The sequence below is a fragment of the Streptomyces sp. IBSBF 3136 genome, assembly GCF_036815105.1.
Classification (GTDB): domain Bacteria; phylum Actinomycetota; class Actinomycetes; order Streptomycetales; family Streptomycetaceae; genus Streptomyces.
The window spans coordinates 1-50,593 of sequence record NZ_JAJSZC010000029.1 but is presented as its reverse complement, the minus strand read 5'-3'; the positions used below and the strand labels follow the sequence as shown (position 1 = coordinate 50,593).

At 73.4% G+C, this 50,593-nt stretch carries 48 protein-coding genes; 19 read left to right on the top strand and 29 right to left on the bottom strand.

Features of this window, described 5'->3' with window-relative positions:
- The coding region (locus V7E45_RS09410) for a serine/threonine-protein kinase (RefSeq protein ID WP_333773654.1) at positions 1 to 915 on the bottom strand (915 nt) is incomplete at its 3' end.
- Between the two features lie 200 nt (positions 916 to 1,115).
- Entirely contained in the window at positions 1,116 to 1,838 is a 723-nt protein-coding gene (locus tag V7E45_RS09405; protein WP_333773653.1) for a VOC family protein, read from the bottom strand.
- Between the two features lie 122 nt (positions 1,839 to 1,960).
- Between V7E45_RS09405 and V7E45_RS09400 the strand changes: the two genes are divergently transcribed.
- On the top strand, positions 1,961 to 2,608 hold the full coding sequence (locus V7E45_RS09400; protein WP_333773652.1) for a TetR family transcriptional regulator: 648 nt from the start codon (positions 1,961 to 1,963) through the stop codon (positions 2,606 to 2,608).
- 99 nt (positions 2,609 to 2,707) lie between these two features.
- Here V7E45_RS09400 and V7E45_RS09395 read toward each other — a convergent pair whose 3' ends face one another.
- A complete protein-coding gene (locus V7E45_RS09395) occupies positions 2,708 to 3,163 on the bottom strand; it encodes an Lrp/AsnC family transcriptional regulator (protein WP_333773651.1) in 456 nt (151 codons plus the stop codon).
- Positions 3,164 to 3,245: 82 nt separating this feature from the next.
- Here V7E45_RS09395 and V7E45_RS09390 point away from each other — a divergent pair, with 82 nt between their 5' ends.
- Positions 3,246 to 3,869, top strand: coding sequence for a LysE family translocator (locus V7E45_RS09390; protein WP_333773650.1), 624 nt, complete (start codon positions 3,246 to 3,248; stop codon positions 3,867 to 3,869).
- A gap of 3 nt (positions 3,870 to 3,872) precedes the next feature.
- Here V7E45_RS09390 and V7E45_RS09385 read toward each other — a convergent pair whose 3' ends face one another.
- Together V7E45_RS09385 and V7E45_RS09380 are read right to left on the bottom strand one after the other, a co-directional pair.
- On the bottom strand, positions 3,873 to 4,349 hold the full coding sequence (locus V7E45_RS09385) for a nitroreductase family deazaflavin-dependent oxidoreductase (protein ID WP_333773649.1): 477 nt from the start codon (positions 4,347 to 4,349) through the stop codon (positions 3,873 to 3,875).
- Positions 4,349 to 5,533: an acyl-CoA dehydrogenase family protein gene (locus V7E45_RS09380; RefSeq protein ID WP_333773648.1), complete on the bottom strand. Its 1,185-nt coding sequence runs from the start codon at positions 5,531 to 5,533 to the stop codon at positions 4,349 to 4,351. Before V7E45_RS09380 ends, V7E45_RS09385 begins: the two co-directional genes overlap by 1 nt.
- Positions 5,534 to 5,661: 128 nt before the next feature.
- Here V7E45_RS09380 and V7E45_RS09375 point away from each other — a divergent pair, with 128 nt between their 5' ends.
- Both V7E45_RS09375 and V7E45_RS09370 read left to right on the top strand, forming a co-directional pair.
- The gene (locus tag V7E45_RS09375) at positions 5,662 to 6,834 is read left to right on the top strand and encodes a thiolase C-terminal domain-containing protein (RefSeq protein ID WP_333773647.1); all 1,173 of its coding nucleotides are present in this window, start codon (positions 5,662 to 5,664) and stop codon (positions 6,832 to 6,834) included.
- 124 nt (positions 6,835 to 6,958) lie between these two features.
- Positions 6,959 to 7,627 carry a pyridoxine/pyridoxamine 5'-phosphate oxidase gene (locus V7E45_RS09370; RefSeq protein ID WP_333773646.1) on the top strand — a complete coding sequence of 223 codons (669 nt, stop codon included), beginning with the start codon at positions 6,959 to 6,961 and terminating at the stop codon, positions 7,625 to 7,627.
- 10 nt (positions 7,628 to 7,637) lie between these two features.
- Here V7E45_RS09370 and V7E45_RS09365 read toward each other — a convergent pair whose 3' ends face one another.
- Both V7E45_RS09365 and V7E45_RS09360 read right to left on the bottom strand, forming a co-directional pair.
- The gene (locus V7E45_RS09365) at positions 7,638 to 8,033 is read right to left on the bottom strand and encodes a Zn-ribbon domain-containing OB-fold protein (protein ID WP_333773645.1); all 396 of its coding nucleotides are present in this window, start codon (positions 8,031 to 8,033) and stop codon (positions 7,638 to 7,640) included.
- Positions 8,030 to 8,482: a DoxX family membrane protein gene (locus V7E45_RS09360; RefSeq protein WP_333773644.1), complete on the bottom strand. Its 453-nt coding sequence runs from the start codon at positions 8,480 to 8,482 to the stop codon at positions 8,030 to 8,032. The genes V7E45_RS09365 and V7E45_RS09360 overlap by 4 nt, the downstream gene beginning before the upstream one ends.
- 157 nt (positions 8,483 to 8,639) lie before the next feature.
- Here V7E45_RS09360 and V7E45_RS09355 point away from each other — a divergent pair, with 157 nt between their 5' ends.
- Positions 8,640 to 9,821 carry a flavin-containing monooxygenase gene (locus V7E45_RS09355; RefSeq protein ID WP_333773643.1) on the top strand — a complete coding sequence of 394 codons (1,182 nt, stop codon included), beginning with the start codon at positions 8,640 to 8,642 and terminating at the stop codon, positions 9,819 to 9,821.
- Positions 9,822 to 10,149: 328 nt separating this feature from the next.
- On the opposite strand, the gene V7E45_RS09350 is transcribed toward V7E45_RS09355, so the two are convergent.
- Positions 10,150 to 11,703 (bottom strand): oxidoreductase, encoded by a 1,554-nt coding sequence (locus V7E45_RS09350; protein ID WP_333773642.1) that lies wholly within the window; start codon positions 11,701 to 11,703, stop codon positions 10,150 to 10,152.
- A 227-nt stretch (positions 11,704 to 11,930) separates the two neighbouring features.
- Here V7E45_RS09350 and V7E45_RS09345 point away from each other — a divergent pair, with 227 nt between their 5' ends.
- The 3 genes from V7E45_RS09345 (at position 11,931) to V7E45_RS09335 (ending at position 15,717) form a co-directional block, all read left to right on the top strand.
- Entirely contained in the window at positions 11,931 to 14,177 is a 2,247-nt protein-coding gene (locus V7E45_RS09345) for an acetate--CoA ligase family protein (protein WP_333773641.1), read from the top strand.
- Positions 14,168 to 14,962: an enoyl-CoA hydratase/isomerase family protein gene (locus V7E45_RS09340; protein ID WP_333773640.1), complete on the top strand. Its 795-nt coding sequence runs from the start codon at positions 14,168 to 14,170 to the stop codon at positions 14,960 to 14,962. Before V7E45_RS09345 ends, V7E45_RS09340 begins: the two co-directional genes overlap by 10 nt.
- Positions 14,963 to 15,108: 146 nt before the next feature.
- Positions 15,109 to 15,717 carry a flavin reductase family protein gene (locus V7E45_RS09335; protein WP_333773639.1) on the top strand — a complete coding sequence of 203 codons (609 nt, stop codon included), beginning with the start codon at positions 15,109 to 15,111 and terminating at the stop codon, positions 15,715 to 15,717.
- Positions 15,718 to 15,762: 45 nt separating this feature from the next.
- Here V7E45_RS09335 and V7E45_RS09330 read toward each other — a convergent pair whose 3' ends face one another.
- Entirely contained in the window at positions 15,763 to 17,067 is a 1,305-nt protein-coding gene (locus V7E45_RS09330; protein WP_333773638.1) for an MFS transporter, read from the bottom strand.
- A gap of 71 nt (positions 17,068 to 17,138) precedes the next feature.
- On the opposite strand from V7E45_RS09330, the gene V7E45_RS09325 reads away from it, so the two are divergent.
- Positions 17,139 to 18,164 carry a GlxA family transcriptional regulator gene (locus tag V7E45_RS09325; RefSeq protein WP_333773637.1) on the top strand — a complete coding sequence of 342 codons (1,026 nt, stop codon included), beginning with the start codon at positions 17,139 to 17,141 and terminating at the stop codon, positions 18,162 to 18,164.
- 103 nt (positions 18,165 to 18,267) lie between these two features.
- On the opposite strand, the gene V7E45_RS09320 is transcribed toward V7E45_RS09325, so the two are convergent.
- From V7E45_RS09320 to V7E45_RS09310, 3 genes are read right to left on the bottom strand one after another with little or no spacing between them, the layout of a single operon-like run.
- A complete protein-coding gene (locus V7E45_RS09320; RefSeq protein ID WP_333773636.1) occupies positions 18,268 to 19,317 on the bottom strand; it encodes a Zn-dependent alcohol dehydrogenase in 1,050 nt (349 codons plus the stop codon).
- On the bottom strand, positions 19,317 to 20,465 hold the full coding sequence (locus V7E45_RS09315; protein ID WP_333773635.1) for an acyl-CoA dehydrogenase family protein: 1,149 nt from the start codon (positions 20,463 to 20,465) through the stop codon (positions 19,317 to 19,319). The genes V7E45_RS09320 and V7E45_RS09315 overlap by 1 nt, the downstream gene beginning before the upstream one ends.
- Positions 20,466 to 20,484: 19 nt before the next feature.
- A complete protein-coding gene (locus tag V7E45_RS09310; RefSeq protein ID WP_333773634.1) occupies positions 20,485 to 21,396 on the bottom strand; it encodes an SDR family NAD(P)-dependent oxidoreductase in 912 nt (303 codons plus the stop codon).
- An 86-nt stretch (positions 21,397 to 21,482) separates the two neighbouring features.
- On the opposite strand from V7E45_RS09310, the gene V7E45_RS09305 reads away from it, so the two are divergent.
- Positions 21,483 to 22,418, top strand: a complete 936-nt coding sequence (locus V7E45_RS09305; RefSeq protein ID WP_333773633.1) for a cyclase family protein — start codon at positions 21,483 to 21,485, stop codon at positions 22,416 to 22,418.
- Between the two features lie 235 nt (positions 22,419 to 22,653).
- Here the strand turns inward: V7E45_RS09305 and V7E45_RS09300 are convergent, their stop codons facing one another.
- From V7E45_RS09300 to V7E45_RS09285, 4 genes are all read right to left on the bottom strand, one after another.
- Positions 22,654 to 23,121: an ATP-binding protein gene (locus V7E45_RS09300; protein WP_333773656.1), complete on the bottom strand. Its 468-nt coding sequence runs from the start codon at positions 23,119 to 23,121 to the stop codon at positions 22,654 to 22,656.
- 548 nt (positions 23,122 to 23,669) lie between these two features.
- A complete protein-coding gene (locus tag V7E45_RS09295) occupies positions 23,670 to 24,551 on the bottom strand; it encodes an acyl-CoA dehydrogenase family protein (RefSeq protein ID WP_333773632.1) in 882 nt (293 codons plus the stop codon).
- 2 nt (positions 24,552 to 24,553) lie between these two features.
- Complete coding sequence (locus V7E45_RS09290) at positions 24,554 to 25,687, bottom strand: acyl-CoA dehydrogenase family protein (RefSeq protein ID WP_333773631.1); 1,134 nt, start codon at positions 25,685 to 25,687, stop codon at positions 24,554 to 24,556.
- Positions 25,687 to 26,880 carry an amidohydrolase family protein gene (locus V7E45_RS09285; protein WP_333773630.1) on the bottom strand — a complete coding sequence of 398 codons (1,194 nt, stop codon included), beginning with the start codon at positions 26,878 to 26,880 and terminating at the stop codon, positions 25,687 to 25,689. Before V7E45_RS09285 ends, V7E45_RS09290 begins: the two co-directional genes overlap by 1 nt.
- Before the next feature lie 155 nt (positions 26,881 to 27,035).
- Between V7E45_RS09285 and V7E45_RS09280 the strand changes: the two genes are divergently transcribed.
- Positions 27,036 to 28,553, top strand: a complete 1,518-nt coding sequence (locus V7E45_RS09280) for a class I adenylate-forming enzyme family protein (RefSeq protein ID WP_333773629.1) — start codon at positions 27,036 to 27,038, stop codon at positions 28,551 to 28,553.
- On the opposite strand, the gene V7E45_RS09275 is transcribed toward V7E45_RS09280, so the two are convergent.
- Together V7E45_RS09275 and V7E45_RS09270 are read right to left on the bottom strand one after the other, a co-directional pair.
- Positions 28,537 to 29,049, bottom strand: a complete 513-nt coding sequence (locus V7E45_RS09275) for an EF-hand domain-containing protein (protein WP_333773628.1) — start codon at positions 29,047 to 29,049, stop codon at positions 28,537 to 28,539. The genes V7E45_RS09280 and V7E45_RS09275 overlap by 17 nt on opposite strands.
- A gap of 155 nt (positions 29,050 to 29,204) precedes the next feature.
- Positions 29,205 to 29,585: an STAS domain-containing protein gene (locus V7E45_RS09270; protein ID WP_333773627.1), complete on the bottom strand. Its 381-nt coding sequence runs from the start codon at positions 29,583 to 29,585 to the stop codon at positions 29,205 to 29,207.
- 334 nt (positions 29,586 to 29,919) lie between these two features.
- On the opposite strand from V7E45_RS09270, the gene V7E45_RS09265 reads away from it, so the two are divergent.
- Positions 29,920 to 30,513, top strand: coding sequence for a sigma-70 family RNA polymerase sigma factor (locus V7E45_RS09265; protein ID WP_333773626.1), 594 nt, complete (start codon positions 29,920 to 29,922; stop codon positions 30,511 to 30,513).
- Positions 30,510 to 31,913 (top strand): MDMPI N domain containing protein, encoded by a 1,404-nt coding sequence (locus V7E45_RS09260; protein ID WP_443055994.1) that lies wholly within the window; start codon positions 30,510 to 30,512, stop codon positions 31,911 to 31,913. The genes V7E45_RS09265 and V7E45_RS09260 overlap by 4 nt, the downstream gene beginning before the upstream one ends.
- Positions 31,914 to 31,967: 54 nt before the next feature.
- On the opposite strand, the gene V7E45_RS09255 is transcribed toward V7E45_RS09260, so the two are convergent.
- The 3 genes from V7E45_RS09255 to V7E45_RS09245 form a co-directional block, all read right to left on the bottom strand.
- Positions 31,968 to 32,747, bottom strand: a complete 780-nt coding sequence (locus V7E45_RS09255) for an SDR family NAD(P)-dependent oxidoreductase (protein ID WP_333773625.1) — start codon at positions 32,745 to 32,747, stop codon at positions 31,968 to 31,970.
- Between the two features lie 98 nt (positions 32,748 to 32,845).
- Positions 32,846 to 33,730 (bottom strand): formyltetrahydrofolate deformylase, encoded by an 885-nt coding sequence (gene purU, locus V7E45_RS09250; protein ID WP_333773624.1) that lies wholly within the window; start codon positions 33,728 to 33,730, stop codon positions 32,846 to 32,848.
- A gap of 89 nt (positions 33,731 to 33,819) precedes the next feature.
- Positions 33,820 to 34,320, bottom strand: coding sequence for an SCO4402 family protein (locus tag V7E45_RS09245; protein WP_333773623.1), 501 nt, complete (start codon positions 34,318 to 34,320; stop codon positions 33,820 to 33,822).
- 117 nt (positions 34,321 to 34,437) lie between these two features.
- On the opposite strand from V7E45_RS09245, the gene V7E45_RS09240 reads away from it, so the two are divergent.
- On the top strand, positions 34,438 to 35,766 hold the full coding sequence (locus V7E45_RS09240; RefSeq protein ID WP_333773622.1) for an ABC transporter substrate-binding protein: 1,329 nt from the start codon (positions 34,438 to 34,440) through the stop codon (positions 35,764 to 35,766).
- A gap of 45 nt (positions 35,767 to 35,811) precedes the next feature.
- Here V7E45_RS09240 and V7E45_RS09235 read toward each other — a convergent pair whose 3' ends face one another.
- Entirely contained in the window at positions 35,812 to 37,479 is a 1,668-nt protein-coding gene (locus V7E45_RS09235; RefSeq protein WP_333773621.1) for a hypothetical protein, read from the bottom strand.
- Positions 37,480 to 37,680: 201 nt separating this feature from the next.
- Complete coding sequence (locus V7E45_RS09230; RefSeq protein ID WP_333773620.1) at positions 37,681 to 39,066, bottom strand: transcriptional regulator; 1,386 nt, start codon at positions 39,064 to 39,066, stop codon at positions 37,681 to 37,683.
- A gap of 274 nt (positions 39,067 to 39,340) precedes the next feature.
- On the opposite strand from V7E45_RS09230, the gene V7E45_RS09225 reads away from it, so the two are divergent.
- The 3 genes from V7E45_RS09225 to V7E45_RS09215 are packed head-to-tail and all read left to right on the top strand — an operon-like array spanning position 39,341 to position 42,410.
- Positions 39,341 to 39,994: a bifunctional DNA primase/polymerase gene (locus tag V7E45_RS09225; protein ID WP_333773619.1), complete on the top strand. Its 654-nt coding sequence runs from the start codon at positions 39,341 to 39,343 to the stop codon at positions 39,992 to 39,994.
- Between the two features lie 53 nt (positions 39,995 to 40,047).
- Entirely contained in the window at positions 40,048 to 40,824 is a 777-nt protein-coding gene (locus V7E45_RS09220) for an ABC transporter ATP-binding protein (RefSeq protein WP_333773618.1), read from the top strand.
- The gene (locus tag V7E45_RS09215; protein ID WP_333773617.1) at positions 40,821 to 42,410 is read left to right on the top strand and encodes a transporter; all 1,590 of its coding nucleotides are present in this window, start codon (positions 40,821 to 40,823) and stop codon (positions 42,408 to 42,410) included. Before V7E45_RS09220 ends, V7E45_RS09215 begins: the two co-directional genes overlap by 4 nt.
- A gap of 14 nt (positions 42,411 to 42,424) precedes the next feature.
- Here V7E45_RS09215 and V7E45_RS09210 read toward each other — a convergent pair whose 3' ends face one another.
- A complete protein-coding gene (locus V7E45_RS09210; protein WP_333773616.1) occupies positions 42,425 to 43,285 on the bottom strand; it encodes an alpha/beta fold hydrolase in 861 nt (286 codons plus the stop codon).
- Positions 43,286 to 43,634: 349 nt separating this feature from the next.
- A complete protein-coding gene (locus V7E45_RS09205; protein WP_069780244.1) occupies positions 43,635 to 44,327 on the bottom strand; it encodes a metal-dependent transcriptional regulator in 693 nt (230 codons plus the stop codon).
- A 216-nt stretch (positions 44,328 to 44,543) separates the two neighbouring features.
- Here V7E45_RS09205 and V7E45_RS09200 point away from each other — a divergent pair, with 216 nt between their 5' ends.
- Positions 44,544 to 45,299 carry an SIS domain-containing protein gene (locus V7E45_RS09200; protein ID WP_333773615.1) on the top strand — a complete coding sequence of 252 codons (756 nt, stop codon included), beginning with the start codon at positions 44,544 to 44,546 and terminating at the stop codon, positions 45,297 to 45,299.
- Positions 45,300 to 45,431: 132 nt separating this feature from the next.
- Here V7E45_RS09200 and V7E45_RS09195 read toward each other — a convergent pair whose 3' ends face one another.
- From V7E45_RS09195 to pdxH, 3 genes are all read right to left on the bottom strand, one after another.
- The gene (locus V7E45_RS09195; RefSeq protein ID WP_333773614.1) at positions 45,432 to 46,880 is read right to left on the bottom strand and encodes a PAS domain-containing protein; all 1,449 of its coding nucleotides are present in this window, start codon (positions 46,878 to 46,880) and stop codon (positions 45,432 to 45,434) included.
- An 88-nt stretch (positions 46,881 to 46,968) separates the two neighbouring features.
- Positions 46,969 to 47,454 (bottom strand): GNAT family N-acetyltransferase, encoded by a 486-nt coding sequence (locus tag V7E45_RS09190; RefSeq protein ID WP_333773613.1) that lies wholly within the window; start codon positions 47,452 to 47,454, stop codon positions 46,969 to 46,971.
- Positions 47,455 to 47,873: 419 nt separating this feature from the next.
- Entirely contained in the window at positions 47,874 to 48,563 is a 690-nt protein-coding gene (pdxH, locus tag V7E45_RS09185; protein WP_333773612.1) for a pyridoxamine 5'-phosphate oxidase, read from the bottom strand.
- Positions 48,564 to 48,730: 167 nt separating this feature from the next.
- Between pdxH and V7E45_RS09180 the strand changes: the two genes are divergently transcribed.
- On the top strand, positions 48,731 to 49,831 hold the full coding sequence (locus V7E45_RS09180) for a citrate synthase 2 (protein WP_333773611.1): 1,101 nt from the start codon (positions 48,731 to 48,733) through the stop codon (positions 49,829 to 49,831).
- A 93-nt stretch (positions 49,832 to 49,924) separates the two neighbouring features.
- On the opposite strand, the gene V7E45_RS09175 is transcribed toward V7E45_RS09180, so the two are convergent.
- The coding region (locus V7E45_RS09175) for an isopenicillin N synthase family dioxygenase (protein WP_333773610.1) at positions 49,925 to 50,593 on the bottom strand (669 nt) is incomplete at its 5' end.

The window sequence follows — 50,593 nt, the reverse complement described above, 5'->3', positions numbered from 1 at the left end:
GGCCGGCTTGGCCGCGGGGCGGCCGCCGCGGCGGGTCTCGATCAGGCCGACCGCCTTCTCGGGCAGCCAGGCGGAGGCGGTGCCGCTGTCGTCGGAGCCGGAGCCGAACAGGTGCGGGGCGAGTTGGGCCTGGAGGTCGGCCGGGGAGGGGCGGCCCGACGCCTCCATCTGCATGCAGACCTCGATGAGCGGGCGCAGCTCGTCGGGCAGGCCGGTCAGGTCCGGGCCCTCGCGCAGCAGCATGAAGACCGTCTCGACCGGGTTGGCGCCGTGGAAGGGCGGGTGGCCGGTGGCCGCGAAGACCAGCATGGAGCCGAGCGAGAAGACGTCGCTCGCGCCGGTGACGCTGCGCGAGTCCTTGGCCTGCTCGGGGGACATGTAGGCGGGGGTGCCGACCGCGACGTTCGTCATCGTCAAACGGGTGTTCGAGACCCCGGAGGCGATGCCGAAGTCGATCACCCGGGGGCCGTCCTCGACGACCAGGACGTTGGAGGGCTTCAGGTCGCGGTGGACCAGGCCCGCGCCGTGGATGGACTGCAGCGCCTCCGCCACACCCGCGGCGAGCCAGCGCACGGCCTGGGCCGGGAGCGGCCCGCACTCGTTCACTATCTCCTCGAGGGAGGGCGCGGGGACGTAGGCCGTGGCCAGCCAGGGCACGGCGGCGCGCGGGTCGGCGTCGACCACGGCGGCCGTGTAGAAGCCGGAGACCGCCCGGGCCGCCTCCACCTCGCGGGTGAAGCGGACCCGGAAGAGCTGGTCCTCGGCCAGCTCGGTGCGGACCGTCTTGATCGCCACGCGCCGGCCGGACGCCGAGCGTGCCAGATAGACCAGCCCCATGCCGCCGGCACCCAGCCGGCCCAGCACCTCGAACGGCCCGATCCGCCGCGGATCGTGCTGTGTCAGCTGATCCACCACTTGCCTGCCACCTCCCCGTACGAGCCGCGCCACCCACTTATGTACGCGACCGAAGTGCAGCGTCTCACCACCGCACCGCCATGGCGGCACGCACCCTGATTCTTCCTGGCCGGGCCGCTGGTTGCGAACCCGGTGATGAATCGGGGTGTCTCATGCCGAATACGGTCATTTCATCGCAGTGGTGCCGGGCCGCGACCGCCTCACCGACGCAGCACCGCGAACGACGCCCCCTGATTGTCGGTGACGACGGCCACGTGTCCGTACGACGTCTCGAAGGGCGGGACCTGGACCCTCCCGCCGAGCCGCTGCACGGCCCCGACGGTGTCGTCCAGGTCCGTGACCCGGAAGTGGGTGACGAAGTGCGGGGGCATCTCGGCCGGGAACACCTCGGACACGTCGGCGCGGCCGAAGTCCGGCTGGGCGCCGGAGCCGAACAGGGCCTCGTGGAAGAGCTCGCCGTAGAAGGCGTTCGCGGCGGCGGTGTCCCGGGTGTACAGCTCGGCCCAGACGAAGGTGCCCGGCTCGTACCGCCGCTCGAAGCCCGGGTGGGTGCCGGCCTGCCACAGGCCGAAGACCGCCCCGTCGGGGTCGGTGGCCAGGGCGGCGACGCCGAGATCGGCCACCGCGAACGGGGCCATCACCACCTGGCCGCCGGCCGCGGTGATCCGCCGGCCCAGGGCCGCGGCGTCCGGGGTGGCGAAGGAGACCGTCCAGACGGTGGGCATGCGGCCGTCCGTCTTGGGGGCCAGCGAGGCGACCAGGTCGCCGTCCAGCCGGGCCCACACCGAGGAGCCGAACGCCTCCTCGAAGGTCCACCCGAAGAGCTCGCCGTAGAACCTCTTGCCCGCCTCGACGTCGGGAAGCTCGGCGTCCACCCAGCAGGGAGCGCCCTCCGCGTACACCGGTGCCCTGTTTTCGGCCATGTGGTCAAAGTAACCGCGTCGCACGCACCCCGCAGACCAGCCACACCACCCCGGACATCCCCGTGCACCCCATTTGCAGTCGGCCGAATCGCGCTCTCATCCCCCCTCGGTAAGCTGACGACATGACAGGACAAGTGCGTACCGTCGACGGCCGCGTGGCCGGCCGGCGTGGGCAGGCGACCCGGCAGAAGCTGCTCGACTGCCTCAGCGAGATGCTCAGCTCCTCCCCCTACCGGGACGTCAAGGTCATCGATGTCGCCCGGAAGGCGGGCACTTCGCCCGCGACCTTCTACCAGTACTTCCCGGACGTCGAGGGCGCCGTCCTTGAGATCGCCGAGCAAATGGCCGCCGAGGGAGCCGGGTTGACCGAGCTGCTGGAGGGGCGCACCTGGGCGGGCAAGGCGGGGTGGCAGACGGCGCAGGAACTGGTCGACGGCTTCCTCGAGTTCTGGCGGAAGAACGACGCGATCCTGCGCGTGGTGGACCTCGGTGCCGCCGAAGGGGACAAACGGTTCTACAAGATCCGCATGAAGATCCTGAACTCGGTGAACAACTCCCTCGCGCAGTCCATCACCGAGCTGCAGTCCAAGGGCCGGATCGACAAGGACGTGAACCCGGCGGCGATCGCGGGCTCGCTGGTCGCGATGCTCGCGGCGGTGGCCTCGCACCAGAAGGGCTTCTCCTCCTGGGGCGTCAAGCAGGCCGAGCTCAAGCCCAACCTGGCGCTGCTGGTCCACCTCGGCGTGACGGGCAAGAAGCCGACGAAGTAGCGGCCGGCTCCCTTTTCCAGGTCCCAAGTCCTGTCTGGCAGGCGGTGGTTCACCCGTGGTGAGCCACCGCCTGTTTCACTGTGCGGGCAGCCGCCCGCTTCACCGTGCGGGCAGCGCGCGGTCCCGCACCACGTGCTTCATCACCAGCGTCGAGGTCAGCCGCTGCACCCCCGGCAGGGTCGCGAGCCGCTCGTCGTACAGCCGCTGGAAGGCGGCGAGGTCGGCGGTGGCCACCCGCAGCAGATAGTCCGGCTCGCCGAACAGCCGCTGGGCGTCCAGGACGTGGTCCAGCTCGCTGACCGCCCGCTCGAACTCCGCGACCGTGTCCCGGTCCTCCTGCCGCATGGAGACGAAGACCAGCGCCTCGAAGTTCAGGCCGAGCGCGGCCGCGTCCACCACCGCCCGGTAGCCCTGGATGGCACCGGACCGCTCCAGCTCACGCAGCCGCCGGTGACAGGGCGAGACGCTCAGCCGCACCCGGGCGGCCAGCTCGGTCACGGTCAGCCGCCCGTCCTGCTGGAGCTCGGCAAGGATTTTCCGGTCCACGTCGTCCATGAGGGAGATTCTCCCCCACCTGCCGCGATCATGAGCAAACTTCGGGAACACTTTCGGGCCATTCACGCCTAATGTCCCCGGTATGAACTCGGGACTGCTCCTCTCCTTCCTCGCGGTGGACCTGCTGCTGGTGTGCGTGCCGGGCGCGGACTGGGCCTACGTCATCACGGCCGCCCTGCGCGGCCGGCCGGTGCCGCGCGCGGTGGCGGGCCTGGTCTGCGGGTACGCCCTGCACACGGTGCTGGCGACGGCGGGCCTCGCGGTCCTGGTGGCGGGCTCGCCCCGGCTGCTGACGGCACTGACGGTGGCGGGCGCCGGGTACCTGCTGTGGCTCGGCTGGGGGGTGCTGCGCCGCCCGGCCGTCCCGGGGGCGGTCCGGGAGGCGGCCGACGACAGCGGTGGCCGCCTCTTCCTGCGGGGCGCCACCATCAGCGGGCTGAACCCCAAGGGGCTGCTGCTCTACCTGTCGGTGCTGCCGCAGTTCCTCACCCTGCGCGGCGGCCACCTTCCGGTGCCCGTGCAGACGGCCGCCCTCGGCCTGCTCCACATGGCGTGCTGCGCGGCCGTCTACCTCACCGTGGGCCTGCTGGCCCGGGTCCTGCTGGCGGCCCGCCCGGCGGCGGCCCGCGCGGTCACCCGCACCTCGGGCGCGGCGATGCTCGGGATCGGCGCGTTCCTGCTGGTGGAGCGGCTGGCGACGCTGTGACGCTCACCTGGGTTCGAGCCGGAACAGCCTGATCTCGCGCTCCACCCGCGCCTGGTAGGTGGCGTACGGCGGCCAGAACTCCACGAGCTGGCGCCAGACGGCGGCCCGTTCCGCACCCGTGAGCAGCCGAGCCGTGACGGGGATGTCCCGTCCCTCCCAGTTGACGGAGGCGTCCGGACGGGCGAGCAGGTTGTGGGTCCAGGCGGGGTGCCCGGTCCGCCCGAAGTTGGAGCCGACCAGCACCCAGCCGCGGCCGTCCCCGGCGGGCATGCAGGCGAGCGGGGTCCTGCGGGGCAGTCCGCTGCGGGCGCCGGTGGAGGTGAGGATCAGCCCGGGCAGCATCAGGGCGCTCGGCAGCACCCGACCCCGGGTGAGCCGGTGGACGGCCCGGTCCAGCGCCGGGACCACGTGGGGGGCGACCTTCGCGAAGGCCCGGGTGGCGGAGACCCGCTGCACGAACCGCACCGCGGCGCCGGGCATCAGACCGCCACCTCGTCGCGACCGAACAGCCCGGCCTCCTCGGCGGCCCGGTCCCGCAGCCGGTGCGGGGGCCCGAACAGCAGCTCGTCCCCGGTCGCCCGCTTGAAGTACAGGTGGGCCTCGTGCTCCCAGGTGAACCCGATCCCGCCGTGCAGCTGGATCGCCTCCCCGGCCGCGGAGCGCGCCGCCTCCAGCGCCTGCGCGAGCGCGAGCCGGCCCTCCCGCCGGCCGTGGGCGGCGGCCCAGGCCGCGTAGCAGGCGGCCGAGCGCGCGGCCTGCACCCGCACGTAGACGTCCGCGAGCCGGTGCTTGACCGCCTGGAAGGAGCCGACGGGCCGCCCGAACTGCTCGCGCCGCCCGACGTACTCGACGGTCCGCTCCAGCGCCCGCGCCGCGGTGCCCGCCGCCTCGGCGGCGAGCACGGTGGCGACCATGTCGCCCAGGTCCGCGAGGGCGGTGAGCGCGTCCCCGTCGGCCGTCCCCAGCAACTGGGCCGGTGCGTCCCGCAGTTGGACACGGCCCTGGGGCCGGGTGATGTCGAGCGCGGTCTGCCGGGCCCGTGCCAGTCCCTCGGCGTCCCCGGCGACCAGGAACAGCAGGGTCCGGGAGCGCGCGAACCCCCCGGTGTGCGCGGCGACGACGAGCAGGTCCGCGCTGTGCCCGTCCAGCACCTGGTCGGCCTGCCCGTACAGCCGCCAGCCGTCCCCCACCGGCCGGGCCTGCACCCCGCCGGCCCGCCCGCCGCCGGCCCACGGGCCGCCGTTGCCGCCGGTCAGGGCGAGCGCGGTGGCGAGGGCCTGACCGGGGACGGCGAGGGTGGCGGTGCGGGCACCGGCGGCGAGCGGGGGCAGCAGCCCGGCACGCTGCGCCTCGGTGCCGAGGGCGAGGATCAGCGGGGCCGCGAGGACGGAGGTGGCCAGCAGCGGGGAGGGGGCCAGGGCGCGTCCGGTCTCCTCGCAGGCGAGCGCGAGTTCGGTGACCGAGCAGCCGACACCGCCGTAGCTCTCGGGGACGGCGAGCCCGGGCAGGCCGAGCCGGCCGGCGAGGGCGGACCACAGGGCGGGGTCGTACCCGGCCGGGCTGTCGGCGGCGGCCCTCAGTTCCGCGCCGCCGCAGCGCTTGCGCAGCAGCTCGCGCAGGGTGCGGCGGATGTGGTCCTGCTCGGCGGTGAGGCGGGTGTCCATGGCTGATCCGATCCCTCCGGCTGGACTCACCCTGATCTGACGGTGCGTCATATTAGGCCCGGCGGACCGGGAAACCCAGAGGCGCGACGCCTGCCGCGGGCCGCAATATCTGATGTACCGTCAGATTCATGAGACCCGGGAACCGGAAGGTCGCCGTGGCCGGGGTGGCCCTCGCCGACTGCGGCCGCGTGGACGACGCGACCCCGTACGCCCTGCACGCCCAGGCGGCCCGCCGCGCCCTGGCCGACGCGGGCCTGGACCGCGCCCTGGTGGACGGCTTCGCCTCGGCGGGCCTCGGCACGCTGGCCCCGGTGGAGGTGGCGGAGTACCTGGGGCTGCGTCCCACCTGGGTGGACTCCACCTCGGTCGGGGGCGCGACCTGGGAGGTCATGGCGGCACACGCGGCGGACGCGATAGCGGCCGGCCGCGCCGAGGCCGTCCTGCTGGTCTACGGCTCGACGGCGCGGGCGGACATCAGGGCGGGCCGCAGGACGGGCGAGCTGTCCTTCGGGGCGCGCGGCCCGCTCCAGTTCGAGGTCCCGTACGGCCACACGCTGATCGCCAAGTACGCGATGGCGGCCCGCCGGCACATGATCGAGCACGGCACCACGATCGAGCAGCTCGCGCAGGTGGCGGTCCAGGCCCGGGCCAACGCCGCCCTGAACCCGGAGGCGATGTACCGCGACCCGATCACCGTCGACGACGTGCTGGCCGGCCCGCTGATCGCCGACCCGTTCACCAAGCTGCACTGCTGCCTGCGCTCGGACGGCGGCGCGGCGGTCCTGCTGGTGGCCGAGGAGTACGCGCACGACTGCCGTACCCGGCCGGTGTGGGTCCTCGGCACCGGCGAGCACGTCTCCCACGCGACCATGTCCGAGTGGCCGGACTTCACGGTCTCCCCGGCGGCCGTCAGCGGCAGGCTGGCCTTCGGGCGGGCCGGGGTGCGCCCCGCCGACATGGACTTCGCCGAGATCTACGACGCCTTCACCTACATGACCCTGGTGACCCTGGAGGATCTGGGCTTCTGCGCCAAGGGCGAGGGCGGGGCGTTCGTGGAGAAGGGCCGGCTGCTGGTGCGCGGCGGTGAGCTGCCGGTGAACACGGACGGCGGCGGCCTGTCCGCCCAGCACCCGGGCATGCGGGGCCTCTTCCTGCTGGTGGAGGCGGTACGGCAGCTGAGGGGCGAGGGCGGCGAGCGCCAGGTGCGCACCCGGGACGGCGGGCCGCCACGCCTCGGCGTCGCCTCGGGGACGGGCGGCTGGTTCTGCTCCTCGGCGACGGTGGTGCTCGGCCGGGACTGATGGTGGTGCGGGGCGGGGACTGACGGCGGTGCCGGGCCGGGACCGAGGGCGCCCGGGGCCGGGGCAGGCCCCGGCGGCGCGCCTTCCGTGCGGCCGGTGCGCCGCCGGGGGCGATACTCGGCCCATGGCACAAAAGGATCTCCACGACATGCTGCGGTCCCTGCGGGTGTGGGCGCCCGGGGTGACGGAACTGCGGCCCTTCGACCCGGACAAGGCCCCGCCGGCCCCGCTGCACCTGTTCACCACCTGGTTCGCCGAGGCGGTCGAGGCGGGCCAGCCGGAGCCGCACACCATGTCGCTGGCGACGGCGGACGAGGACGGCCGGCCGGACGCGCGGATCGTGATGCTGCACGGCGCCGACGCGGACGGCTGGACCTTCGCGAGTCACGCCACGAGCCGCAAGGGCCGGGACCTGACCGCCCGCCCGTACGCCGCCCTGGCCTTCTACTGGCCGGTGCTGGGCCGCCAGGTGCGGGTGCGGGGCCCGGTCGCGTCGGCGCCGTCCCCGGAGAGCCAGGCGGACCTGCACGCGCGCTCGACGGGGGCGCTGGCGGCCGCGCTCACGGGACGGCAGAGCGAGGAGCTCGACTCGCTGGAGGAACTGCGCGAGGCGTCGCTGGCCGCCTGGGAGCGGGCCCGGGAGAACCCGGCGGAGCCCTCCCCCACCTGGACCCTGTACCGGCTGCGCCCCGAGGTGGTGGAGTTCTTCCAGGGCGACCCCGAGCGCCGCCACGTCCGGCTGGAGTACCGGCGCACCGAGTTCGGCTGGAGCAGGCGGCTGCTGTGGCCGTGACGCGCGCGGCTCAGCCGCCCGGCGCGAACACCGGCACCCCGCCCCGGAACGCGACCCCCAGGTCCATGCCGGCCACCGCCTCGTCCCCCGCGCACCCCACCAGCTCGGTCATCATCCGCGGCCCCTCCGCCAGGTCCACCACCGCGGCCACGTAGGGGGTACGGGCATCGAAGGGCGCGAGGTCGTTGCGGTGGACGGTGGACCAGGTGTAGAGGGTCGCCCGGCCGCCGGCCTCCTCCCAGTCCACCTCCGCGCTCCAGCAGTGCGGGCAGAACTCGCGGGGGTAGTGGTGGGCCCGGCCGCAGGCCCGGCAGCGGCGGAGGAGCAGGCGGCCGGCGGCGGCCGCCTCCCAGTAGGGGCGGGTGAAGGCGTCGATCCCGGGGACGTCGGAGCGGCCCGCGTTCATCCGAACCACCCCAGTACCGCGTCCAGCGACCAGGTCTGCCACGCCATGGCGAAGAACCCGACCAGCGAGATCAGCGCCATCATGGAGTTCTGCCCCTGTTCCGCCCAGTCGTGGATCATCAGCACGAAGTAGAGGACGTTCAGGACCAGGCCGCCCAGCAGGGCCACCGGGGTCAGGAAGCCGAGGACCAGGCCGAGGCCCAGTGCGAGTTCGGCGTAGGCCACGACGTACGCCATCAGCTTCGGCCGTGGCTTCACCACCCGCTCGAAGCCCGTCCGCACCGGTTCCCAGCGGTGCTCGGCGGCCACGTCCGCCGCCCAGGCGATGCCCGCCCCGCGCTCGAACCAGGCCTTCTTGTCCTTGTGCCGCCAGCTCTCCAGCCACCACAGACCGAGTCCTATGCGCAGCACCGCGAGCCACTCCGCGCCGTCGAGCCAGATCGCGTCCATGGCATCTGACGGTACGTCAGATATTGGGGCTTGCCGAGGGGTCGCGACGCCGTTCTTCACCGCGCACGCGCCGTTCCCGTACACCCGTGATCAATCCGCAACCAATTCCGGTCTTGACCGAGACCCATCAACGGAGTGCGTGATTACGCTCGCGCTCATGGCCGACTCCCGTCCCTCCCCCGCGCACCTTTCCGCGACCCCCGCCGACCGCCCCGTCTACGTGATCGGCGCGGGCCCCGGCGGGCTCGCGGCCGCCCACGCGCTGCGGTCCCGGGGCATACGGGCGGTGGTCCTGGAGAAGTCGGACCAGGTGGGCTCCTCCTGGCGGCGGCACTACGACCGGCTGCACCTGCACACCACCCGCCGGCTGTCCGCCCTGCCGGGCCTCAGGATGCCCCGCAGGTTCGGGCGCTGGGTGTCCCGGGACGACGTGGTGCGGTACCTGGAGAAGTACACCGAGCACCACGAGCTGGAGATCGTCACCGGTGTGGAGGTGTTCCGCGTCGAGCGGTCGGCGGACGGCACGGGCTGGCTGCTGCACGCCTCCGGCGGGCGGGAGCTGACCGGCAGCGCGGTGGTGGTCGCGACCGGCTACAACCACACCCCGCGGGTGCCCGACTGGCCCGGCCTCGACGGCTTCGGCGGGGAGTTCACCCACGCCTGCCACTACCGGAACGCCGAGCCCTACGCGGGCCGGGACGTGCTCGTCGTCGGCGTCGGCAACACCGGTGCCGAGATAGCCGTGGACCTGGTGGAGGGCGGGGCCGCCCGGGTGCGCCTCGCGGTGCGCACCGCCCCGCACATCGTGCGCCGCTCGACCGCCGGCTGGGCCGCCCAGTACACGGGCGTGCTGGTGCGGCGGCTGCCGGTGCGGCTCGTCGACCGGCTCGCCCGGCCGCTGGCGCGGATCAGCACCCCCGACCTGTCCGCGCACGGGCTGGCACGCCCGGACACCGGGCTGTACAGCAGGGTGCGGGAGGGGGCCATCCCGGTCCAGGACGTCGGCCTCATCGACGCCGTCCGCAAGGGGAAGGTCGAGGTCGTGGCCGCCGTCGAGGGCTTCGAGGACGGGAAGGTGACCCTCGCCGACGGGAGCCGGATATCACCGGACGCGGTGATCGCGGCCACCGGGTACGCACGGGCGCTGGAAGGTCTGGTCGGGCACCTGGAGGTGCTGGACGGGCGCGGGAAGCCCGTGACACACGGGCCGCGCACCCCGGCGAACGCGCCCGGCCTGTACTTCACCGGGTTCACCAACCCGATCAGCGGCATGCTCCGCGAGCTGGCCATCGACGCGGAGAAGATCGCCAGGGCGGTGGCCCGCAGGCCGGCCCAGTAGGTCATGTCCGCCGAGTCAGGGCAGCCGGAGCAGTCGGCAGACGAGGGTGACCAGCGCTCGGTAGTGGTGGGCGCGCGTGTCGTAGCGGGCGGCCAGGCGGAGCTCTGAGCGGCCCTTGCCGTCAGCGCCGGCGGGCCTCCTCGGGCCACGCATGCACGCCCTGCGCGGGGGTCACGCCCGGCCGGATGAGGTCGGCCGGGTCCTGGTCGACCATGCCGGGCATGCGGTGGTCCGGCGGGTGCCGGCGTAAAGAACCGCGGACTCTTGAGGCCCTCTCCATGCATGCTTCGCCGGTGAGGTCGATCGGCCTGAAATCAGCTGTCGCCCGCTAATTTCTCTGCAGGGTGCGGGTGACGCCCGCGATGATGGCGGTCGTCAGTACCCAGCCGAAGGCGATCAGGAGGTAGGCCAGCCACTGGAGGTCGCCGTTCGACCAGTACCAGGCCGCGCGCTGACCCAGGCCACCGATGGGGATCAAGAGGTCGAGTGTGTAGATGAGGGGCTGGAAAGGGGCGCCTTCGCCCTGTTTGATCGGGGTGGGGGAGCCGGCACCGAAGGACAGCGTGCCCGTCAGGGTCAGCGCGAGGAGCCAGACGCCGGCCAGCCAGGGGCGGTAGCCGTAGCCGACGGTCACATCGAGCAGGTGCCCCCACACGCGTGCGGCCGGGTGAAGAGTTCGACGCCGATGGCGCTGTTTGGCCAGGAGCACGCGGCGGGCGTCGTCATCGTGGCCGGCCTTGCGGTGCCAGCTGGCCAACTGCTCATAGGGCTGCGGGTTGTAGCCCGGGCTTCGTCGTATCCACGCCACGCGGTGGGCGACGGAGTGCCGCTGCCCCACTGCCTCCCGCCGCTCGCCTGCTTCGTCCATCTTGATGGAGTTGTAGACGAAGCCATCCAGCTCCACCACGTCCGGCCAGCTGTGTTCGCTGTCGTGGAGGTAGGACACCTGCGCACCCCGCAGGTCTACGGTGCCGGAGGGTGGGTGGGCGACGGTGAAGTCGAAGTCGACGGTCTGCATCAGTGGGGCGACCAAAGATGGACCGCGGCCGTCGGGCGGCCCGTTCAGGAGGGCTCCTTCAAAGGCCAGGTTGTCGGAGATCCGGGCGCCCCGCAGCCGTACAGTCCCGTTCGCGGTGAACCCGTCGGAGAGATTGATCGTCGAGGCCACAGCGTTGTCCAGTGCGAGGGCTACTCCGCGCGGAGAGGGGTCCTCCAGGCGCGCGCCCTTCATGAACAGTCCGCCCGGCAACTGCGCACCCACCAGCCGCACTTCACCGCGAGCCACGAATCCGCCGTTGCAGAACACGCCTCCTTCCATGACCAGCCCGCCTGCGGCCACGGCCCATCCTCCGGGCGCGCTGATCTCGGCCCCGTCGAGCAGGACGCCGCCGCTCACCCGGGCGTCGCTCAGCGACAGAGCGGTGCTGACGTGGTTGAAAGGCGAAGAATCGAGGCTCTCCACGACGGAGCGCCGCAGGTCGAAGATTCCCTCGATGCGCGCCGAATCGGCTTCGATGCCCGGCACGTGGCTACCCGAGATCACAAGTGTCCGCGTCGACGCTCCGAGGAGGTCCACAGCCTCCTCGAACCAGCAGTCCTCGAGCCATAAGGCGTGAGCGATCTGCGCGCCGGCCAGATTGAGGCGCCCGGATATCCGCGCCCCCGCGAGCCTCAGGCACGCCACGGCGCCCGGCTGCATGGCATTCGCGCCCAGGAGAAGCGCCACGATCACGGCAGCCCGAACCCTCCGCCCGGGGCCCCACTGCCGGCCTTCGTCGACCCGATCCTCGGGCAAACCCGTGCGCAGGTCCACGCGGCGTCCTTCAGGGAACGCGTCCCACAACTGCCGCTCCGGCAAGGTCAACTCGTCGTATGAGAGCACTCATGCAGAGTAGTGATCGTCCTACGCGCTCGCCTTGCCCTGGCGCGCGACGATCGGAGGGCAGCCCCTTCTGCCAGGGGCCCTAACGACCTGATCCGAACGAAAGACCCTGACCTCCACAACTTCGCCGCTCCTCACCCATTCCTGACGTCCTGTCAGTTCAGTAATCTGACAGAGCGTCAGTTATGGGCGCCAGTCATGGCTGTCACACAGGAGCGGGCGGACCGATGCTTGGATCAACCCACGGCACCCTCACCACCGACTCCCGCCGGGCCCGGGTCATCGCCTGCGGCGAGCAGCGGCCCGGACCCGCCGTCCACGGCCGGGCGGAACCCCTGGACGGCGCGGCGGCCGGGGCCGACGTCGACGTCAGCGGGCGGCCGCTGTCCGCCGCCGTCCCGGACCTGGCGCGGTTCTTCCGGCCCGAGTCCGTCGCGGTGATCGGCGCCTCGGACACCGAGGGCCGGCCGAACACCGGGATCACCCGCCAACTGCTGGACTGGGCCGAGCGGGTCGGGGCCCGGGTGCATCCGGTGCATCCGAGCCGGCCGTCCGTGTTCGGCGTCCCGTGCCACGCCTCCGTCGCCGACCTGCCCGGCCAGGTCGACCTGGCCGTCCTGCTGGTGGCCGACCCGCTGCCGGTGATCGAGGAACTCGCCGAGGCGAAGGTCAGGTTCGCCGTCGCCTTCGCCTCCGGGTTCGCCGAGACCGGCGCGGTGGGGGCCGAGGCGCAGGAGCGGCTCGCGGACGCGGTGCGCCGCTCAGGACTGCGGCTGCTCGGGCCGAACACCAACCTGAACGCCTTCGAGCGGTTCCGGGAGGACCTCGACGGGCCCGCGATCGCGCTCATCACCCAGTCGGGACACCAGGGCAGGCCCGTCTTCGCCCTGCAGGAGCTGGGCATCCGGCTCTCCCATTGGGCGCCGACCGGCAACGAGGCCGACCTGGAGACCGCCGACTTCATCTCCTGGTTCGCCGAGCGGCCCGAGGTCGGTGCCATCGCCTGCTACGTGGAGGGCCTGAAGGACGGGCGGGCCTTCCTGCTCGCCGCCGACCGCGCCGCCCGCCGCGGGGTACCGGTGGTCGCGGTGAAGGTGGGCCGCACGGAGGCCGGGGCGCGCACCGCCGCCTCGCACACGGGCAAGCTCACCGGCGCCGACGAGGTGGTGGACGCGGCCATGCGGCAGTACGGCGTGATCCGTGTGGACGGACTCGACGAACTCCAGGACACCGCGGCCCTGCTGGCCCGGGCCCGGGCGCCGCTGGCCGACGGGGTCGCCGTCTGCTCCATCTCCGGCGGCACCGGCGCCCACGTCGCCGACCTGGCCGCCGGGCAGGGACTGCGGCTGCCGCGGCTGACGGCCGAGAAGCAGACCGAGCTGCACCAGTGGATACCGGGGTACCTGGACGTGGCCAACCCGGTGGACACCGGCGGGCACCCGGTGGGCGACGCGCGCGGGCGGAAGATCATCGACGCGATCCTCGCGGACCCTCAGGTGGGTGTGCTGGTCTGTCCGGTGACCGGGCCCTTCCCGCCGCTCAGCGACCGGCTGGTGCGCGACCTGGTCGAGGCCGCCGAGGAGACGGACAAGCTGGTCTGCGTGGTGTGGGGGTCGCCGGTCGGCACCGAGCCGGCGTACCGGGAGGTGCTGCTCGGCTCCTCCCGGGTGGCCACGTTCCGGACGGTGGGCAACTGCCTCACGGCCGTGCGGGCCTGGCTCGACCACCACCGCTTCGCCGCCGGCTACCGCTCACCCTTCGACGAGGCCCCGCGCACCCCCTCCCCCTCCTTCCGCAAGGCCGAGGCCCTGATGCGGCCCGGGCAGCAGCTCAGCGAGCACGGGGCCAAGCAGCTGCTGCGCGCGTACGGCATCCGGGTGCCGCGCGAGCAGCTGGTGACCAGCGCGGCCGCGGCCGTGCGGGCGGCCGGACAGGTCGGCTACCCGGTGGTGATGAAGGCGTCCGGCGCCCGGATCGCCCACAAGACCGAGCTGGGCCTGGTGAAGATCGGCCTGACCTCGGCCAGCCAGGTCCGGGACGCCTACCGGGAGCTGACCGACATCGCCCGCTACGAGGGCGTCCCGCTGGACGGCGTCCTGGTGTGCCAGATGGTCGAACAGGGCGTGGAGATGGTCGTCGGGGTGACGCACGACGGGCTGTTCGGGCCGACCGTGACCGTGGGGCTCGGCGGAGTGCTGGTCGAGGTGCTGCGCGACGCGGCCGTACGGGTGCCGCCGTTCGGCGAGGAGCAGGCCCGGGACATGCTCGCCGAGCTGCGCGGCCGGGCCCTGCTGGACGGGGTGCGGGGGCGGCCGCCCGCCGACCTCGACGCGCTCGTGGAGGTCGTCCTGCGGGTCCAGCGCATGGCGCTCGAACTGGGCGGGCAGATCGCCGAGCTGGACATCAACCCGCTGCTGGTGCTGCCCCGCGGGCAGGGCGCGGTGGCACTGGACGCGCTGGTGGTGTGCCGGTGAGCGCGCCGGTGCGGCACGAGGTCCGCGACGGCGTCTCGTACGTCACACTGGACCGGCCCGAGGCCCTCAACGCCCTCACGCCCGAGCTGCGGGACCGGCTGATCGGGCTGCTGGCCGGGGCGTCGGCGGACCCGGACGTCCGGGCCGTCGTACTGACCGGCACCGGGCGCGGCTTCTGCGCGGGCGCTGACCTCAGCGGTGGCGGTGGCGGTGGGGAGCGCGTCCCGGGGGACGTGGCCCGCACCCTGCGGCTCGGCGCCCAGCGGCTGGTCGCGGCCGTGCTGGACTGCGAGAAGCCGGTCATCGCCGCCGTGAACGGCACGGCGGCCGGGCTCGGGGCCCATCTGGCGTTCGCCTGCGACCTGGTGCTGGCCGCCGAGTCGGCGCGGTTCATCGAGGTGTTCGTCCGGCGCGGCCTCGTCCCGGACGGCGGCGGCGCCTATCTGCTGCCCCGCCTGATCGGCCCGCAGCGCGCCCGGGAGCTGATGTTCTTCGGCGACCCGGTCCCGGCGGCGGACGCGCAGCGGCTGGGTCTGGTCAACCTGGTGGTGCCGGACGGCGAGCTGGAGAAGACCGCCCGTCAGTGGGCGGCCCGGCTGGCCACCGGGCCGACCCGGGCGCTGGCGCTCACCAAGCAGCTGGTGAACGCCTCCCTGGACGGCGACCGCGCCACCGCCTTCGCGGCGGAGGCGGCCGCCCAGGAGATCAACATGACGACCCGGGACGCCCAGGAGGGCCTACGGGCGTTCAGGGAGCGCCGGGAGGCGGGGTTCCGGGGGCGCTGACGACCGGCCGCCGGGAGCCCGGGGTCAGGTCCGGGCGGGTCCGAGACCGCCTCTTCCCACCCCATGGGCGCACCCTGGGCAGGGTCCTTACGGAGTTCTCCACCGCTCTTTTCATCTGACGGTACGTCAGCTTCAATGGTGGGGTGATGGGACACGCAGGGGCGGCGGCCGCCGCCGTCCGGTACCTGGGGTCCGCCGTTTCGGCGGGGCCGGTGGAGGCGCTGCCGCGCCCCGAGTTGCGGTGCGTGCGCGCGGACGAGCGGACGCCGGTCGATCCGGCGGTGTTCCGGCGGGTGCTCGGGAACTTCCCGACCGGGGTGACCGTGATCACCGCGCCGGCCGCGGCGGGCGGGGAGTCCCCGGCCGGCTTCGCCTGCCAGTCCTTCTCCTCCCTCTCCCTCGACCCGCCGCTCGTCTGCTTCATGGTGGGCCGCACATCCGCCACCTGGCCGCGGATCGCCCGCGCGGGCGTCTTCTGCGTCAACGTGCTGAGCGCCGGGCAGGGCGAGCTGTGCCGGGCCTTCGCGGTGAGCGGCGCGGACAAGTTCGCGGGGGTGGCGTACGACGCGGCCCCCGTGTCCGGCGCCCCGCGGCTCGCCGGTGCCGCCGCCTGGATCGACTGCGCGGTGCACGCCGTGCACACCGGGGGCGACCACCTCGTCGTCGTCGGACGGGTGAGCGCCCTCGGTGCCGCGGGAGCGGGCGATCCGCTGGTCTTCCACCGGGGGCGGTTCGCCCGGCTCCGGGACGGCTAGGGACGGCTAGGGATGGCTAGGGACGGCTAGGGACGCCTCCCGGGTCTAGGCCGTCGCGAGGACGGGCACCGCCGGGCGCCGCCTGATCACCAGGGCCATCAGGGCCGCCGCCGCGCACAGGGTGCCCGAGGCGTACCAGACCATGTCGTAGGAGCCGAAGACGTCGCGGGCGACACCGCCGAGGAAGGCGACGAGGGCCGCGCCGACCTGGTGCGAGGCGAGCACCCAGCCGAAGACGATGGCGCTGTCCTCGCCGTAGTGCTCCCGGCACAGGGCCAGGGTGGGCGGGACGGTCGCCACCCAGTCGAGGCCGTAGAAGACGATGAAGAAGATCATGGGCGGGTGGACCGACGGTCCCAGCAGCATGGGCAGGAACAGGAGCGAGACGCCGCGCAGGGCGTAGTAGACGGCGAGCAGGCGGCGCGGTTCGAAGCGGTCGGTGAACCAGCCGGAGGCGATGGTGCCGACGACGTCGAACACCCCGACGACCGCGAGCAGCGAGGCCGCCGCCGTGACGGGCATGCCGTGGTCGTGGGCGGCGGGCACGAAGTGCGTCTGCACCAGGCCGTTGGTGGAGGCGCCGCAGATCGCGAAGGTGCCGGCCAGCAGCCAGAACGGGCCGGTGCGCACCGCGGAGCCGAGCACCGAGAGGGTGCGCCGGGCGGCGCCGGTGACCGGTGCCGGCTTGGGCACGAACTCGACGGCCCCGTACGGCTTCTGGCCCACGTCGGCGGGGTGGTCGCGCAGCAGGAGCCAGACGAAGGGGACGACGGCGAGCGCGGCCAGGGCGACGGTCACCGCGGCCGGGCGCCAGTCGTACGCCTCCACCATCCACGACAGCAGCGGCAGGAAGATCAGCTGGCCGGAGGCCGAGGCGGCGGTGAGGATGCCGCTGACCAGCCCGCGCCGCGTGGTGAACCAGCGGTTGGTGACGGTCGCGGCGAAGGCGAGCGCCATCGACCCCGAGCCGAGGCCCACCAGCAGGCCCCAGCACAGCAGCAGCTGCCAGGCCGCCGTCATCCACACGGTCAGTCCCGAGCCGATCGCGATCACCGTCAGCGCGACGGCGACCACCTTGCGGATGCCGAACCGGTCCATCAGCGCGGCGGCGAACGGGGCGGTGAGCCCGTACAGCGCCAGATTGACCGAGACGGCGGCGCCGATCGTGCCGCGCGACCAGCCGAACTCCTGGTGCAGCGGGTCGATGAGCAGCCCCGGCAGGGAGCGGAAGGCCGCCGCGCCGATGATCGTGACGAAGGTGACGGCGGCGACGAACCAGGCCCGGTGCACACGGCGGCGCCGGGCGGGCGGTGCCTGGACGGGGACGGCGGCTTCGGTTGTCTGAGTCACGTCATAAAGAGTGCGGTGCACGGTGACGCGCAACGAGTGGCCCGAAAGACAGCGTTCGCTAGGATCGGGCCATGACTGTCGGCCAGGAATTCCGCCCGCACCGGATCGTCGTCCTTGCGCTCGACGGCCTGCTCCCCTTCGAGTTGGGCATTCCGCACCGGATCTTCGGCCGTCCCCGGGACGCCGAGGGCCGGCCCCTGTACGAGGTCGTGACCTGCTCGGTCCGGCCGCCCGGCCCGGTCGAGACGGACGCCGACTTCACGGTGCGCGTCCCGCACGGCCCGGAGGCCCTGGCGACGGCCGACACGGTGATCGTCCCGGCGTCGTACGAACTGGGCCCGGTCTACGAGGAGGGCAGGCTCACCGAGGAGCTGGCGGCCGCGCTCGCCCTCGTCCGTCCCGGCACCCGCATGGCCTCCATCTGCACCGGTGTCTACGTCCTCGCCGCCGCCGGGTACCTCGACGGCCGCCCGGCGACGACCCACTGGGCCGACGCCGACCGCTTCCAGCGCCTGTTCCCGCGGATCAGGACGGACGCGGACGTGCTGTTCATCGACGACGGGGACGTGCTCACCTCGGCGGGGGTGGCCGCCGGGATCGACCTGTGCCTGCACATGGTCCGCCGTGACCACGGCACGGCCGTCGCCAACGAGGTGGCCCGCCGCACGGTCGTGCCGCCGCACCGCGACGGCGGCCAGGCCCAGTACATCCACCGCCCGGTGCCCGACCCCCAGCTCGCCACGACCACCGCGGCGCGCGCCTGGGCCCTGGGCCGGCTGCACGAGCCGATCCAGCTGCGGGACATGGCCGAGCAGGAGGCCATGTCGGTGCGCACCTTCACCCGCCGCTTCCGCGAGGAGGTCGGCGTCAGCCCCGGCCAGTGGCTCACCCAGCAGCGCGTCGAGCGCGCCCGCCATCTCCTGGAGTCCACCGCCCTCTCGGTCGACCAGGTGGCCCAGGAGGCCGGTTTCGGCACCGCCCAGTCGATGCGCCAGCACCTCCAGGCCGCGGTCGGTGTCACGCCCACCGCCTACCGGCGGACCTTCCGGGCCGGTGGCGACGCCGAGGACCGGGACGGGTTCACCGCGGTGCGCTGACCGGGGCGGGCGGCGGCGGGGCCGCCGCTGGGGCGTTCCGCGCGGACCGCCCGGCGCGGGCCCGGCTCAGAAGGTCAGCACGGCCCGCGCCACCCGGCCCGGCTCAGAAGGTCAGCACGGCCCGCGCCACCCGGCCCGCCTCCGCGTCCGCCCGGGCCTTCTCGAAGTCCTCCACCGGGTAGGTCGCGGTCACCAGTTCGTCCAGCAGCAGGCGGCCGCGGCGGTACAGCTCGGTGTAGAGGGGGATGTCCCGCTGGGGGCGGGAGGAGCCGTAGCGGCAGCCGAGGATCGCCTTGTCCAGGAACATCGCCGAGACGACGAAGGACGCCTCGGCGTCCGCCGGGGGCGTGCCGAGCAGGACGGCCTGCCCGTGGCGGTCGAGGAGGTCGACCGCCCGGCGGACCAGCTCCACCCGGCCGACGCACTCGAAGACGTGGTCGGCGCCCGTCGGCAGGATGTCCCGCACGCCGTCCGTCGAGGTCAGGAACTCGGTGGCGCCGAACCGCCGGGCGACCCCCTCCTTCGCCGGGTTGGCGTCCACGGCGACGACGGTGAGGGCGCCGGCGAGCCGCGCGCCCTGCAGGACGTTCAGCCCGATGCCACCCGTGCCGATGACGACGACGCTGTCCCCGCGGTCCACCCGGGCCCGGTTGAGCACCGCGCCGACCCCGGTCAGCACCCCGCAGCCGATCAGCGCGGCCGACGGCAGCGGGACGTCGTCGGGGATGCGCACCGCCTGCACGGCCCGGACGACGGTGCGTTCCGCGAAGGCCGAGTTGCGGGCGAACTGGTACAGCGGCCGATCCCCCCGGGTGAAAGGCCGGCCGGGGCGGCCGATCGCCTCGCGGCACATCGTCGGGCGGCCCCGGTCGCACTCCGGGCAGGTGCCGCAGTTGGCGAGCGTGGACAGGGCCACGTGGTCACCGGGGACGACGTGGGTGACGCCGGCGCCGACCGACTCCACCACGCCGGCACCCTCGTGGCCCAGCACCACCGGCACCGGGAACGGGATGGTGCCGTCCACCACCGACAGGTCGCTGTGGCACAGGCCGGCCGCCGCGACCGCCACCCGCACCTCGCCCGGGCCCGGCTCCCGCACCGCCAGGTCGTCCACCACCTCGACCCGCGTGCCGTCGAACACCACACCGCGCATCACACGGCCCCCTTCGGCTCTCTGGGCAGGCCGAGCACCCGCTCGGCGATGATCGTGCGCTGGACCTGGTCGGAGCCGCCGTAGATGGTGTCGGCCCGGGAGAAGAGGAACAGGTGCTGCCCGGCGTCGAGTTCGTACGGCGCGGCCGGCGACCAGTCGGCAGGGCCCGCGGTCGCCGCCGCGCCCCGCACCCGCACCGCCAGCTCCCCGAGCCGCTGGTGCCAGTCGGCCCACAGCAGCTTGGCCACGCTGGGCGCGCCCGGGTCGGCGGAGCCCCCGAGGGTGCGCAGCGCGTTCCAGCGCATGGTGCGCAGCTCGGCCCACTGGCGCACCAGCCGGGCGCGGACCACCGGGTCACCGGCGGCGCCGGTGCGCACGGCCGCCTCGACGACCCGTGCCAGCTCCTCGGCGAACCCGATCTGCTGCGCCAGCGTCGACACCCCGCGCTCGAAGCCCAGCAGGCTCATCGCCACCCGCCAGCCCTGCCCCTCGCCTCCGACGACGTGCTCGACGCGCGCGTGCGCCCCGTCGAAGAACACCTCGTTGAAGTCGCTGGTGCCGGTCAGCTGGCGGATGGGCCGGACCTCGACGCGGCCGGGCTGGTCCATGGGGACCAGCAGGAAGCTCAGCCCGTGGTGCCGGCGGCTGTCCGGGTCCGTGCGGGCCAGCACGAAGCACCAGTCGGCCTCGTGCGCGAGGGAGGTCCAGATCTTCTGCCCGGTGATCCGGAAGTGGCCGCCCTCACGCACCGCCGCCGTGCGCAGGGCGGCCAGGTCGGAGCCCGCGTCCGGTTCGCTGTAACCCTGGCACCACAGTTCCTCGCCGGCCGCGACGGGCGGCAGGAAGCGGTTCTTCTGCTCCTCGGTGCCGTGGGCGATGAGGGTCGGGGCCAGCAGGTTCTCCCCGATGTGGCCGGAGCGCGGGGGCGCGGCCGACCGGGCGTACTCCTCGGCCCAGACGACCTGCTGGGTGAGCGGGGCGGTGCGGTTGCCGTACCCGGCCTCGGGCCAGCCGAGGCCGATCCAGCCGGCGCCGCCGAGCGTCCGCTCCCAGGTGCGGCGCTCCGCGCCGGGAGCCGCGTGCGCCGCGAGCCACGCACGGGCCTCGGCGCGGAACGCCTCGTCCGCGGGGGTGAATCCAAAGTCCACAGCGCCTCCTCGGCGTCGGTCAGGCGTTCGGCCTGGAGCCCTCCCGCGCCGCCTGCTCCATCGCCTCCAGGCGCGCCAGCATCGGCATCGGGTCCACCCCCACCGAGCCGGGCAGGAACTGAGCGATGGCCTGCGGTGTCCAGCCGCCGGAGGCGTACGCGGCGCGCAGCTCGCGGGGCTGGGCCCACACCGCGAGCTTCGGCCCGGCGATCGTGTACACCTGGCCCGTGATCCCCTGCTCCGCGGCGTGCCGGGACAGCAGGTAGACCACCAGCGCGGCCACGTCCGCCGGCTCGCCGATCTCCGCCAGCTCCATCGGGACGCCGGCCGACATCCGGGTACGGGCCACGGGCGCGACGGCGTTGGCGGTGACCCCGTACTTGTGCAGCCCCAGGGCCGCGCTGCGCACCAGCGAGATGATCCCGCCCTTGGCGGCGCTGTAGTTGGCCTGTGCGACCGAGCCCTGGTGGTTGCCGCTGGTGAAGCCGATGAGGGTGCCGTACCGCTGCCGGCGCATGACGGCGGAGGCGGCCCGGAAGACGGTGAAGGTGCCCTTGAGGTGGGTGGCGACGACCGGGTCCCACTCCTCCTCGGACATGTTGAACAGCATGCGCTCGCGCAGGATGCCGGCCACGCAGACGGCCCCGTCGAGGCGCCCCCAGGCGGACAGGGCCGCGTCGACGACCCGCTGTCCGCCCGCCATGGTGGAGATGTCGTCCGCGACCGCGACCGCCTCGCCGCCGGCCGCCCCGATCTCCTTGACGACCGCGTCGGCGATCTCGCTCGTCGGCGAGGTCCCGTCGGTGGACACCCCGTAGTCGTTGACGACGACCCGGGCGCCCTCGGCCGCCGCCGCGAGGGCCACCGCGCGTCCGATGCCCCGTCCCGCGCCCGTCACGGCGACCACCTTGTCTGCCAAGAAGTTCCCCACGCCCGGCCCCTTCCCGAGGTTTCTGACGGACCGTTAGATTCTATGTCCCGCCAGACGCGCGGGCACAAGCCCCGGGGAGGCACCGGATGTCACGGCCGACACTGCATCCCGCGTTCGACGACATCGCCAAGCGCGTGAACAACTGGGGGCGTTGGGGGGCGGACGACGAGATCGGCACCCTCAACCTGATCACCGGTGAGGTGGTGCGCGAGGCGGCGGCCTGTGTGCGCTCAGGACTCCGAGTCCCGCTCGCCCTGCCGCTCGGCCAGGACGGGGTGCAGACGGGCGTGATCCCGGGACGGGTCAATGCGCTGCACGCCATGGTGCAGATCAACCAGGAGCTGTTCGGGCCGGGCACGGTGGCGTGCAGCGACGACACGGTGACCATGGGGCTCCAGGCAGGCACCCACTGGGACGCGCTGACCCACGTGTCGCACTCGGGCACGCTCTACAACGGCCGCCCGGCGCACACGGTGACCGCGCACGGGGGCGCGGAGTTCGCCGGCATCGACAAGGCCCGGCACGTCGTCTCGCGCGGGGTGCTGCTGGACGTGGCACGCGCGCGCGGTACGGACCGGCTGGCGGGCGGGCACGCGGTCACGCCGGGGGACCTGGAGGCGGCCGAGGAGTTCGGCCGGGTGCGGGTGCGGGCCGGTGACGTGGTCCTGGTGCGGACCGGACAGGTGCGGGTGTACCTGTCCGGGGACCGGCACGGATACGGCTATCCGTCCCCGGGCCTGTCGGTGCGCTGCCCGGAGTGGTTCCACGCGCGCGACGCGGCGGCGGTCGCGAACGACACGCTCACCTTCGAGGTGTTCCCGCCCGAGATCGAGGACCTGTGGCTGCCCGTGCACGCGCTGGACCTGGTGGAGATGGGGATGCTCCAGGGCCAGAACTGGAATCTCGAAGAGTTGTCCACAGCCTGTGGAGAAACGGGACGGTACGCGTTCCTGCTGTCCGCGATGCCGGAGCCGTTCGTCGGCGCGACGGGCACACCGGTGGCGCCGGTCGCCGTACTGTGAGGTCCGGCCGACGGCGCGCCCCCGCCTCAAGGCCCCGCGCCGCCACCCGGTGCGACCCACACTCGACGAGGACCACAGCCGCGCGGGCCCTCGCCGTCCCCTCGCGGCGAATCGACGCCCACCAGCGTGTTCGATCACTCACGAGCCGTCAACCGGCATTGGGCGAATCGTCGCTTATGACCGGTTCACAGGGGCAGCGCACGGATGCACCCCCGGCGCACACCGCGCCGGGCGCCTACACCGCCTCGAACGCGAAGTCCTCGTACGCGAACATGACGCCCCCGTACGCCGCGGCCGCACCCTCACGGGGCCGCGAGCAGCGGTCCAGCTCGCACCAGATGCTCTTGCCCGAGCCCTCGGGGCTCCAGCCCCAGCGGTCGGCCAGGCAGTCGACGAGGGCCAGGCCCCGGCCGCCGGTGGAGTCACTGCCCGCGCAGCGCGGGACGGGCGCACGGGAGCTGCTGTCGGCCACCTCGAGGCGCACCGTGGCGGCGGGCTCGGCCGCCGCGTCGGGCAGGGAGAGCCGCAGCACCGCCGGACGGCCGGTGTGCACCACGGCGTTGGTCACCAGCTCGGAGACGAGCAGGACCAGGGTCTCGGCCAACGCCTCGTCGGCCTGTATCCCGAGCCCGGCGAGACGCGAGCGGGCCCACCGCCTCGCCCGTCCCACCTCCGTGGGGTCGGGCCGGATCTCCAGCTGCACTTGAAGCACCTGCACCGTTCACACCATCCGAACCGGCGGACTCATGACCCCGCGCCACACGGACGCCACGGTGGAAGCCGTGACGCACAGCACGACGAGGGCCACGATCGTAGCCATTTTCTGCATGGCCAGAACAACGGCCAGAGCAAGGGTCACGGAACGTGATTTCCTTGCGAGACAGCATGGTTGACGTACAGTCACCCCAACAAGCGCTTCGGGCATATTCCAGCGCGAAGGAGTACGCGTACGGCATACTGTGCGACGCGTGTGCCGGGGAGTCGAACAGGCGGCGCCACGAGCCCTTACCGCCTTGCGAGCAGCGGCGCGCACCGCGCGGCCCGGGGGTGCCCCAGGGGCATCACCGGCACGGTTCGTGCTCGTAGCCACTCGCATCTCACCCAAGGTACCGGAGCGGACACCCGACTCCGGGCCGTGACGAGTCACGCGAAGGACACAACCCGGTATCGACGCTCCGTGATGCGCGCGCGCCACGATCCGCGACATCCTGGGCCATCGCTTCACCGGCCGTCCGGCCGGGGCGCCACGCTCTACGGGCCGGCCACCAGATCGGCGGCAAGCGCTTCCTCGGCGGCCGCCCCGCCGCCGCCGCGCCGGGCCCGCACCCAGGCACGCTTGAGATGCAGATGGACCTCAGCCTCCCAGGTGAAGCCCATGCCGCCGTGCACCTGAAGGCAGTCGCGGGTCCCCCGCAGGGCGGCCTCGTCGGCGAGCAGCCGGGCGGCGGCGATGTCCGCGGGGTCGGCGGTCACGGCGGCCGCGTAGACGGCGGCGCGGGCCGTCTCGGCGCGCACCAGCATGTCGGCGCACAGGTGTTTGACCGCCTGGAAGGCCCCGATCGGCCGCCCGAACTGTTCCCGTGCCCGGGCGTGTTGCACGGCCAGTTCGCCCGCGCGCGCGGCCGTGCCGAGCTGCTCGGCGGCGGTGAGGAGCACGGCCACCGGCTCCGCCGCGCCGCCGCCGGCCGCTCCCGGCACCCGGTGCAGCGGGGTCAGCGGGTCGGCCGAGCGCAGCGGCACGGCTCCGGTGGCGTCCCCGCGCACGGTGTCCGCCGCGTCCAGCCACTCCACCAGCGGGCCGTCCACACCGGCCACCACGGTGTCCCCGGTGGCCGCCCCGGGCACGGTCCCGGCCGCGAGATGGGTCGCCAGCACGGGCCCCGGCAGCAGCGCGCGGCCGGTCTCCTCGAAGACCAGCACCGCCTCCGGCAGCCCGAGGCCCACCCCGCCCTCCGCCTCCGGCAGCCGCAGCGCGAACAGGCCCGCCGCGCCCAGCTCCCGCCACAGGTCCCGGTCCAACCGTGCCGGCCGGGACGCCGCGGCGCGCAGCGCCGCCGCGTCCCACCGGCGCTCCAGCAGCCGCCGTACCCAGGTCCGCAACGCCCGCTGGTCCTCGGTGAGTCGGAAGCGCACGGTCACCGTCCCTTCGGCAGGCCGAGCACGCGCTCGGCGACGATGTCGCGCTGGATCTGCGAGGTGCCGGCGGCGATGGTGTACGACAGCGAGGAGAGCCGGTCCAGGACCCAGGGCCGGTCCAGGTCGAGCGCGTCGGGTCCGAGCACCTCGGCGGCGGTGTCGTACAGCTCCTGGCGGGCGTGCGAGTACCTCAGCTTGAAGACCGAGCCGCCGGCGCCCGGCACCCCGCCGCTCGCCTCCGCCTCGCTGACGTTCCACTGGGTCAGCCGCCACAGCGCGCGGAACTCGGCGGCCAGCCGGCCGATCCTGCGGCGCAGCACGGGGTCGTCCCAGCGGCCGTTGTCCCGGGCGGCGCGGGCGAGTTCGCCCAGCACCCGGCGGCAGGCGACGACCTCGCCGACGAAGGCGGTGCCGCGTTCGAAGGACAGCGTCACCATGGTGACGCGCCAGCCGTCGTTCTCCGCCCCCACCCGGTTGCCGGCCGGCACCCGGACCTCGTCCAGGAACACCTCGGCGAACTCCGCCGATCCGGCGAGGGTGCGCAGCGGCCGTACGGTGATGCCGGCGGCGTCCATGGGCATGGCCAGCCAGGTGATGCCCCGGTGCCGGGGCGCCGCCGGGTCGGTGCGGACCAGCAGTTCGCACCAGTCGGCGACCTCGGCGTGCGAGGTCCAGATCTTGGACCCGCTCACCACGTAGTCGTCGCCGTCGCGCCACGCGCGCGTGCGCAGCGCGGCGAGGTCGGACCCGGCGTCCGGTTCGCTGAACCCCTGGCACCACACCTCGTCGCCGCGCAGGATGGGCGGCAGCCAGCGGGCCCGCTGTGCGGGGGTGCCCTCGGCGGCGATGGTGGGGCCCGCGTGCAGCAGCCCCACGAAGTTCGCGCCCACGTAGGGCGCGCCCGCCCGCTCGGTCTCCTCCAGGAAGATGAGCCGGGTGGTCGGGGAGGCGTCCCAGTGCACGTCGGCGTACCCGGCGTCGTGGAGCGTGCGCTGCCAGCCGAGGTCGTGGGCGCGGCGGGCGGGCCAGTCCTCCGGGGACGGCGGGGCCGGCAGGGTGGGCAGGACCTTGGCGAGCCACTCCCGCAGCCGGGCCCGGAACTCCTCCTCCTCGGGCGTGTACGACAGGTCCATCAGTCGTCGAGGTCCAGGCCGAGCATGCGGATGGCGTTGCCCCGCATCAGCTTGTGCACGGTCTCCTCGTCCAGGCCCTTCACATGCTCCAGGGCGACCTCCTTGGTGTGCGGGAAGGTCGAGTCGACGTGCGGGTAGTCGGTCTCGAAGGTGGCGTTGTCCCGTCCGATCACGTCCAGGGAGGCCACCCCGTGCCGGTCGCGGAAGAAGCAGCAGAAGATCTGCCGGTAGTAGTACGTCGACGGCGGCTCCGGGACCAGGTCGCGCACCCCGCCCCAGGCGCGGTGCTCCTCCCACACGTCGTCGGCGCGCTCCAGGGCGTACGGGATCCAGCCCATCTGGCCCTCGGAGTAGGCGAGCTTGAGGGTGGGGAACTTCACCAGTACGCCGCTGAAGAGGTAGTCCATCATCGAGGCCATCGCGTTGTTGAAGCTGAGCGCGGCCTGGACGGCGGGCGGCGCGTCCGGGGAGGCGGCGGGCATCTGGGAACTGCTGCCGATGTGCATGTTGACGACCGTTCCCGTCTCCTGGCACACCGCGAAGAAGGGGTCCCAGTAGCCGGAGTGGATGGACGGCAGCCCGAGGTGGGTGGGGATCTCGGAGAAGGTCACCGCCCGCACCCCGCGCCGGGCGTTGCGGCGGATCTCCGCGACGGCCGCCGCCACGTCCCAGAGCGGGATCAGGCACAGCGGGATCAGGCGCCCCCCGCTGTCCCCGCACCACTCCTCCACCATCCAGTCGTTGTAGGCCCGCACGCAGGCGAGGGCGACCTCCTTGTCGTGCGCCTCGGCGAAGGTCTGCCCGCAGAAGCGCGGGAAGGTCGGGAAGCAGAGGCTGGCCTCGACGTGGTTGAGGTCCATGTCGGCGAGCCGGGCCTTCGGGTCCCAGCAGCCGCGCCGCATCTGCTCCCGGGTGATGCCCTCCAGGGTCATCTCGTCCCGGTCGAAGCCGACGGCGGCGATGTTGCGCTTGTACGGGAACTTCAGGTCCTCGTAGATCCACCAGTCGGTCGGCAGGCCGTCCGGGTCCATGGTGATCTGGTACTTGCCGCCGACGTACGCCAGCTCGCCGATCCCGGCGGTCAGCGGCTTGGGCCCGCGCTCCCGGTACTTCGCCGGGAGCCAGGTCTCGAAGAGGTGGGCGGGCTCGATCACATGGTCGTCGACGCTGATGATGCGCGGCAGTTCGGTCATGGGTCCCCCACCTGTTGATCTGCCCGGGGCGCTTTATCTGACGGTTCGTCAGATGTGCCGTAGCCAGCAGGCTAGCCCGCACCCCCTGGACCGACAAGGCGCACGGGCCTACGCTCTGCGCACGATCTGACGCATCGTCAGCCATGGGGGTCGCCGTGAACGACACCGCACACGTCCTGAGCGCCTCGCGCACCCTGTGGGAGCTGGTGGACCGCCGGGCCCGCCTCACCCCCGGCCGGCCCGTGCTGCTCCAGGACGACCGCCGGCTGACCTTCGGCGAGCTGCGCACCCGCGCCGAGCGGGTCGCGGCCGGGCTGTACGGCATGGGCGTGCGCCCCGGCACGGTGGTCGCCTGGCAGCTGCCCACCCGCATCGAGACGGCCGTGCTGTCCTTCGCGCTGGCCCGGCTGGGCGCCGTGCAGTCCCCGGTCATCCCGTTCTACCGGGACCGCGAGGTCGGCTTCGCGCTGCGCGAGTCGCGGGCGGAGTTCTTCGCCGTGCCGGGCGTCTGGCGCGGCCACGACCACACGGAGATGGCCCGGCGGCTCGGCGCGAAGGGCGTCTTCGAGGCGTACGACGACCTGCCCGACGGCGACCCCTCGGTGCTCCCGGCGCCGCCCGCCGACGGCACCTCGGTCCGCTGGATCTACTGGACCTCCGGGACCACCTCCGACCCCAAGGGCGTGCTGCACACCGACCGTTCACTGATCGCGGGCGGCTCCTGCCTGGCCCACGCGCTGCGGCTGCGGCCGGACGACGTGGGCTCGATGGCCTTCCCCTACGCCCACATAGCCGGGCCCGACTACACGGTCATGCTGCTGCTCTACGGCTTCCCGGCGGTGATGTTCGAGCAGTTCGCGCTGCCGGACGCGCTGGAGGAGTACCGGCGGCACGGGGTGACGGTGGCCGGGGGCTCCACGGCCTTCTACTCCATGTTCCTGGCCGAGCAGCGCAGACGGCCGGGCGCGAAGGTGATCCCCACCCTGCGGCTCCTCGCGGGCGGCGGTGCCCCGAAGCCGCCGGAGGTGTACCACGCCGTCGTGCGCGAGATGGGGGTGCAGCTCACCCACGGGTACGGCATGACGGAGGTGCCGATGATCACCATGGGCGATCCGGAGGACACGCCCGAGAACCTCGCGACGACCGAGGGGCGGCCGCCCGCGGGCATGCGGATCCGGATCGTGGACGGGGAGGTGCGGCTGCGGGGCGAGGCCGTGTGCCAGGGCTACCTGGACCCGGCCCAGACGGCGGCGGCCTTCGACGAGGAGGGCTACCTGCGCACCGGTGACCTCGGCCGGGTGACCGGCTCCGGGCACCTCGTGCTCACCGGGCGGCTGAAGGACGTGATCATCCGCAAGGGCGAGAACATCTCGGCCAAGGAGATCGAGGACCTGCTCGCCGCACACCCCGCGGTGGCGGACGCGGCGGTGATCGGACTGCCGGACGCCGAGCGCGGCGAACTGGTGTGCGCGGTGGTCGAACCGCCGCCCGGGACACCGGGACCGACCCTCGCCCAGACGGTCTCGTACCTGCGCGCGGCGGGACTGTCCGTCCACAAGCTGCCGGAGCGGCTCGAGGTGGTGGACTCCCTGCCGCGCAACGAGACCCTGCGCAAGGTGCTCAAGTACAAGCTGCGCGAACGGTTCTCGCGCACGCCTACTCGGGAACCGTGAAGTACCGCGCGAACGCCGGGACGATCTCCGCCTCGCCGATCCTGCCGTCGCCGTCCGCGTCGAGGGCGGCGGCGACCGTGCGGGCGACGTTCTCCGGCACGTGGAAGATGCGCAGGACGCGGACGGTGTCGGAGACGGTGGCCCGGCCGTCGCCGTCCGGGTCCGCCACGGCCAGGGACGCGTGCAGGAAGGGGCGGGCGATCTCGGCGAAGCGGTCGGGGTTGTCGCGCAGCCGCTTGACCGCGCCGGTGACGAACTCCTCGCGGGTGATGCGCTGGTCGCCGTCCCGGTCCGCGATGCCGGCCATGCCCTGCCAGAACGCCTCCGCGCCGGCGTACAGCGCCTGGCCCCGGTCGGAGCGGGCGGGCACGGCGAACTCCGCGAGCAGGGCCTTGGCCGCGGAGTTGAAGTCCCCGCGGTCGATCCAGCCGTTGCCGTCCTGGTCGAAGGTGGCGAACCGGGCGGCGATCCTGCGCTCGTACTCGGTGCTGACCATGTCTGTCGGGCCGCCTTACGTTGACGTGGGGGTCGATCTGGCAGGGAGCGTACGGCGTGGGCGGCGGCGAGGTGACGAAAAGGCGGCCGTTGTGCCAAGACCGGGGGAATTCCGCGACGACTTCGTGCCGATCGGCGGGCGACCGGGCGGGGGGATCAGGCGGAGAGGGGGTCCGCCTCGTCGGTGACGGCGGACCCGACGTCCGGACGGACGTCGAACAGGCGGCGGACGCCGAGCGCACCGAGCACCCGGTTGACGTGGGAGCCGTCCTCGGCACCCCGGTCCGGCAGGATCAGCCGCAACCGGCCCTGGCAGGAGCGGATCAGCCGGCGCGCCGCGATCAGCACGCCGACCCCGCTCGAGTCGCAGAAGAAGACCTCGGAGAGGTCGAGGATCAGGCTGTGGTGGCCCTCGGCGACCACATCGTGCACGCGCTGGCGCAGTACCGGGGAGGTCACCAGGTCCAGTTCCCCGGTCACCTGGAGCACGGCCCACTCGCCTTCTTCGACGCCGGTCACCCTGAATGTCACGGCCACGCCCCTCCGCTCGCCGGAACTCCCGGAACCGCCCGGAAACGGAAGCAGTTCCTACGTTTCTTTCCGCGCGGCTGCCCAGCGGCCGTTCCCTGAAACTTCCCGCAGCAAACCGTGCACGATCAACAAAGGGCTTGTTTCAGTCACTATCGATCCTGTTCGATCGGAGATTGGCCCGCTCTGCGTGAAGGTTGTGTGAAGAGGGCACTATCACCTGCGACGCTTGCAGGGGCGCACATTGACACAAAGGGGCGTGCGCTGTCGGACGTGCCGACTACATTCGAGAGGGCAGTACCGACACGCTGGACGGGCCGGACGAGACCGAGGGGAGGGCAGCATGGCGCACAAGGACGTACCGCCCCGCTGGGACCGCAAGATGCAGCAGCGGCTCGCGCGGGGTGAGGCGGCGGCACTCGGCGAGCTGTACGACCGGTTCGCCTCGCTGGTGCACAGCCTCGCCCACCGCGTCCTGGGGGACGAACGGGCCGCCGACGGCGTCACCCGGGAGGTCTTCGCCCATGTCTGGGAACACCCCGACAGCTACGACCCCAAGCAGGGCCCGCTGCGCTCCTGGGTGGCCGCGGTGACCCACCGGCTGGCCGTGCAACGGCTGCGCGCCACCGAGACGGCCGCGCTCACCCGGGGCGGCGGCGACCGCGCCGACGACCAGGCGGACGAACTGGAGGGTCTGGAGAGCAAGGTGCGCCGCGCCTCGGTCGCCGCCCGCGCCGACTACATCGTCCACTCCATGCCCGCCCCGCTGCGCGCCGCCCTCGAACTGGCCTACTTCCAGCGCCGCGACTACCGCCAGACCGCCGCCGACCTCGGCGTCACCGAGGACGAGGCCCGCCGCCGGCTCCGCCTCGGCCTCCAACTGCTGTCCACCGCCCACGACGCGGGCACCCCGCCGGGATACGGGGGTGCGGTGTGAGCGGCACGGGAGGCTCCGGGGCGCACGACGGCCAGGAGCGGGACGACCACGACGAGTGGACCGCGTGGCACCAGGGAGCCGACGAGCGCCGCCCGTTCGGCGACGTGCGCGGGACGGACCACGGCGCCGGTGCCGTGCCGCCCGGCGCCGGCGGCCCCGGACCCGACCGGTCGCCGCCCCGGATACCGCTGCCCCGCGCCTCCGTCGAGGACAGCGGACAGCCACTGCCCGACCTGGCCGACCTGGGGGACCCCGCAGCCGTGCCGCTCGACCTGTCGCACGACGTCCTGAAGTCGCTCCTCGGCGCCTGGGCCCTGGCCGCCTGCTCGGTGGCCGAGACGGCGGCCGTGGAGGAACACCTGGGCGCCTGCGGTGCCTGCGCCGAGGAGGCGCTGCGGCTGCGCGAGGCGGTCGGCCTGCTGCACCAGCCCGAGAGCCTCGACCTCGACCCCGCCCTGCGCACCCGCGTCCTGGAGAGCTGCCTCGACCGCAGGCCGCCGCGCATCCCGGTGCCCGAGTGGGCGGCCGCCTACGACGCCGAGACCGCGCGCCTGGACGCGCTGCTCCAGGACTTCGGGGACGCCGAGTGGCACGCGCCGGTGCGCCTGCGGTGGTTCGAGGCCGACGCGGCCACGAGCCGGCGCACCACCGTGGCCGGGGTGATCGCCCATCTGCTGACGGTGGACGGGCTGGTCGCGGTGGCGCTCGGACTGGAGGACCCGCTGGCCGAACTCGCCGGGAAGAACGCCGGGAGCGCGCCGGAGGCGGTCGGCCCGGCCGCCCGGACCGAGGCGTTCTGGCGCACGTCCCACTTCCCGCCGACGCGCTCGGTGCGCGGGCCGTGGCGGGAGCAGAGCCACGGCATCGTCCGGACGGTGTCCTTCACCGGCAGCACCGCCGGCGGACTCGAAGTGCCCTACGGCGAGTTCGCGCTGCCGCTGCACGACGCCATGCTGGACCGCGCCTTCGAGTGCTGGATGCACGCCGAGGACATCGCCGAGGCGGTGGACTACCCGTACGAGCCGCCCGCGCCACGGCACCTGAACAGGATGATCGACCTCGCGGCCCGGATGCTGCCTGCCGCGCTGGCCGAGCGGCGCCGGACCGGGCTGTCCGCCCCGGGCAGCACCCCGCACCTCGTGCCCGCGGGGGCACCGGGGCGCAGCCTGCGGCTGGAGATCGAGGGCGCGGCCGGCGGGGAGTGGCTGATCCCGCTGGACTCACCGGCCGCGGTGGGCTCCGCCGACCACGAGGTGGCCCATGTCGCCCTGGACGGAGTGGAGTTCTGCCGCCTGACGGCGGGCCACGTACCGCCGGAGGAGGCCGCGGCGGGACAGATGGGCGACCGGGAGGCGATCAGGGACGTGCTGTTCGCCGCGGCGGGCCTGAGCCGGCTGTGAGGCGGGTTCCGGCTGCGCGGCGGGTTCCGGCTGTGAGGCGGGTTCCGGCCGGGCTCAGTGGACGGAGAACCCGCCGTCCACGAAGACCGACTGGCCGGTGACATAGGCGGAGGCCGGGCCGGCGAGGAACACGGCCGCGCCCGCGAAGTCCTCGGCCAGGCCGTTGCGTCCGACCAGGGTGCGCCCGGCGAGCGCCGCCACCTTCTCGGCGTCGGACGACAGCCGCGCGTTGAGCGGGGTCATGACGAAGCCCGGCACCAGGGTGTTGCAGGTGACGCCGTGCGGCGACCACGCCTCGGCCTGGGAGCGGGCCAGCGACTCCAGCGCCCCCTTGGAGACGCCGTAGGCGCCGCTCTGCACGAACGCCCGGTGCGCCTGCTGGGAGGTGATGTGGATGATCCGGCCGTAGCCGCGCTCGGCCATGCCGGGCCCGAACCGCTGCCCCAGCAGGAAGGGCGCCTCCAGGTTCAGGGTCATGGTGGCGTCCCAGACGTCCTCGCCGAGCTCGCCCATCGGCGGCCTCAGGTTGACCCCGGCGCAGTTGACCAGGATGTCCGGCTCCCCGAACACCCCGGCCGCCTCCTCGGCGGCCGCGCGCACCCCGTCCCGGGTGCTCAGGTCACCGCTCACCCAGGCCGCCCGGCAGCCCTCGGCCACCAGTTCGTCGACCGTCTCGGCCAGTTGCGCCTTCCCGCGTGCCACGACCACCACACTCGCACCGGCGCGGGCCAGCGCCCCGGTGATGGCCCGGCCGATGCCGGAACTGCCGCCGGTCACCACGGCGACCCGGCCGTCCAGCGAGAACAGGTGGGAGAGGTAGGCGCCTGACGTCATGGCCGCAGCCTAGACGGCGCCGGGCAGGCCGGCGCCGACGGGGCGGACGGCGCGGGCGCGGATGGCGAGGGCGGCGCGGGCGGGGGCGCCGACCGCGCTCAGGCGAAGACGACCGTGCGGCGCCCGTTGAGCAGGATCCTGCGCTCGGCGTGCCACTTCACCGCGCGCGCCAGCGCCTGGCACTCGACGTCCCGCCCGATCGCGACGAGCTGGTCCGGGGTCACCCCGTGCCCCACCCGCTCGACCTCCTGCTCGATGATCGGGCCCTCGTCGAGGTCTGCGGTGACGTAGTGCGCCGTGGCGCCGATCAGCTTGACGCCGCGCGTGTGCGCCTGGTGGTAGGGCTTGGCGCCCTTGAAGCTCGGCAGGAACGAGTGGTGGATGTTGATGATCCGGCCGCTGAGCCGCTTGCACAGGTCGTCCGAGAGGACCTGCATGTAGCGGGCGAGGACGACCAGTTCGACGTCCTCCTCGCGGACGAGCTCCAGCAGCCGCGCCTCGGCGTCCGCCTTGGTCTCCTTCGTCACCGGGATGTGGTGGAAGGGGACGTTGTAGGAGCCGACCAGCTCCTCGAAGTCGGTGTGGTTCGACACCACGGCCGCGATCTCGACCGGCAGGGCGCCGATCCGCGCCCGGAACAGCAGGTCGTTCAGGCAGTGCCCGAACTTGCTGACCATCAGGACGATGCGCATCTTCTCGTCGGCGCCGTTGATCTGCCAGTCCATGTGGAAGGAGTCACCGATCGCCGCGAAGCTCGCCCGGAGCTTGTCCACGGTCACCGGCGCCTCCCCGGAGAAGTGGACGCGCATGAAGAACAGTCCCGTGTCGTGGTCGCCGAACTGCTGGCTGTCCTCGATGTTGCAGCCGGTCATGAACAGGTAGCTCGACACGGCGTGCACGATGCCCTTTTTGTCCGGACAGGAGAGGGTGAGGACGTACTGGTCCGCCGGGTCGTCGGCGGCGCGCGCAGGCTGCTCGTTCATGCACTACAGGGTCCCACAAGGACCCCCCGCCGTGGGCGGTCGTCCCGCAGGGCGGACGGGTGGGCGGACGCCGGCCGGTGGGGCGGGCCCTAGGCCGTCCTCGTCACGATCCGCAGCACTTCCAGGCTGCGCGGAGTCGCCTCGGGGTCGTCGCCGTCACTGGCCGCCAGGCGCAGGTGCGCGTCCCGGGCCGCCCGCACCGCCTCCGGCCACGCGTGGTGGTCGAGGTAGGCGGAGACCGGCGCGTCCGGGCCGACCTGGTGCATGATCCGCAGCACCCGCAGGACGGCGGTGTCGACGAGCGCCGCCTCCTGGGAGTCCCGGAAGATCGTGCCGACGTACTTCTCCGCGGACCAGTTGTCCAGCCAGGTGTCCTCCACCAGCCGGTAGACGGCGTCCGTGACGTCGCCGTACCCGTCCACGCCGGCCAGCCAGACGTCCCGCTGGAACGCCGGATCGGAGAGCATGTGCAGCGCGGAGCGCACGTTGCTGCGCCAGCGCCACCACGGCATGTCGTTCAGGGGCATGCCGCCCATGGTGGAGGAGCGACGGCCGCGACGGGAAGTGTTCTCCGAACCTTGCACGGTCATCGATCGTACGTTCCTCGCCACACCGGTCACACGGGACCCCGTAATTCACCTCGGTGTCACCTTTCGTTGACCGAGGGTCACTCCCGGGTTCGCGGTGTGAGGGAATCGTGCGTGTGCATGACCGGCAGGCGATGCTTCCGCAGCACCTTCCCCCTTCCCTTCACCCGGCCCGTCAGAGCCACCGCCCTCGGTGCGGTCGCACTGGCCGCCTGTGCCTCGCTCACCGCCGGATGCGGGGTCATCCCCGGTGCCACGGGGGGCGCCGGGGATGACCCGATCAAGGTCATGACCTGGGCGCCGGAGAACACCGACGCCACCAACAAGCCCGGCATGCCCGCCATGGCCCGCGCCTACGGCAAGTGGATCAACGCCCACGGCGGCATCAACGGCCGCAAGCTCCAGGTCCTGACCTGCAACGACCACAACGACAGCGTGGGCGCGGCGAAGTGCGCCCGGCGTGCGGCGGCCGCGGACGTGGTCGCCGTCGTCGGTTCCTACAGCCAGTTCGGGGACTCCTACCTTGCCCCGCTGGAGAGCGCCGGCATCCCCTACATCGGCGGCTACGGGGTCACCAACGAGGAGTTCACCGGCTCCATGTCCTACCCGGTCAACGGCGGCCAGCCCGCGCTCCTGGCCGGTCTGGGCCGGGCACTGGCCGGCACCTGCGGCCCGGTCGCGCTGGTACGCCCCGACAGCATCGCCGGCGACCAGCTGCCCGCCCTGCTCGACTCCGGCCTCAAGGCGGGCCGGCACGCGGCGGCCGAGGACCAGCTCGCCGCCGAGAACGCCACCGCCTACGACGACCAGGCCGAGCAGGCGCTGCGCTCCGCCACCGGGGACACGGCGAGGAAGGGCTGTGTGGTCCCGGCGCTCGGGGACCGCACCGACACCTTCATGGACTCCTTCCGGCGGGCCCGTGGCGACTTCCCCGCCGTGCGCACGGCGACCGTGCTCGGCAGCGTCGACCAGAGCCTGATCGACGCCACGGGCGGCTCCGGCGGCCCGTACGAGGGCGCGTACGTCACCAGCTGGTACCCGCCGGCGTCCGACTCGCGCTGGGACCCGATGAAGAAGGTGATCAGCGAGGAGGCGTTCGGCGACAACCGCATCGATCCCGCCGACGCCGGCGTGCAGACCACCTGGATCGCCTACATCGTGCTGAAGGCGGTCCTGGAGCGGATCGGCAGCGGCGAGACGACCGCCGACACCGTGCGGCACGCCCTCGACGACGACCTGAAGGTATCCACCGGCGGCCTCACCCCGACCCTCCACTGGCCCTACGAGGGCAAGCTCGCCGGGCTCGGCCTGCCGCGGCTCGTCAACGCCGACGTGACCCTCCAGGTGGTCCGGGACGGCCGGCTGGTCGCCGCGAAGCGGACCGCGGACACGGGCCTCGACGGAGGCACCGACATGACGGCCACGCTGGAGAGCGCCGACCTCGACTGACCCCGGGCGGCCGGACCCGGCCGCCCGGACCCTGCCGTGCGGACCTCAGAGCTGGGTCGGCTGGCGCCGGGTCAGGCCGTACTTCTGCGCGAGGGTGTTCCACAACCCCGCCGCCTTCGCCTTCTGCGTGCTGGCGGTGCCGCTCTCCCGGTTGCCGGCCTGGGTCTCGCCGGTGACCCGGGCGTGGCCCTTGCGGCAGCCCTTGCGGCCACCGCCGACCTGGTCGGCCCAGGCCGCGTAGTGGTTGTCGGCGGCCGCGGACGCCTGCCAGGCCTGGTTGAGCGCGGCGGTCAGCTCGGCGTTGCCGGGCAGCTTGTCGACGGACAGCTTGCCCAGCCGGGTGACCAGGTCGCCGCGCTGCTTGGCCGCGCCGCGCAGATCGGAGGCCGCCTGCCCCAGGTTGTTGCACTGCCGGACGTTCGCCACCGCCTGGATCACCGAGGCGCGGCTGCTGCCGCTGTCGGCGAGCAGCTTGTCCAGGGCGACCGCCTGCTGCCGGGCGGGGTCGGCGGCAGCGGTGGAGGGGGAGTCCTGGGCGGCCGGCGAGGACGCGGCGACGGTCTTGTCGTCGCCGCCCTTGTCCCCGTCGCCACCGCTGAGCATCGCGCCGGCACCGACACCGAGGACGACGATCGCGACACCCACGGCGGCGATCAGCGGCACCCGCGAGCCGGTGCGGCCGCCGCGCCGCCCCTGGTCCTCGTCCACGGGCGGGACGTACGACGGCTGCTGCACCGGATGCGGATAGGGGTCGGACGCCGGGACGCGCGGCATCTGCTGGGTGGCGCCGGCCGGGCCGTCACCGCCCCCGGGGCCGCCGCGGAAGAGGTTGTCGAACTCGGCGGGCGGCTGCCGGTCCCCGCCCTGCGCCTGACCGGTGTACGGCGGTATGTACTGGGTCGCCTGCGCGTCGGGGTGCCCGCCCGGCGCGGCCGGCTGCTGGGCGCGCCCCAGGTACCGCGTCTCCTCCCCGAGGGACTCGGGCGGCGGACCACCCGCTGCCACCGGCGGGAGGTACTGCGTGGCGCCCTCGTCGGCGGGCGCGGGGGCGGCCGGGACCGGGGGCAGGTACTGGGTCGCGCCCTCGTCCGCGGACGCCGCCGGGACCGGCGGGATGTACTGGGTCGCGCCGTCGGCCGCCGGGGGCAGCGGGGCGCCCTGCGCCGGGTACGCCGCCGGCAGCGGCCCGGGCCCGCCCGGGTACTGCTGCGCCGCCGGGTACTGCTGCTGGGGCTGCTGGTAGGCGTCGTGGGCGCCGTAGCCGGGCCGCCCGTGCCCGTCGTGGGCCGGCTGCCGGCCGCCCGCGCCGTAGCCGCCCTGGTCGCCCGCGCCGTAGCCGCCCTGGTCGCCCGCGCCGTAGCCGCCCTGGTCGCCGGCGCCGTAGCCGCCTTGGTCGCCGGCGCCGTAGGACTGACCGCCGTACGACGGGGCCGGCGCCGCCCCCTCCGGAGGGAGCGGGCCGGGGCCGGTGGACTGCTGCTCCGGGGCGCCCCACTGCTGGGCGGCCGCCGGGGGCCAGCCCTGGTCCTGCTGCGGCTGCCGCTGCGGGCCGGGGCCCCACGGGTCACCCCAGCCCTGACCGCCGGCCGGCGCCGCCGAGGCGGCGGGGCCGGTCGTGCCGGGCAGCAAGGGCTCGCCGCCGTCGGAGGGCAGCACGATGCCTTCGCGCGCGGGCCGCGCCGAGGGCTCCTCGCCCTGTCCACTCTGCGTCACCGGGACTCCTACGAATGGGGGACCTTCGGAATCGTCGGCTCACGCTACCGGGTCCCCGGAGCCCGGTGCCACGCAGCGCCGGACGTGATCTTCTTCCCTGTGACAGCGGTAACAGAACTGCCCCGCGGCACGCTGTTTCAGGTGCCCGTCGTGCACACGGGCGCCGTTCGCCGTGCGTTCACGCAACCGCGGGGACAGTGTTCAGGCGGCCGGCTGGAGGTCGAGGCGGGCCCCGAACTCCCGGACGACCGACTCGTCCCGGAAGGGCTCGAGCCGCTGCTGGAGGTCCTCCAGGTACTCGGCGCCCCGGTTGGAACGCAGCGTCTCCAGCAGTTCCACCGCCTTCGTCCCGGTGCTGCACGCCTGCTCGATCTCACGCTGCTGCACCTGGGCCGTGGCGAGCAGCACATAACCGATGGCCCGGCGCCTGGCCCGGGACTCGGGATGCCCGGCGAGCGACTGCTCGGCGTACCGCGCGGCCGCCTCGGGCTGCCCCAGGTCTCGGTGGCAGTGCGCCAGTTCGTCGGCGAGGTAGGCCTCGTCGAAGTGGGCGATCCACACCGGGTCGTCCCCCGAGGCCGCGTCCGCCTGTTCCATCGCCGAGATCGCCCGCCCGGAGGCGGTCTGCGCCGCCCGGACGTCACCGAGCAGGGCGTGCCCGCGCGCCTCGGCCGCGTGGAACATCGCCTCCGCCCGCGGGGTCACCCGTCCGCGCGCCCCCTCCTGCGCCGCCCGCGCCAACTGGGCGATCTCGCGCGGGTTCCCGAGCTGCGCGGCGAGATGGCTCATGGAGGCGGCGAGCACGTATCCGCCGTAGCCGCGGTCTCCCGCGGCCTGCGCGAGGCGCAGGGACTGGATGTAGTACCGCTGGGCCAGGCCCGGTTGACCGGTGTCGACCGCCATGTATCCGGCCAGTTCCGTCAACCGGGCCACCGTCGCGAACAGTTCGCGCCCGACGGCCTCCCGGTAGGACCCCGCGAGCAGCCCGGAGACGACACTGTTGAGGTAGTGCACGACGACCGGGCGCACGTGCCCGCTGCCGTACTGGTGGTCGAGGTCCACCAGCGCCTGGGTCATGGCCCGCACGGCGGCCACGTCGGACTGGCCCACGCGGGGCCCCGCCTGCCGGGCCACCTGGGTGTCCGGCACCGAGATCAGCCAGTCGCGGCTGGGCTCGACCAGCGCGGAGGCGGCGACGGACGAGCCGGACAGGAAGTCCCGCCGGCCCACGTCGCTGCGCCACAGCTCGCAGACCTGCTCGATGGCCCCCAGTACCGTCGGCGAGAACTGGAGACCGACCCCCGAGGCGAGGTTCTTGCCGTTGGCCATGCCGATCTCGTCGATCGTGACCGTACGGCCGAGCTTGCGCCCGAGCGCCTCGGCGATGATCGCCGGCGCCCGGCCCCGCGGCTGCTGTCCGCGCAGCCAGCGGGCCACGGACGTCTTGTCGTAGCGCAGGTCGAGACCGTGCTCGGCGCCGCACATGTTGACCCGCCGGGCCAGCCCGGCGTTCGAGCACCCCGCTTCCTGGATGAGTGCCTGCAGCCGTTCGTTCGGCTGCCTCGCCACGAGAGGCCTTGCGGCCATGTGCTACCCCCTGCGAACCCCTGGAGCGTGACGTTCCGGCCGGACGGTTCCGGCCCCGAAGATCACTGCCCAGCTGACATACCGTCAATGCGTGACATGTGCGGTTTGCCGGGGTAAAGGCTGATGCCACCCCCATCTCTGGTTACCCACCCCACGCCGCGGTTCCTCCCGCGCGCCCCCACAGATGCATCCGTGCGCCCCGGGCGCGGGACCGGTGCTCCTCCCCCGCGCGCCGTGGCCGTAACTCCAGGTGAGTGCGGGAGTTGAGGGGGACGTGGAAGAGACGATCGTGGGGACCGAAGCCGCTCAGATTCCGCAGCAGCGCGGGGAATCACTGCTGGAGACCGCCGTGCGCTATGTCGAGGAACGCCACTGGGACGTGTTCCCGGGCACCTGGTTGGAGGCCGTCGACGGGCTGCAGTACTGCTCGTGCGGCGACGCCTCCTGCCCCGCGCCGGGTGCGCACCCCGCGCGCCCCGACTGGGCGACACAGGCGACCGGCAGCGCGACCGTCGCCCGCCGGATGTGGCAGAAGCAGCCGACGGCGTCGATCCTGCTGCCGACGGGGCGCACGTTCGACGCGCTGTCCGTCCCCGAGAGCGCCGGGTTCCTGGCCCTGGCCCGCATGGAGCGGATGGAGCTGACCCTCGGCCCGGTGACGCTCACCCCCGATCGCCGGATGCACTTCTTCGTGCTCCCGGGTGCTTCCGCGAAGGTTCCCGACCTGGTGCGGACCCTGGGCTGGACGCCGTCCTCGCTGCGGCTGACACCGCTCGGGGAGGGTGGCTACGTGGCCGCCCCGCCGACCCGCTTCGGGTCCCGGGGCGCCGTGCAGTGGGCCCGCCGGCCGACCCACGCGAACCGGTGGCTGCCGGACGCCGAGGAGCTGGTGTCGCCGCTCGCCTACGCCTGCGGCCGGGACAAGTAGCGCCCGGCTCCCCGAACCCTACGGCTCCCGGCGGGCGCCGTAGGGTTCGGTGCATGACCGAGGCTGCGGTGCGTGTGCGGGGACTCTGGAAGCGGTTCGGGCAGCAGGTCGCCGTGGGCGGCATCGATCTCGACCTGCCCGCGGGGAAGTTCATCGGGCTCGTCGGGCCGAACGGCGCCGGCAAGACCACCACGCTGTCCATGGTCACCGGGCTGCTTCGCCCGGACGAGGGGGCCGTCGAGGTCGTCGGGCACGACGTCTGGCGGGACCCGGTGGCCGTCAAGGCGCGGATCGGCGTACTGCCCGAGGGCCTGCGGCTGTTCGAGCGGCTCTCGGGACGCGAACTGCTCGGGTACGCGGGGCGGCTGCGGGGGCTGCCGGGCGCCGAGGTCGACAAGCGGGCCACCCAGGTGCTGGACGTGCTCGACCTGGCCGGCGCACAACACAAACTCGTCGTCGACTACTCGACCGGCATGCGCAAGAAGATCGGGCTCGCCGCCGCACTCCTCCACAACCCGCAGGTGCTCTTCCTGGACGAGCCGTTCGAGGGCGTCGACCCGGTGTCCGCGCAGACGATCCGGCACGTGCTGGAGCGGTACACCGCCTCCGGCGCCACCGTCGTCTTCTCCTCCCACGTGATGGAGCTGGTCGAGTCGCTGTGCGACTGGGTGGCCGTCCTCGCGGCGGGCCGCATCCGCGCCACCGGGTCCCTGGCCGAGGTCCGCGGCGAACACCCCACGCTGCAGGCTGCCTTCCTCGAACTGGTGGGGGCGCGCGGCCGGGACGCCGGGACCGAGCTGGACTGGCTGGGCGGCGGGGCGGCCCGATGACGAACCTGACCGCCACCGTCGTACGGCTGAAACTGTCGCTGCTGCGCAACGGGCTCAGGCAGTCGGCGGGCCGGCGGGCCGCGTTCGTCGCCTCCGCGGTCGTGGCGGTCCTGGCCGCACTGCTGCAACTGGCGGGCCTGCTGGGCTTGCGCGGGCACGCGCACGCCGACGCCGTCGCCGTACCGGGCACGGCCGTCCTGGCCCTCGGCTGGGCGGTGCTGCCGCTGTTCTTCCCCGGCGGCGACGAGACCCTGGACCCGACCCGCCTGGTGATGCTGCCGCTACGGCCCCGCCCACTGGTCCGCGCCCTGCTGGCGGCCTCCCTGGTCGGCATCGGACCGCTGTTCACGCTGCTGGTGCTGGTGGGCTGCGTCCTGTCGGTGGCGCACGGCACGGCCGGGTACGTCGTCGCCGTCGTCGCCGCCGCCCTCGCCCTGCTGGTCTGCGTCGCGCTCGCACGGGCCGTCGCCACCGCCAACGTACGGCTGCTGACCAGCCGGAAGGGCCGCGATCTCGCCGTGCTCAGCGGACTGGTGATCGCGGTCGGGGCCCAGCTCGTCAACTTCGCCGCACAGCGGCTCGGTTCTTCGGGGGCCGGGCAATTGCGGCCGGTCGCGGACGTCCTGTCGTGGGTGCCGCCCGCCTCGGCGGTGGCGGCGGTGCGGTCGGTGAGCGAGGGCGCCTACGGGACGGCGGCCGGACAGCTCGTGCTGACGGTGGCCGGGTTCGCGCTGCTGATCGCCTTCTGGGCGCGGAGCCTGGACCGGCTGATGACCTCACCGGACGGTTCCACCGTGCAGGCCCTCGACGCCGGCGCCCCCGACCGCGCCTCCGCCGGCGGGCCCCGCCGGCTGCTGCCGGGAGGACGCACCGGTCCGGTCATGGAGCGCACCCTGCGCTACGTCTGGCGCGACCCCAAGACCAAGGCAGCCTGGGTCACCTCGCTGGCCATCGGGCTGATCCTGCCGGTGTTCAACGCCCTTCAGGGCACCGGCTCGATCTACTTCGCGTGTTTCGGCGCCGGCATGCTCGGCATCCAGATGTACAACCAGTTCGGCCAGGACGGCTCCGCCTTCTGGATGGTCGCGCTGACGATCGCCACGCCCCGGGACGCCTACGCCGAGCTGCGTGGCCGCGCACTGGCCCTGCTGGTGATCACCCTGCCGTACGCCACCCTCGTGACCGTCCTGACCACGGCCCTGCTCGACGACTGGACCCGGCTGCCGGAGGTCCTGGGGCTGTCTCTCGCGCTGCTCGGGGCAATGCTCGCCACCGGGGCGTGGACCTCGGCCCGCTTCCCGTACTCCATCCCCCAGGAGGGCCACAAGAACGTGGCTCCCGGCCAGGCCGGGCTCGCGTGGATCTCCATCTTCGGCGGCATGGTCGCGGCGGCCCTGCTCTGCTCGCCCGTCATCGCCCTCACCATCGCGCTGAACGCGAGCGCGGGCGGGGACGCCTGGAGCTGGGTGCTGCTGCCGGTCGGCGCCGCGTACGGCGCGACGGCCACGATCCTCGGCCTGCGGCTCTCGGCACCACGGGCGGCGGCCCGCCTGCCGGAGATCCTGACGGCGGTGAGCAAGGGCTGACGGACCGCGCGGCCTCAGCCCATCAGCACGCGCTCCAGGAACGGCTCGACCGCCGCCCGCCAGGCCGGCGGCTGGTCGTAGTGCACCAGGTGACCGGCGTCGGCGACCTCGGCGTACTCGCCACGGGGCAGCACCCGCACCATCTCCTGCGCCTCGGCCCGGCCCAGCTCCCCGTCGAGGCCGCGCACGACCAGCGCGGGGCACCGCACCTGGGCCAGCTCCTCCCAATGCGCGTCGTACACCCAGCTCTCCCGGGTGCGCAGCATCTGCTCCGGCAGGAAGACGGGACGCCAGCCGTCGGCGGACTCCTGCATGACCTCGGCGTAGAAGGCGCCGCGGGCGGGGCTCGGCCGCTCCACCCAGGGATCGTCCTCGCCGAACCACTTGCGGACGTCGGCGAGCGTGGCGAAGGGGACGGGCCAGGACCGGAACCATGCGGTCCACTCGCGCTGGGAGGCGGCGCCGAGCGCGGAGGCCCGCATGTCGCAGATGACCAGGCCGCGCACCAGGTCGGGACGTTTCGCGGCGAGCTGCCACGCGGTGAGCGCGCCCATGGCGTGGCCGATGAGGACCGCGGGCGCGAGGCCGAGCTGTTCCAGGGCCGCCTCGGCGTCCTCGACGTACGCCTCGCGCGTGTAGGCGGCCCGCTGCGGCTTGTCGCTCTGCCCGTGGCCGCGCTGGTCGAGCGCGACGGCCCGGTGCCGCTCGGCGAGCCAGCGGGCGGTGGGCGCCCAGTGCGAGGCACGGCCCATCAGGCCGTGGAGTAACAGCACGCCCGCAGCGCCGGGCTCAGCCTCCGGTTTGGGCGGGTCCGCGAACTCCCAGGCGGCCAGGCGCAGCCCGTCCGCTCCCGCCACGTCGATACGCCGTGCCATCGGCCTGGTACCCCCCAGCTCCGCCTGTCTCGTACCGGTGTACTGCCGTTCCCGTGTCGCACTGACGTCGCACCGCCACCGGACCGCCGTCGTGCCGCGGTCTCGCCGCGGGCGTCCTGCCGACGCAGACTATCGAATGCGTATTCGAAAATACTGCCTCTGCGGACAACACCCCTCCTTCGAGTGACACCCCTCAAGGAATGATCGCCGCCGCCGAGGGGATCTTTCAGGCGGGAGGCGGACCACTCGGGGAAAAGCGGTCCGAGGGGACGACCCTGAGAGCTCGGGGCTCCGGGTCGACACAGGGGAGGACAGGCCCCGGCGCGACAAGCGCCGGGGCCCTCTCCGTTCAGCGCTTGGCGACGAACACGTGCGAGGCGACATCCGCCTCCAGCTCGGCCGCCTCACCACCGCTGCCCACCAGCACCCCGCCGGCCGACTCCGTCACACTCACCACCGAGCCCGGCTGCACACCCGCGCGCCGCAGCGTGTACATCAGCTGCGCATCCGTCTGGATCGGCTCACCGATACGACGGACCACGACCGTCTTGCCGTCCGCGCCCGCGTCCAGATCGGCCAGCGACACCATGCCCTCGTCCAGGAAGGGATCGGCCCCGTCCTTCTCGCCCAGCTCCTCCAGGCCCGGGATCGGATTGCCGTACGGCGACTCGGTCGGGTGCCGCAGCAGCTCCAGCACCCGGCGCTCCACCGCCTCACTCATCACGTGCTCCCAGCGGCACGCCTCCGCGTGCACCTGCTCCCACTCCAGGCCGATCACGTCGACCAGCAGACACTCCGCGAGACGGTGCTTGCGCATCACCCGCGTGGCCAGCCGGCGGCCCTCGTCGGTCAGCTCCAGATGGCGGTCGCTGGCCACGGAGACCAGTCCGTCGCGCTCCATGCGCGCCACCGTCTGACTCACCGTCGGCCCGCTCTGGTCGAGCCGCTCCGCGATGCGGGCGCGCATGGGGACGACGCCTTCCTCTTCGAGCTCGAGGATGGTGCGGAGATACATCTCCGTGGTGTCGATCAGTCCGGACATACGTGCCCCTCGATTACCTCTGCCGGAAGCCCGGCGCGTGCGCTGGCCCTGCCATCAATTCTGCCGTACCCCACTGACAAGCGGGCGGTACCGGGAAAACGGAGGGACGCGGCGCCGGGCGCCCGGCCCGACGCGCACCGTACGCGGCCGTATTGACACCGCATTGGTCCAGACCGCAGGGTGATCCGCGACACAGACGCTGCGAAGGGGCACCGCATGAGCGACGGCACGCCTGCCGACCTGTTCTTCGACGCCGCCATCGGCCTGCTGCAACGGGTCCGCGAGGAGGAGGCCGAGGCGATCACCGCGGCCGGCACCCTGCTCGCCGACACCGTCGCGGCCGGCGGCCGGCTGTTCGCCTTCGGCGCCGGCCACTCCTCCCTGGCCGCCCAGGACGTCGTCTACCGCGCCGGCGGCCTCGCCCTGATGAACCTGCTCGCCGTCCCCGGGGTCGTCGGCGTCGACGTCACCCCCGCCACCCTCGGCTCCGCCCTCGAACGCGTCGACGGACTCGCGAGCGCCGTCCTCGACAGCTCACCTCTGCGCGCCGGTGACGCCCTCGTGATCATCTCCCTCTCCGGCCGCAACGCCCTCCCCGTGGAGATGGCCCTCAACGCCCGCGCCCTCGGCATCCGGGTCATCGGCGTCACCTCCGTCGCCTACGCCACCGAGACCAGCTCCCGGCACAGCTCGGGCACCTTCCTGCGGGACCACTGCGACATCGTCCTGGACTCCAAGATCGCCGTCGGCGACGCGGAACTCACCCTCGACACCATCCCGGCCCCCTTCGCCCCCGCCTCCACCGTGGTGACCACCGCCCTCATGCAGGCGGTCATGGCCACCACCGCAGCCACCCTCGCCGACCGCGGCATCGAACCCCCGCTGCTGCGCTCCGGCAACGTCGACGGCGGCCACGACTGGAACGGCCGCGTCATGACCCAGTACGGCGACCGGATCTTCTACCGGCACTAAGGCCTGTCGGGAAAGTGGTCCTGCCGCGCTCCGGGCGACGAGGCCACTTTCGCGACAGGCCCCAGGACCTGTCGCGTCCGCCGTGAGGCGGGCGGGACCGCACGGACACGCCCTGGCAGCGGCCGGGGACCGTCAGTCCGCCGGCTTCTCCCGCACCGCCTCCGCCAGGTCCAGCGCCGCCCCGATCCGCAACGCCACGTCCTCCGCGTACGCCGCGTCCGACCGCTCGAAACGGCTGCGCCCGGCACCCCGCAGAAAGGTCACCACACCCAGCGTCCGGCCCCGGCTGCGCAGCACCGCGCACAACGCGTGCACCGCCTCGCTCGGCCACTGCCGCGCCAGCGCCCACTCACGCGCCCGCTCGGCCGACACCGATCCGGCGTCCGCCCGCACCGAGCCCGCCCGCTCGACACAGCTCAGCGCCGGATGCCCCGCCTCGTACCGCACCGGCAGCCCCGCCGCGCCCGTGAGCACACTCGGCCCCGGAGCACCGGCGGGCGTCGCCGCGAGCCGCACCAGCCGCACCGGAACCGCGTCGTCACCCTCCCCGCGAGGGGGGCCCGCCAGCCGGTCGAGCAGCGCGTGATCGGCGAAACCGGCCAGGGCGAAGTCCAGATGGACCACGGCCGCCTCCGCCGGGTCCTCGCACTCGGCCGCCGCACGCGCCGCCCGGTGCGACTGGTTGCCACGGAAGCGCAGCAGCGCCGCCTCCTGCTCGCCCTGCTTGGCCTCCGTGACGTCCTGGAACAGCCAGCCCACCCCGAGCGGCACCGGCTCCTCCGCCAGCGGCGAGGCCAGCCGCACGAAACCGCTGCGCCAGCAGCGCCGCGTCTCGCCCTCGGCCGTCCGCACGCTCACCCACATCTCGGCGGGCGCCGGCGGCGCACCCTCCGACAGCACGTGCGTGAGCGCGCTCTCCAGCTCCTCCACACCCTGCGTCAGCAACTCCCCCAGCGGCCGCCCGAGCGCCGACGTGCGCCCGACCCCCAGCGCCCGCGCCGCGTGCCCGTTCACCACCGCGGGCCGCAGATCGGCGTCCACCAGGACCACACCCCAGGACGCGTCCTCGAACAGCGCCTCGCTGAGCGCGATCGACCGTTCGAGATCGATCTGCGCGTGCACCTCGCTGAACGCGCAGTACACCCCCGCCGGCTCCCCGTCGGGCCCTCGCACAGCCGCGGACTGGGTCCGCACCAGAACCCGGCCGCCGCCCTTCGTGACCAGCGCGAACTCGTGCACCTGCCGGCCCGGGGCCCGCATCGCGGACATCAGACGGCCCTGCACCTCCTCGGCGTCGGCGCTGCGCACCGCCCACCCCGCGAACCCGTGCCGGCCCACCGCCTCGGCCGCCGTCCAGCCCAGGATGCGCTCCGCCTCACGGTTCCAGTGCGTCACCGTCCCGTCCGCGTCGAAGGCGCACAGGGCCGCGTCCATGCCGTCGAGCAGCGCGGCGAGCAGATCGGAGCCACCGGACTCCTCCGCCGCCGGACCGCCCGCACCGGCAGCGCTGTGCCGACCGTCCCGCTCGGGCTCGTCCGGCCCCAGCTCGTCGGTGGTCCCACTCCGCCGCGAAGCACTCACCTGGACCCCCTGGAGGCTGCGTCCGCGCACGTACGGCGCTCGGTTCGTTCACTGGCCTTCATTCAACTGGAACGTGACGCAGCCCACATCATGTTCCCGCAATCTTGCCGGAATCCATGTCCGGCCCCGGGATCCGGTCCAGACGCAGGTCGACCCATTCGTCGCTCTCCCCGTCCAGCACATACCGGTCGACCTCCACGAATCCCAGCCGCTCGGCGAACCGCAGCCCCTCCACGTTCGCCGCCAGCACGCACGTCTCCACCGCCGCCGCCCCCAGCCCCCGCGCCCGGGCGAGCCCGTGCCCGTACAGGGCGGCGCCGAAGCCGCGCCGCCGGAAGCCGGGCAGCACACGCGCGATGACGGTCGCGACCCGCCCTTCCCCCGCCGGCGGCCGCACGGTCGAGCAGCCGACCAGCTCGTCCCCGAGATAGGCGTTCTCCAGCCGGTACCGCCCGGCCCGCTCCCGGACGTCCTCCACCGACATCGCGGCAGGCGGCACGATCACGTTGTGCACATGCCGCCACTGCTCCAGCATGAGGTCCCCGTCGACGGGCTCGATTCGAAGGTCGGTCATACGAGCACCTCTACCAGCCGAAACGACCTCCCGTTCGGGAATTTCGCCGGATTCGCAAATCCGAGCGATGTCACGCTGATCTGCCGACCTCCTCGATCCACGTTCACCGGCTTCGCCGGCGGGGGCGGAGCCGCTGCTTCAGAGGCCCGAAAAACAGGTTGAGTCCGTCCCGGCACCGCTCGTACGCTGTGACCACGTGGAAAGGAGGTGATCGGGTAAATGAGTGAAACCCGGACGCGCGAGGTGGCTGCGGGCTAGCGGCCTGCCACCACACTCTGTGCGGTGCCGGACCAGCGTGTGCGCGACACACGCAGCCGGCCCAATCCAACGCAGTCACCCGACCCGCGAGCTCGCCGGCACGTCCGGCCGGCTCCTTCGCCGGCAGGCGGAGGGACCGAGCTCGCGGGTCGTCTGCGTTCTCAGGGGCTGAGGCGTTCCGTGCGCCAGCTTCCGTCCGGGCGGCTGACGTAGCGGAGCCGGTCGTGCAGGCGGTTCTCGCGGCCCTGCCAGAACTCGACGCTCTCGGGGGCGACGCGGAAGCCGCCCCAGTGGGGCGGGACCGGGACCTCCTCCTCGCCCTCGGGGTAGCGGGCGCCGAGTTCGGCGTAGGCGGCGTCCAGGTCGTCGCGGGAGGCGATCACCGAGGACTGGGCGCTGGCCCAGGCGCCGAGCCGGGAGCCGTGCGGGCGGGTGCGGAAGTAGGCGGCGGTCTCCTCGCGGGAGGTGCGCCGGGCGACGCCGGTGACGATGACCTGGCGGGCGATGGGGTGCCAGGGGAAGAGCAGCGAGACGTGGGGGTTGTGCGCCAGCTCGCGCCCCTTGCGGGAGTCGTAGTTGGTGTAGAAGACGAAGCCGTCGGTGTCGTACTGCTTCATCAGGACCGTGCGGGAGCTGGGGCGGCCGTGGACGTCCGCGGTGGAGACGACCATCGCGTTGGGTTCGTAGAGCGTGCCGTGCAGGGCCGCCCGCGCGGCGTCCTCGAACCAGCCGGCGAACTGGTCCATGGGGTGCGCGGGGAGGTCCTTCTCGTCCAGTCCCGCGGCCCGGTACTGCTTGCGCATGGCGGCGGGGTCCACGAGGGGGTCGAGGCTCGGGTCGCGGTCGGTCACGCGGTCATCTTGCCGTATCGAACGCGCATGGCACTCAGTGTCGTGTGGGCTGCCCAAAGCTGGCACTGGGGGTTATCGTGCAGGTTCCGCGCAGCGGTTGGGTGACCACCGGCCGATCGGGGCATCACCGGGGTGACCGCCGCCGAACCTTCACTAGGAGCCGCCTGATGTCCGACTTCGTACCCGGGCTCGAGGGAGTCGTCGCGTTCGAGACGGAGATCGCCGAACCCGACAAGGAGGGTGGCGCCCTGCGTTACCGCGGGGTCGACATCGAGGACCTCGTCGGGCACGTCTCGTTCGGCAACGTGTGGGGACTGCTGGTCGACGGCGCCTTCAATCCTGGCCTGCCGCCCGCGGAGCCGTTCCCGATCCCGGTGCACTCGGGTGACATCCGGGTGGACGTCCAGTCCGCGCTCGCCATGCTGGCGCCGGTGTGGGGGCTGAAGCCGCTGCTCGACATCGACGAGGCGCGGGCCCGTGAGGACCTCGCGCGTGCCGCGGTCATGGCGCTGTCGTACGTCGCCCAGTCGGCGCGTGGGCAGGGGCTGCCCATGGTGCCGCAGCGGGAGATCGACAAGGCGGGTTCGGTGGTCGAGCGGTTCATGATCCGCTGGCGGGGCGAGCCGGACCCCAAGCACGTGGCGGCCGTCGACGCGTACTGGACGTCGGCCGCCGAGCACGGCATGAACGCGTCGACGTTCACGGCGCGGGTGATCGCCTCCACGGGTGCGGACGTCGCGGCCGCGCTGTCCGGCGCGGTGGGTGCGATGTCCGGGCCGCTGCACGGCGGTGCGCCGTCGCGGGTCCTCGGGATGATCGAGGAGATCGAGCGGACCGGTGACGCGGTGGGGTACGTGAAGCAGGCGCTGGACCGCGGTGAGCGGCTGATGGGGTTCGGGCACCGGGTGTACCGGGCGGAGGACCCCCGGGCGCGGGTGCTGCGCCGTACCGCCCGTGAGCTGGGCGCGCCGCGGTTCGAGATCGCGGAGGCGCTGGAGAAGGCGGCGCTGGAGGAGTTGCACAACCGGCGGCCGGACCGGGTGCTGGCCACGAACGTGGAGTTCTGGGCGGCGATCATGCTGGACTTCGCCGAGGTTCCGGCGCACATGTTCACGTCGATGTTCACCTGTGCCCGTACGGCGGGGTGGTCGGCGCACATCTTGGAGCAGAAGCGGACCGGTCGTCTGGTGCGGCCTTCGGCGCGGTACGTGGGGCCGGGGGCGCGGCGGCCGGAGGAGATCCCGGGATACGAGGACATCGCCCGTTAGGGCCGTTCGTCCGAAGGCCCTGGCGGGGCGGCCGGGGGCGGAGGCGCGTCGGGGTCGCGGCTCCGCCCGGTCCGGTCGGGTCCGTGGGGTGGATCAGGCCGGGATCAGGGCGTCGCGGTGGTGCCGTTCGGCGACCAGCGGGTGTGCCCTGAGCTTGCCCTTGAGCTCGTTGTAGCCGTACTCGGCGTGCAGCGGGTTGGACGGGTCGGTGGTGATGCCGGGGGCGGTGGAGGCGTAGGGGAAGGGCAGTGGTTCGACCCGTGCGTCCAGGCGGGGGTTGTAGAAGAAGGGGACCGAGAAGCGTTCGGTCGCTCCCGGCGGGCTGACGACCCGGTGGTTGGTGGCGATCAGGTAGCCGTTGGTGGCCACTTCGAGGAGTTCGCCGAGGTTGACGACGAAGGCGCCGTCGAGCGGCGGGACGTCGTGGAAGCGGTTGTCGTCGCGCTGGACCTGGAGGCCGCCGACGGTGTCCTGGAGCAGCAGGGTGAGGAAGCCGTAGTCCTTGTGGGCGCCCACGCCCTGGTCCGTGCCGTCACCCGCGCTGCCGGGGTAGCGGACGAGCTTGAGGTGCGGGTGGGCGTGCTCGCCGAAGATCGGGTCGTAGAAACCGGCGGGGGCGCCGATGGCCGTGAGCAGCTCGCGCAGCAGCCGCTGGGCGACCGCGCTGAGCCTGTCGATCCAGGTCAGGGCGGCGGTGCGCAGTTCGGGGAGGGCGGCCGGCCACTGGTTGGGGCCTTCGAGCCACCAGTAGGGGGGTTCACC

What these genes read in the sequence shown, in the direction of transcription:
- V7E45_RS09395 (WP_333773651.1), bottom strand. Translation starts at nt 3,163, where the DNA reads ATGGACGACGTGGACCGGAAAATCCTTGCCGAGCTCCAGCAGGACGGG.
- V7E45_RS09290 (WP_333773631.1), bottom strand. Translation starts at nt 25,687, where the DNA reads ATGGACCTGTCGTACACGCCCGAGGAGGAGGAGTTCCGGGCCCGGCTG.
- V7E45_RS09205 (WP_069780244.1), bottom strand. Translation starts at nt 44,327, where the DNA reads ATGTCCGGACTGATCGACACCACGGAGATGTATCTCCGCACCATCCTC.
- V7E45_RS09345 (WP_333773641.1), top strand. Translation starts at nt 11,931, where the DNA reads ATGCTTGGATCAACCCACGGCACCCTCACCACCGACTCCCGCCGGGCC.
- V7E45_RS09215 (WP_333773617.1), top strand. Translation starts at nt 40,821, where the DNA reads ATGACGAACCTGACCGCCACCGTCGTACGGCTGAAACTGTCGCTGCTG.
- V7E45_RS09405 (WP_333773653.1), bottom strand. Translation starts at nt 1,838, where the DNA reads ATGGCCGAAAACAGGGCACCGGTGTACGCGGAGGGCGCTCCCTGCTGG.
- V7E45_RS09210 (WP_333773616.1), bottom strand. Translation starts at nt 43,285, where the DNA reads ATGGCACGGCGTATCGACGTGGCGGGAGCGGACGGGCTGCGCCTGGCC.
- V7E45_RS09325 (WP_333773637.1), top strand. Translation starts at nt 17,139, where the DNA reads ATGACTGTCGGCCAGGAATTCCGCCCGCACCGGATCGTCGTCCTTGCG.
- V7E45_RS09385 (WP_333773649.1), bottom strand. Translation starts at nt 4,349, where the DNA reads ATGCCCGGCGCCGCGGTGCGGTTCGTGCAGCGGGTCTCCGCCACCCGG.
- V7E45_RS09255 (WP_333773625.1), bottom strand. Translation starts at nt 32,747, where the DNA reads ATGACGTCAGGCGCCTACCTCTCCCACCTGTTCTCGCTGGACGGCCGG.
- purU (WP_333773624.1), bottom strand. Translation starts at nt 33,730, where the DNA reads ATGAACGAGCAGCCTGCGCGCGCCGCCGACGACCCGGCGGACCAGTAC.
- V7E45_RS09265 (WP_333773626.1), top strand. Translation starts at nt 29,920, where the DNA reads ATGGCGCACAAGGACGTACCGCCCCGCTGGGACCGCAAGATGCAGCAG.
- V7E45_RS09230 (WP_333773620.1), bottom strand. Translation starts at nt 39,066, where the DNA reads ATGGCCGCAAGGCCTCTCGTGGCGAGGCAGCCGAACGAACGGCTGCAG.
- V7E45_RS09335 (WP_333773639.1), top strand. Translation starts at nt 15,109, where the DNA reads ATGGGACACGCAGGGGCGGCGGCCGCCGCCGTCCGGTACCTGGGGTCC.
- V7E45_RS09370 (WP_333773646.1), top strand. Translation starts at nt 6,959, where the DNA reads ATGGCACAAAAGGATCTCCACGACATGCTGCGGTCCCTGCGGGTGTGG.
- V7E45_RS09220 (WP_333773618.1), top strand. Translation starts at nt 40,048, where the DNA reads ATGACCGAGGCTGCGGTGCGTGTGCGGGGACTCTGGAAGCGGTTCGGG.
- V7E45_RS09390 (WP_333773650.1), top strand. Translation starts at nt 3,246, where the DNA reads ATGAACTCGGGACTGCTCCTCTCCTTCCTCGCGGTGGACCTGCTGCTG.
- V7E45_RS09355 (WP_333773643.1), top strand. Translation starts at nt 8,640, where the DNA reads ATGGCCGACTCCCGTCCCTCCCCCGCGCACCTTTCCGCGACCCCCGCC.
- V7E45_RS09180 (WP_333773611.1), top strand. Translation starts at nt 48,731, where the DNA reads ATGTCCGACTTCGTACCCGGGCTCGAGGGAGTCGTCGCGTTCGAGACG.
- V7E45_RS09320 (WP_333773636.1), bottom strand. Translation starts at nt 19,317, where the DNA reads ATGCGCGGTGTGGTGTTCGACGGCACGCGGGTCGAGGTGGTGGACGAC.
- V7E45_RS09240 (WP_333773622.1), top strand. Translation starts at nt 34,438, where the DNA reads ATGACCGGCAGGCGATGCTTCCGCAGCACCTTCCCCCTTCCCTTCACC.
- V7E45_RS09400 (WP_333773652.1), top strand. Translation starts at nt 1,961, where the DNA reads ATGACAGGACAAGTGCGTACCGTCGACGGCCGCGTGGCCGGCCGGCGT.
- V7E45_RS09360 (WP_333773644.1), bottom strand. Translation starts at nt 8,482, where the DNA reads ATGGACGCGATCTGGCTCGACGGCGCGGAGTGGCTCGCGGTGCTGCGC.
- V7E45_RS09190 (WP_333773613.1), bottom strand. Translation starts at nt 47,454, where the DNA reads ATGACCGACCTTCGAATCGAGCCCGTCGACGGGGACCTCATGCTGGAG.
- V7E45_RS09380 (WP_333773648.1), bottom strand. Translation starts at nt 5,533, where the DNA reads ATGGACACCCGCCTCACCGCCGAGCAGGACCACATCCGCCGCACCCTG.
- V7E45_RS09200 (WP_333773615.1), top strand. Translation starts at nt 44,544, where the DNA reads ATGAGCGACGGCACGCCTGCCGACCTGTTCTTCGACGCCGCCATCGGC.
- V7E45_RS09375 (WP_333773647.1), top strand. Translation starts at nt 5,662, where the DNA reads ATGAGACCCGGGAACCGGAAGGTCGCCGTGGCCGGGGTGGCCCTCGCC.
- V7E45_RS09285 (WP_333773630.1), bottom strand. Translation starts at nt 26,880, where the DNA reads ATGACCGAACTGCCGCGCATCATCAGCGTCGACGACCATGTGATCGAG.
- V7E45_RS09245 (WP_333773623.1), bottom strand. Translation starts at nt 34,320, where the DNA reads ATGACCGTGCAAGGTTCGGAGAACACTTCCCGTCGCGGCCGTCGCTCC.
- V7E45_RS09365 (WP_333773645.1), bottom strand. Translation starts at nt 8,033, where the DNA reads ATGAACGCGGGCCGCTCCGACGTCCCCGGGATCGACGCCTTCACCCGC.
- V7E45_RS09305 (WP_333773633.1), top strand. Translation starts at nt 21,483, where the DNA reads ATGTCACGGCCGACACTGCATCCCGCGTTCGACGACATCGCCAAGCGC.
- V7E45_RS09275 (WP_333773628.1), bottom strand. Translation starts at nt 29,049, where the DNA reads ATGGTCAGCACCGAGTACGAGCGCAGGATCGCCGCCCGGTTCGCCACC.